The sequence below is a fragment of the Rhizobium sp. MHM7A genome, from assembly GCF_005862215.1.
GTDB lineage: Bacteria > Pseudomonadota > Alphaproteobacteria > Rhizobiales > Rhizobiaceae > Rhizobium > Rhizobium bangladeshense.
Map to the genome: position 1 here is coordinate 282206 of NZ_VCHT01000006.1, position 57373 is coordinate 339578.

Genomic DNA, 57373 nt, shown 5'->3' on the forward strand with positions numbered 1-57373 from the left:
CGCTCTCCGTGGTGGTTCCCCTTTTTCTGGGGACACTCGCCGCACTGATCTTCGATGCCCGATTTCCGCTGCGCGGTCTCATTCGAGGCATATTCGTGATGCCGATGATGGCGACCCCCGTCGCCATCGCGCTCGTCTGGACGATGATGTACCATCCTCAGCTAGGCGTGCTCAATTATCTCCTCTCCTTCGTCGGCATCGGGCCACAGGAGTGGATCTACAACCAGCGCAGCGTCATCCCCTCGCTGGTTTTGGTCGAAAGCTGGCAGTGGACGCCGCTTGTCATGCTGATCGTGCTCGGCGGCCTGGCGGCGGTTCCCCGAGAACCGTATGAGAGTGCCGAGATCGACGGCGCCAATGTCTGGCAGAAATTCCGCTATCTGACGCTGCCGATGATCGCGCCGTTCCTGATGATCGCGGTGATCATCCGCAGCATCGATGCTGTGAAGAGCTTCGACATCATCTATGCCATGACCCAGGGCGGCCCCGGCACGGCTTCGGAAACAATCAACATCTATCTCTACAACACCGCCTTTGCCTATTACGACATCGGCTATGGCTCGGCCATGGCAGTCGTCTTTTTCATCCTCATCGTCCTGCTCTCCTTCGTCCTTATGATGATCCGGCAGCGCGTGAACTGGTCCGACGGGGAGGCACGCTGATGAAGCGCAGGACGCTCGACCGCATCGGACTGCTGTTCGTCGCACTGGTGATGATCTCGCCGGTGGTCCTGTTCTTCCTCTGGATGATCTCGCTGTCGCTGAAATATGAGATCGACAACGGCGCCTATCCGCCGATCTTCATCCCGGAGCGTTTCGCCTGGACGAACTATCTGAAGGTCTTCGAGGAGAACAACTTCTTCCTCTACCTCTGGAATTCACTGCTGGTGACCGGATCGGCCACGCTCCTGGCGCTCTTGATCGGCGTGCCCGCGGGCTATGGCATTGCGCGATTGAAGGCGGAAAAATCGGCGATGGTCATCATGATCGCGCGCATGACGCCGGGCCTGTCGTTCCTCATTCCGCTGTTCCTGCTGTTCCAATGGCTGAACCTGCTCGGCACGCTGATGCCGCAGATCATCATCCATCTCGTTGTCACCGTGCCGATCGTCGTGTGGATCATGATCGGCTATTTCGAGACGACGCCGATGGAGCTGGAAGAGGCTGCAAGCATCGACGGCGCCACGCCCTGGCAGGTCTTCCGTCTGGTCGCCCTGCCGATCGCAAGGCCCGGAATCGTCGTCGCCTTCATCTTGTCGGTGATCTTTTCCTGGAACAACTTCGTCTTCGGCATCGTGCTCGCCAGCCGCGAGACCCGCACGCTTCCCGTCGCCGTCTACAATATGCTCTCCTTCGAGCAGGTCAGCTGGGGTCCACTCGCAGCAGCCGCATTGATCGTCACCTTGCCGGTGTTGATCTTGACCGTGTTTGCGCAGAGGCAGATCGTGGCCGGCCTGACGGCGGGGGCCGTCAAGTAAGCAAGTGAGACAGAAATCTTGACGGCTTCTTCCGCCTTCGCGCCTACTCCTGAGCCGGCACCCGATCCGCCACGCCGCGTGCTCTGCATCGGCGCGGCGGTGCTGGATACACTGTTCCGCGTGCGTTCTTTGCCGACCGGTCAGGGCAAAATCCTGCCCTACGAAATGCTGCAGGTCGCCGAAGGCATGGCGTCGAGCGCAGCGTTCGCCGTCGCCCGGCTCGGCGGCCGCGCCGTTCTCTGGGGCGCGGTTGGCGACGATGTCACGGGCAAGCGCATTATTTCCGATCTCGGCGATAGCGGCATCGACACGAGCGGCATGACGGTTGTGCAGGGCGCCCGCTCCGCCGTCTCGACGATCCTCATCGATGATGAAGGCGAGCGTCTGATCGTGCCCTTCTACGACGAGCAGCTCCACCATACGGTCAGGCCGGTCACCGAGCGGCAGATTTCTGCTTTCGATGCTGTGCTTGCCGATGTCCGATGGCCGAGGCTTGCGCTGGGGGCGTTGGTTGCAGCTGGCAAGGCTGGCAAACCGGCCATACTCGATGGCGACGTTGCGGGCGAGGGCGTCATCGAGATGCTGGCGCCGGCGGCCAGCCACATCGTTTTTTCACAGCCTGCGGCCGAGCGGCTCGCCGGGACGGCGGATCTCGTCGAGACCGTCGGCCTGCTGAAGCGGAAATTCGGACATGCCTTCATCAGCGTTACGGCTGGCGAAAACGGCTCCCTATGGTTCGACGACCCGAACGGCGAGATCCGTCACCTTGCTGCTCCGAAGGTGAGAGCAGTCGATACGCTTGCGGCAGGCGACATCTTCCACGGCGCTTTCGCGCTGGCGATCGCGGAAGGCATGCCGATCGAAGAGACGATGCGATTGTCATCAATGGCGGCGGCTCTCAAATGCCAGGTGTTCGGCGGACGCATCGGCGCACCCACCAGAGCCCAGGTTTGCGATGCTCTGCGAGATTGGAACATTGGCGCCGTCCCGGCAGACAAGTGAAATCGAGAACGGGCGGAAGCGCGCCGCGACGCCGCCAGCACTTCGAAAACTGGGAGGCTGAAGCAGGACCAATATGCGCCTAGCTCCTCCGTCGGCCTTTATCCGCCAAAAAAGATTGCATCCTGCTGTCTGCGCAACCTTAGAAGATGCGAGCTCGGATCGAGTTCGAGGTCGCCGATCCGGACGGGTTCGCCATGGTGCACTGGTCTGACCAGCCTGCGATTGGCGGCGATGTAATAGGGCGCAGGCCCGTCGTTTGCAAGCGGCGCCGCCGGGACAAGTGCTGATCCGACATGCTGAATTGCATGATGGTGGCCGGTCGCCGAAAGCAGAGTCCCAGCGGGAAGGTCCTGCTCGGTGATGGCAATCAGGTCAAGACGGGGCTTTGGATCCGGTGCGCCGCTCGAGCGTTTCAGCAAGCCTGCGTCGAGAATACTGGTCGCCGCCTCGAGACCCAGAAGATGGCGTGGAAGATAGATCATGGCCGTCTTCCGGTCGCGGCTCAGAATATGGCCCTTCTGGGCCAGCATGTCCCAGCTATCGGCGTCGCGGCAGCGCACCACGATGAAGACACCGCCGGCGAAACTCACTTCTCCGGCCAAGCGCAGGCAATGGAAAACCTCGAGCCGACGATCTCCGGCAAGAACGCCGCCCTCATGGCGCCTGGAGAAGATTGTCGGCACCTCGACGATCCGGGCGATCGGGCAATGGAAATCCGGCCGGTCGGGCACGAGGTCGATGGAATGGCTGACCACGCCCATCTCGCAAAGATCGGGAACCGCCCTTTGCGGCAGCCGCACGGCTGCCTCGGCACGGGCGTTGATCAAGGCGTCAACGTCCGACTGGCCGAGATCCAGCAGATCCGAAAACCCAGAAACCGAAATGGTTTCGCCATTGCTCGTCAGAGTTTCGGAGGCAGGATCGAAGACGAAATCGTATTCACTTGCCTTGCCGGCCGCAATGATTTCGAAACCGAGCAATTCGGCCCAGGTCACCAGATCGATAAGCAGGCTCGGCTGGTCGCCGTCAACCGGGGTTACAACCAAGCCCTGGGCCGCAGCACGGTGCGCGAGGCCGGGGCCAACCACGCTGTCGACCTCCTTGCTGACCAATGCGACATCGCGGCCGTTTGCCACTGCCATATCGGCGTGGCGAGCGCCTGCCTCCGGATTGCCGGTCGCCTCCACCAGAAGATCGAAGGGCCGATCGATGACATGGGCGAGATCGCCTGCCGCGATGATCTGAGCGGCGGCAAAAGCCCGCTCAGCTGTTTCGGCGTTCTCGCACACCGCAATATTGTGCTCCGGAATGCCTGCCGCGATAAGGGCGGCCGCGGCCTGGCTTGCGTTGATATCGACCGCGATCCGGATATCCAGGCGGGGAACACGGTGCGCGAGCAGACTGCGTCCGAAGGCGCCGGTGCCGACCAGGCAGACGGACACTTTGCCTTCGGCGGGATAGAGGGTGTGGCGATACATGAAGAGCTCGTTTTCAGCTTGCGTTGGAAGTGTTTTCGCGACCGCGGCGGATCAGGTTGCGCAGGCCCATGGCTTTGCCGATCAGAGGCCATGCGAGCATCAGGATGCCGAGGCCCATGATGCTGAAGACGAGGGGATTGGACCAGAAGATCGAGAGGGAGCCGTCGTACATCAGCATCGATTGGCGGAAGGCATCCTCGGCCTTGTCGCCGAGGACCATCGCAAGCACCAGCGGCGCAATCGGATAATCGAGCTTCTTGAACACGTAGCCTGCGACGCCGAAGATCAGCACGAGCCACATGTCGAAGGCGGAATTGGCGATTTGATAGGCGCCGGAGAAGATGACGGCGACGATGATGGGACCGATTATCGCGAAGGGGACGCGCAGGATGGCGGCATAGAGCGGCACTGTGCTGAGTACGAGCAGGACGGCAACGACATTGCCGAGATACATTGAGGCGATAAGACCCCAGACGAAATCCGGTCGGTCGATGAACAGCATCGGTCCCGGCGTCAGCCCCCAGATCATCAGCCCGCCCATCATCACTGCCGCGGTAGCCGAGCCGGGTACGCCGAGCGCCAGCATCGGAAGCAGAGCCGAGGTGCCGGCCGAATGATCGGCAGCTTCGGGACTGACGATGCCGCGAGGATCACCCTTGCCGAGCGTCTCGGGATTGCGGACGAAGCGCCGCGTCATGCCATAAGCCATGAAGGATGCTGCAGTCGGGCCGGCCGGCGTGATCCCCATCCAGATTCCGATCAGGATGGACCTCCCGATCGCCACCGCGTGCCGGGGAATTTCAGCCACCGTGCGCAACACGTCGAGAGGGCGGATATGGGCCTTTATGCCTTGGAAGCGGAGTCCCTCTTCGGTGGTGAGGAGGAGTTCGCCGATGCCGAACAGGCCCATTACTGCCACCAGAAAGGACACGCCCTTGATGAGATCGGGGACGCCGAAGGTAAGGCGCAGCCCGCCGGAAATCGTGTCCATACCGACGGTTGCAAGCGCAAAGCCGAGCATCATGGATACGAGCGTCTTGGCTGGTGCATTGGCACCCATGCCGATGAAACTGGCGAAGGCGAGGAAATAAACGGCGAAGAATTCCGGTGACGAGAATTGCAGCGCGAAACGCGCGACCCAGCCCGACAGTAGGGTGATCATGATCACGCCCGCGATAGCGCCGATGCCGGCGGATACGAAGGCCAGGGTGAGTGCGCGCGTGGCCTGGCCGCTGCGGGCCATCGGGTAGCCGTCGAAGGTGGTGGCGACCGAGGAGGGTTCGCCTGGAATGTTGAACAGGATCGATGTTGTCGAGCCGCCGAAAAGCGCCCCCCAATACATGCAGGAAAGGAGAACGATGGCAGAAACCGGGTCCATGGTGAAGGTAAGCGGCAGGAGGAGCGAAACACCGTTGGGAGCTCCGAGGCCGGGCAGGACGCCAACGAGGATGCCGAGCATTACGCCAACCATCATGATGATGAAATGATGGCCGCTGATGACCGTGGCGAATCCGTCGAGCAGATGGCCGAAATTCTCCATGAAACTTCCTCCCAAACGATAGTGGCGAGCCGCACGTGAGCGGCCAGCCCGCTCAGTAGATGCCGAGCCAACCTTCGACCGGTCCCTTCAGCAACGGCACTTGAAAGGCGATTTCGAAGACCAGATAAAAGGCGGCAGCAACCGCCGCGCCGCCGAGAACAGCCGCCCACCAGCGATATCGCCCCTGCCAGATCATGACGCCCGAGACGTACAGCAGCGTTGCCACATAAAGGCCCAGCAAGAGGGCTGCGATGACGAAGCCGACGAGGGGCAGGGCGAAGGCGAGAACCGGCCTTGCGCGTTCGACGTCGAGAAAGACGTCTTCGCGCCAGTTTCGGCTGACGATAGCGCGAGCCAGGTTAGCCAGGCTGCCCAGGATGATGAGCAGCCCGATATAGAAGGGGAAATAGCCGGGTGCCGGACCGGTTTCGGTCCAGCCTGTGCCGATCTCGGCGGCGCCGTAACAGACCGCACCGCCCGCCGCCGCGGTGGCGATCGCGGTGGCGATCTCCATTGTCCGGCGGCTGAGATGCCTTTTGCTGTCGTCAGTCATGGCAAGCTCCTCGAACTGGGTAGGTTACTTGATGAGCCACCCTTCGCGCTTGAGCACCTGGGAAACGCTCGCCTTATCTTTTTCGATGTAGCCTTGAAATTCTTCGCCGACCATGAATTGCCCGGTGAGCGAGGTCTTGGTGAGATATTCCTGCCATTCGGGTGTCTCGCTGACCTTTTTCAAAACATCGCGGTAGAAGGCGACCACATCTTCCTCGACGCCGGCCGGCAGCCAGACGGTGCGCGGCATGCGGTAGTTTTCCAATGGAATGCCGGCTTCCTTGCATGTCGGAATGTCGTGCCAGCCCTTGCCGTCATGGACGGCATCACTTTGCGGAAAGCGATCCGGTCGGAAGACGCAGAGCGGCTTGACCATGCCGGCCTGCCACTGTCCACGATTCTCGTTCGGATTGTTGACGTTGGCGTCGATATGGCCCCCGGCAAGCTGCGTCGTGGCCTCGCCACCACTCTTGAACGGGATGTAGCGGAACTCCGCGCCAACTGCTTCGGCAAGCGAGGAGACCAGGATCTGATCGGTGTCTTTCGACTGGCTGCCGCCGAACTGGATGGAGCCCGGCTTCGCCTTCGCGGCCTCGACGAAACTTGCTGCGTCGGCAATTTCGGACTTGCCGTTGACCCAAATCAGGAACTCGTCGAGCGCCATGGCGGCAATCGGAGTGAGGTCCTCCGGCTTGTAGGGAACGGCTGCCACACTCGGCAGCAGATATTCGTTGTTGGTGCCGAAGGTCAGCTTGTAGGGGTCGCCCTTATGACCAGCAGCGTAGACGAAGCCTTCTGCGCCGCTGCCGCCGCCCTTGTTGGTCACGACAATCGAGGTGTCGATCAGCTCATGTTTCGTGATGATAGACTGAACCGTGCGGGCAAACGTATCCGTCCCGCCACCGGGACCGGAGGTAACCACGAACTCCACGGGCCTCTTCGGCTCAAAAGCCAGTGCCGGTGTGGCAACCGCGACCGCCAGCGTCATCGCAGAGAAATATTTCAGCATGTCAGTTCCTCCCTTGTAATGTCGGCGCCCTCCAGCGCCTGCGAAATCACGTCTATTCAGCGGGCGCTCGTCTCCGCTCAGCCATTCTTGCGGCCAAAAACACTGCCTCGCGAGAGGCACCGACATCGGCGATGCCGCGACCCGCGATGTCATAAGCGGTTCCATGCGCGGGGGTGCAGAGTGGGAACGGCAGTCCACCGATCATGGTGACGCCCTTGTCAAAGCCCATCATCTTCATCGCGATCTGGCCCTGGTCGTGATACATGGTGAGGACCGCGTGAAAGCCTTCCTTAAGACCGCGCAAGAAGACGGTATCTGCCGGGAAGGGACCGTCTACATCCATACCGAGCGCCTGGGCGGCCTTCACCGCCGGCTCGATGATCTCGATTTCCTCCATGCCGAAGCTGCCACCGTCACCAGCATGCGGATTGAGACCGGCGACCGCGATCCGGGGCCGATCGAAGCCGGCCTGCCGCAGGCATTCCCCTGTCAGCTTCAATTCGGCCAGGATAGCCTCCCGGGAGAGATGAGACGCCACCGCAGAAAGCGGGATATGTGAGGTAACGCGGGCGTTCCAGATGCGCTCCAGCACGTTGAACTCCCGCATCTTGCCGGGATAGCTGAGGACATCCGAAACGAAGCGGATCTCGTCATCGTATCCCGGATAGGCGTAACGCATCGCCTTCTTGTTGAAGGGCGTGAAGCAGACTCCGTCGCAGCGGCCTTGATGGGCAAGTTGCAGGGCGAAACGGAAGTTTTCGACCGCGAATTGACCGCCGATAAGCGTGGCTTCGGAGACGGTTACGTCTGCTGGGTCGAGATGCCCAAGGTCGATGAAAACATGGCCGCTTGCCGGCAGGTCGGGAATGTCGTGACGGCATGCGAGCTGGAGATCGAGAGCGACACCGGCGATATCGGCGCCCTTTCTCAGGACGCGCTCGTCGCCGATCGCGATGAAGCGGCAGACATCGCGCAGCTCAGGAAGCGCCAGCAGGCGGGCCGTCAACTCGGGGCTGATTCCCGCCGGGTCTCCCATCGCCAATGCCAATGTCGGACGCCGCCCCGCTGCCCGAGCTTCAATGTTCAGTGCGTCCACTATGCTTGCCTCCACCCCGATTACGCGCAAATCGCATTCTGTATTCTGTATACATAATTATTCGTACATTGTGAAGACCCCTTCTGATGGCATAAGGTGATGTGGACGAAGCAACACTGGATTGAGGATCACACCTTGGACGGCACGGCCGAAAGAGCAGCAGGACGCGGTATTATCGAACGGCAGTCGCTCCATCAGGAGATCGTCAGCCGGCTGCGCGACATGATCATCGAGGGAGAATTGCAGCCGGGGGAGCGCCTTTACGAAATCCCGCTCGGCGAATCGCTGGGCGTGTCACGCACGCCTTTGCGCGAAGCATTAAAATCGCTGGCCAGTGAAGGGCTGGTGGAACTCGCTCCGGGTCGTGGTGCGGTGGTCCGGCAGTTCACCCGCAAGGATGTGCACGACATGCTGGTGCTGATCAGGTCGATGGAGGAACTGGCTGCGCGTCTCGCCTGCGAGGTGGCAAGCGACGAGGATATCAGGCGTGTGCGCGAGCTTCATGACCGGATGAGGGCCCATTACGAAGCCGGTGAGAGGATGGAATACTATAAGCTCAACCAGCAGATACATAGCTCGCTTGTGGCGCTTGCCGATAATCCCCACCTCTCGGCTTTCCATGCCACTCTGCAGGCGCGGCTGAAACGCATCCGCTTCATCGGCCACGAGGGGCCGGAGCGGTGGGCCGCGGCCATGGCCGAGCACGAGGACATCGTAGCAGCACTGGAAAAGCGCGACGTAGAAAGGCTCGTCGAGATCATCGGCAAGCACTTGCATAATGCCTGGCTGCGGGTGCGGGATGCGGTCTGAGCCGAAAAGGCTGGCCCCGCTACCTCGCGCCGGATCCTTATCGGACCAATGATTTCCCAATGCAGGAGCGACACGCCGGCGATCTCGCGGCGGACAGAGGAATATCCTGCATTCACACGAAGAGCATCGGAGCGTTCAGGCGCGGGAGATGTACTACTAAATCACCCATATTTCTTGGGAGCCCTCCAATTGCTTTGAAAGCTAACAAACTTGCTTTTTTACAGTGGCGGGAATATTTTTATTTTGCCGGTCAATAAATCATCCAACCAGTATTATCTGCGGTGGAGCTATGCCCGAGTTTCACGGAAAGAACAGCCTTGCGGCTATACTGCTGATCTTCCTGACAGCATTGGTCTTTCTCGGGCTCGGACGACCCGCTGCCGCGGCACCCGATGAACAGGATGGCCGGCGGGTTGCATTGATCGTCGGAAATTCCGTTTATAAGACGCTACCCTCATTGCCTAACCCTGCAAACGATGTCCAGGAAGTCGCGAACACGCTGCGCAAGGCAGGTTTCGACATCACGATCGGCATCAATGTGGACCGGATCGGGCTTGAGGACACGGTGCGCAGCTTCCTCCGCTCGGCCAATAATGCGGAGGCCGGTCTCATTTATTATTCCGGCCACGGCATCCAGGTCGGCGGACAGAATTTCATCGTGCCGGTCGATGCCACGCTGGAGACTCCCTATGACGTCGAGACGCAGACCATGCCGCTCGACCTCATCCTCAACCACCTCAAGCAGAATTCGCGCGTGCAGCTGATCTTCCTCGATGCCTGCCGCAACAATCCATTCAATGCGCAGAAATTCTGGATGGCGCAAAAGTTGGAACCGGTCGGCGCCACGCGAGGTCTTGCCCGCATCGACAGCGACCTTGGCAGCCTGATCGCCTTTTCCACGGAACCCGGCCAGGTGGCGCTCGATGGCGAGGGGGCGCTGAGCCCCTATTCCGAATCCTTCATCAAGCGCGCCAGCGAGCCCAACAAAGAAATCCGCCAGGTGCTGACCGATGTGCGTCGCGACGTCATCGCCATGACCAAGGGCAAGCAGGTGCCGTGGGAAAACTCCTCGCTGATGGACAGCTTCTATTTCATTCCGGCGCCGCCGCCGCCGAGCGTCGAGCCGATGCAGCAGGTGAGCGTGCCGGAGGGTGTGGCCGCGACCAAGCTGCCGATCGCGCCGCCGCATGACGAAACCGGCTCGGCGCTGCTGGTGACCCTGAACCAGCTTCCGCAGACAGGCCGACTGAGCTTCGAAGGCAAGCCGGTGGAGCAGGGCGCCAAGATGCCTGCCGCGGCGCTGACCGCGCTCTCTTACGACTCGACCGGCGTTGCCGCCGGGACCGTAGGCCTGATCGGCTATACCGTCAGCGATCCCTATGGCCAGGCGACGCAAGGCGTAGTCGCCATCACTGTCTCGGCGGATGCCGGCGCCAAGCTCGCCCAGCTCGAACAGGAAAAGCAGGCGCGGCTTGCCGATGCCGGCGCCTATCTGAAAGCGCTGCCGCGTGACGTCGAGACAACGATCGGCGTCGGTCCCGTCGAAGCCGGCCTGCCTGAAGTACCCGCATCGGCTGCGGAAATGACCTTCAAGGTCGCTGCCCTGCCCGACAAGGGCACGCTGCGTGCCGGAGACCGGGTGATCGGGCCCAGCCACGTGCTTGAAGCAAAGGATATTGCGGCACTTTCCTACGAGCCGCAGATCGGCACTGAAAACCAGCCTTTCGCGCTGACACTGCAAGCCGCCAACGACGATTTGCCGCCTGCCACCGTTACCTTCAAACCGACGCTTGATGACTGTGATACCGCAGCCGCCGCCCCCCTCGACCTGCAGGGAGTGACCGCGGGCAAGCTGCCGAACGAAATCGATCCCGCCATCGCGCTGCCTGCGTGCAGCGAGGCAATGAAGACCTATCCCGAGGTCGCCCGCTTCGTCTATCAGCTCGGCCGCGCACAGCTTGCCAACCGCGAGACGAAGGCGGCTTTTGCGACGATCAAGAAGGCGATGGATGCCGGGCATGTCAGGGCGATTTCCGAACTCGCCTCGCTCTATCTCGTCGGAGCGTCTGTGCCGGCAAATCCCGGCAAATCAAGCGAGATAGCCGCCATCGGCGCGAAGAAGGGGGATCCCTACGCGCTCTATGCCTATGGCAAAAGCCTCTATTATGGCCGCGGTGTGAAAGCCGACACCGAGGAAGGCCTGAAGCTTATGCTCCAGGCAGCCGACCTCGGCCACACTTACGCCATGAACGAACTCGGCTACATTTTCTCGAACGGCGTCAACGTCCCATCCGACATGGAACGCGGCATTCGCTTTTACGAGTCGGGTCTCAAGAGAGACGACATATATTCGATGAACAGCCTCGGGATGATTTATCGCGCAGGCAAAGGCGTGCCGCAGAACCTGGAGAAGGCGCTGGAGCTTTTCAAAAAGGCAGCGGACGGCGGCCAGCCTTATGCCCCGCGGAACATCGGCCTCATGTATAGAGACGGCTTAGGGGTGCCTAAGGACGAGGCTGCAGCCGTTTCATGGCTGGAAATGGGCGCGGAGCGCGGCGATTATTGGAGCGCGTTCGAGCGGGCCAAGATGGCCAAGGCTGACGGTTCGGATGCGGAAAGCCTTGTGACCGCCGCTCGCTATTTCGCTCTTGCAAGCGCGCTCAACAGCCCCGGCACCGGCGATCCTAAAAAGCAGTCCGACAAGGAGCTCGCATCCTTGGCTGACTCCGCCAAAAAGAAGGCTGCAGAGGCGTTTTCGGCGGAATTGACTCCTCAGGAACTGAAGGCTCTGCCGAAGACGAAGTCAATCAACGAGAGGCTGACGCTTCTTGCGAAAGCGACCTGGGCAAAGCGAAATCCGCGATATGATCTTTTTTAAACGGTGACCCGGGGGCCTGACATGACCAGCAAAGTCTTCATCCGTGTACTCCTCTGCTCGACCTTCATCGCAGGCTCCGGCGTCATGTTGCAAGGCTGCATCTTTGACCCGGGAGGCAAGACGCTCTTCGCCACTCAAGAGCCGGCGCAGCCGGCACGCAAAAAGGCGCCAACCGTCAAAAGGGCCGTCGCCACGAGTGATGACCGGGAACCGGCTTTTGCTCGTTCGGAAAGGGGTTCCGGTTCGGACAGCTCTTCCGGGATGGGCGGCGGCAATGACTCCGGGGGCAGCGACTCCGGCGGCAGCGATCCTGGCGGCGGCGGTACCGGGTGGGACTCAGACCGCCGGCTGAAGACGGATATTCGTCGCCTCGGCACATCTCCTGCCGGCATCCCGATCTATGCATTCCGCTACATCTGGGGCGGACCGCTCCTTGTCGGCACGATGGCGCAGGATCTTTTGCTGATCAGGCCGGACGTCGTGTCTCGAGGTGCAACCGGATATTACACCGTCGACTACGACCAGCTCGATATCAAAATGATATCGATCCCGGATGAGCTTTCGCTTGTTTCACCGGGAGTAGCCGCTGCAGTCGGCGCACTTTCGGCCGACGCCGCAAAGACGCAGCCTTTGATCAGACTTCCGGACCTTGCCTTGTAAAATGTTCGGTTGACAATGTGCTCGGAATGCCCTGTGCCGGGTGCCAGGCTTGTTGCGCCTTTCGGCCCCCTGAATCCATCCGCCCAGCCTTAGCCATCCAGCCCCTTGAAGCGCACCGGCTGGTAGCCGCGCAGCAGCAGGCTGCCGAGCGAATAGGTATTGCGGCAGACGCGGCCCTTGCAGGCGTTCGGCGATGCCTCCATCACCTCCACTTTCCGGTCGTCGGTGAAGCGCATGAACAGCATGACATGCGAGCCGGGCCGGTTCAGCGCGTCGCCCGGCTGCAGCGACCAGGGGTCGGCAAGCCGCTTGGTGATGCTCGGGATCGCGCGTGTCGACACATGCATCTTCAGACCCCAGGCATCGCTGACGAAACCCGAGCAGTCGACGCCGAGAATATTGGATTGCGGCGCGCTCTTGGTGCAGACGTTGCCGGCCGTCCGGCCGTTCATGACCCCATTGGCGAAATCCTCGAGCGGCGTCTTGCAGCCCCAGCAATAGGGCACGCCCTTCACGGTCTGACCGCGTTTGCCGATCAGGTAGATCGGCCTGCGCAGTCGGTTCATGTTGGCGCAACCCGGCCCGGGCTCCCCGCCATAGGCTGCCGGCGTGACCAGCCAGTTCAGCGTCTCGAAGCCGATTGCCCGTTCGATGACGTCACCCCGCGATTTCGGCAGGATTGCCACCTTCGGCGTCTTTCCGGGTTTGGGCGCAATCGCTGCTTTTGGCGGCCGAGCGACGGCGAGCTTGCGGCCCGGCTCGCGCCCGTCGAGTTTCAGCACCTGCGCCCGGCTTTCCCGAGAGCGGAGGAAAAGGACATCGCCGCGCGGGCCGATCGCCACGAAGCGCCGCGCGAATACCGTGTCGCCCTCGATCGGCAGATCGAAGACCCGTTCCATCACGCCGTTCGGCGTAAAGCGCACCACCAGCATGCCCGTCCGTTCCGGCCGGTCGGCAGGCACGAGTTCGACCAGCGCGAAGGGCCTGCCCGTCGTGTCGATGTCGAGAAGTTCCACGGTGCCGATCCGCCCTTCCGAGGGAAGTTGGAGAGAGAGGAAATTCTCCTCCGAGCTCGCCCGCCGCAGCAGGATTTCCGCCTTCTCGTCCGCCGCCGAGACTTGCGCAACGATATCGCCGAGCCCGCGGCTCGGGACATATTGAATGACCGGCGGGCGGGTTTTCGGCCGGCTGGTGCTGCGGCCGATCTCGTCGATGATGCTGTTCAGCGGTCCCGGCGGAACCGACCCCATTGAGGCGAAGACCGAGCGGGTATAATCGTCGGCTTCACCGCCGTCGACCGCGCGCAATGTCTGTGACCGCCCGTCGGCGCCGGTGGAGCGCTCGAGCGGCACGACCCCGTCCGACCAGAGGTAGAGCTCGTTGTGGACGACGGCGAGATCCTCAGGCGCCGCATTTTCCGGCAGCGGCAGGACCTCGGGTTGGGCCTGGGAGCGTTCGCCGTCAACGGCGAGCACGCGGCCATTATTCTGATCGAGGATGTAGATAGTGCCGTCGTCGCCGACGGTGATCGCCGCCGGTCCCGATGCTTCGACCTCCTCATTGGCGGAAATGATGCCGACCGACCGGGCGCCGTCGCCGCTCGGCAGCTCAATGATCGTCGTGTCTTTGGCGAGGACCGGCCAGGCGAACGCAATCGCCGCCGCCACCAGAATATGCGACTGAAGACTACGCATTGCCTCGACCCCCAAAAGACCGTCAAGTCCTTAAAATGTTAGGGTAGAAGGGGCTCGTCAGCAAGGTGTCGCCTTCCAAACGATTTGGAGATCGGCGACCGCGATAGTACAAGTTCATCCTCTCGAAGTTTTACTGGGCAGGTAAGCTGATGCTGGACTGGAACGGTGACGAACTGGCGCTCGACGTCAGCCTGCTGGAGCAGGTGCGCGCGGCAAGGATCGGTTTCTCCGATCGTGTCTGCGCCGCCTCGGCCAGCAAGGATGAAAAACATCTGGCGCAGCTGCGCTCCGAGCCGACCTATCTGATGGCAGAGTTTCTGTATTCGATGAAAGTCTTCGGCATCAATACCGCCGAGGATATCGAGCGCTTCGCTGATCTGCACAATGATTACGTCGTTTCGCTCACCCGCGACCCGGCCAAGCTGCAGCGCCTCGGGCTTTCGCAGGAACGGGCGCTGGCGTCGATGTTCACCGCCGATACCAAGCCGCGGCTGATCCAGAACTGGGCTGAGAAGGCAGGGGCGATCGACCAGTCCAATCTTGCCCGCTTCCTGGTCGCGGTCATGTCGAGCGAGACCTGCCGCAAGACGCTGATCGATTTCGAGACGGCCGGCTTCATGCAGCGCAAGCGCTCGCCCTACGGCACCATGGTAGTCTGGTCGACCGGCAGGATCGAAGAAATTTTCGGCGAAATGCTGCGCAATCTCCGCCTCGGCCTGCAGCAGCTGAAGATACTCTGACATCTCTCTCCAGCCGATTTCAACCCTCCCAATCGATTGGCGCCGGGCGCCGTTGCCTTCTATCCGACCTCTCCCTATTGTCGCATTTGTCGCGCGATGGCGCCCCCTTTGGACGGATGTGACGACGATGATGAAATCCCGGCTCCTGACCTTGTCGATCGGCCTGCTGCTGGCGCTTGAGATGCCCGGGCTAGGGCATGCCGGGCCGGTTGAGGATGCGCTGGCCGCGCGAAACCCCACCCTTGCCGCACTTCGTCGGCATGACGAAAAGGCCTTTGCCGCTGCCGTTGCGATCATCGCCGAACATGAGCGCGCCGAGGGGCTGACGCCCGGCCAAGGCAAGCTGCCGCAGACAACCTCGCCCGGCCGCGACATCGGCTCGGGCTCCGGCAAGGAATTCACATCAGACAATCCGGATATTCTCTGGCTCTACAATTCCTCGCCGGAGGGAATGAGCGACCTGATCTCGATTTTGAAATCCGCCGGCCAGAAGCCGAAGAATTAGAGCATTCCTCTAGTCGAAGCGGACTATAAACCGACGACGGATACTGCCGCGTGAGTCTTGCTCGCATCTTTGCCTTCGCAGAAGCTTTCAGCTTCCAAATAATTTGTAACCCTCCCTCAAGCAAGACAGGCGAAGCCATCCCAATTTCACCGGTCAGTGCTATTCTCATCTTCAGCACAGTGTGAGATTGTTCGAAGGGGGAGGTTCCGATGCTCAGCCGCAAAGCCATCCTAGCCGCAGCCACATGTCTTTCGCTTTTTTCGCCGATCCTCGAGGTCGGGGCTCAGAACGAACGCACGCTGACGGAAGCGCCGGCGCAGAGCGGGCCTGTGAGCATTACCTTCGATCGCGCCGAGCCGAAATATGCCATTGGCGAAGTCGTCGGCCTCTTCATCCAGTCGAGCGAGAACGCTTACGTCACGGTGCTGAACGTCTCTCCGAACGGCTCCGTCACCAAGCTCTTTCCCAACAAATACCAGACCGATGCCCTCGTTGCCGCCGGCAAGCGCGTGCAGGTGCCGGATCCCGCAAGCGGCGCCAGGCTGCAGGTTTCGGGCCCGGTCGGGCAGGAGCAGATCAAGGTCTTCTATTCCTCCAAGCCGCTCACCATCTTCGCCGATCTCGGCGGCAGCGGCAGCGGCATGTTCCGCTCGATCGACGGCGGCATGGAGGCCGTTTCCCGCAGCCTTGAGGAAGCCCGCAGCCTCGGCACCAAGATCAGCAGCAAGACGTTGACGCTGACGACGGTCGACAGCATGGCGGCCCTGCCGCCCTCCGCCGTTCCGCCAGTCGCCGCCGCAAAACCCGCACCGGTCGAACAGGCTGCAAAGCCGCCCGTTGCACCGCCGAAACCGCAGGCCGCCCCGAAACCGAAGCCCGTCGTCAAACCGGATGTCGCCAAGAAGCCGGAACCGGCGATCGAAAAGCCGAAAAAGCCGGCGCCGAAACCGGCCGAACAGGCCGCGAAGCAGCCACCGAAGAAATACAAGATCGTCACCAATCTGGCGCCCGGCCAAGAGCTTGCCGCCGATGAACTGGAGCTGATTGGCCCAGCCGACACCACCGCGTCCACCCGGCCGAGTCAATATAATCAGCCGACGCCGTATAAGCACCCGGCCCAGTCTTCTCAGACCAAGATGCCAAAACTGCCGATGCCGCAGGTCAAGATGCCGCAATTCAAGCTTCCCGGCGGTTTCAGCATCAAGATGCCGCCGCTGAACTTCGGCCGTTCGGCCGAACCTGGCCAGGTCGGCGAAGAGATCGAGGTGGCCAATGCCGATACGCCGGCCTGCAACGCCCTGCTCGACAAGCTGAACGCGGCGGTGGCCGGCAAGGACATCACGGCTGCCGCCACACAAGCCGATGCGATCGCCGTCAGCGCCGAATGTGGCCAGTTCCAGATCAACGCCCAGCGCCGCGTCGCAGCCCTCAGGCTCGCCGCCGCCCAGGAGATGATGGCGGCTGACAAGCCGGTCGCCGAGTACGAGCCGCTGCTCGTCGCCGCCGACAGTCCGCAGGTGCTCTGGCAGGCCTCCGCGACACTCGGCGAGATCTATTTCTCCGCCCGCCGCTTTGCCGATGCCGCCGCCGATTACCAGCAGGCGATCGAAATCATCAAGAACGAGACCCGCACGCCGAAGGCGCCGCCGGCCGATACGATCTCCGATCTCATCCAGCGCGCGGCCCAGGCCCGCATCCTTGCCGCCAACCCCACCAGCGACAATCCGCAAGGCAGCTTCGTGCCGGTGGAGAAGGATCACCGCAGCGGCGTGCTCGGCGGCATCTATTCGGAAAATGTGCGCGGCATCGTGCCCGTCTCGATCCCGGTGCCGATCACCTTCGATTTCGACAAATCGAGCTTCACTTCGATCGGCACCGAGGCCGCCCAGGAATTGCTGGAAGCGCTGAAGGAGCAGAAGCCCGGCCGCATCATCCTGATCGGCCATACCGATCGGAAAGGCGGCGACGACTATAATCAGAAGCTTTCCGAGCGGCGCGCCAAGGCCGTCGCCGATTTCCTGAAGAACAACGGCATCGACGCGGAGATCGACGCGGAAGGCCGCGGCTCCTCCGAACCTGTGGATGTCACCGCCACGGCCAACCTCACCGAAGACGATATCGACGCGCTCAATCGCCGCGTCGAGTGGCGCCGCGAATAGAGGGGCGAGGGGAACCGGCCATGTCCAGATTCCTTTCCATGGCCACCGCACTCGTCCTTCTCACAATGGCGGGCACGGATGGTCTTGCCCGGACGATCGAAGCTCCCGAGCGCGGCACGGTGAGAGCTGTTCTGATCGGCATCGACCTCTATCGCAATGTCCCGCCGCTGCACGGCGCCGTCGCCGATGCCGAGGATCTTTCCCTTTCTCTGCGCTCGGTCGGAGTCGAGGACATAACGCTTCTGAAGAACGGCGCGGCTGACCGCCAGGGCATCTTCGATGCGATCGGCGCGGTCACGCAAAGGGCAGGGCAGGGCGATCTCGTCGTGCTCAGTATTGCCGGCCACGGATCGAGCGAGCCCGAGCGCGTCAAAGGTTCCAAACCGAGCGGCCGCGACGAGGTCTATGTCCTGGCCGGCTTCGATACCCGGCTGCCGGGATCGCGCGAGCGCATCTTCGGCGACGAATTCAAGGTTCTGATCCACAGGCTGGAGGAAAAAGGCGCCGAGGTCCTCTTCATTGCCGATACCTGCCATGCCGGCGGTATGACGCGCGATGTCGATCCGCGTGGCGCCAAGATCACCTGGCGCCAGGCGCCCTCCTATACGATTGAGGAGGATGACCTTGCGCCGATTTCGACGGCGGCGGATGCGCTCTCCACCGGCTTCGATTATAAGCGGCTGACATTTCTGGCCGCCGTCGATGAGAACACCAAATCGCCGGAGATCATGATTCCAGGCGTCGCCCAGAAGCGCGGGGCGCTGAGCTATGCCACGGCGCGCGCCTTCGAAGGGGCCGCCGACCGCAACGGCGATGGCGTCGTCAACCGCCGCGAGCTGTTCGAATATGTGCGCCAGTCGGTCTATCAGTTCACCGACCAGCGGCAGAACATCTTCACCCAAAGCCCACCGGGGTCCGATCTCGATCGCGCGGTCGTCTATGCCTATGACAGGGCGGGCGCTGCGGAAGCGGAGAAATCGAATGTTCCGCCACCGCCGCCCGAATCAGCCCCAATTGCTGTCGCCGCCCTCGGTTCCGAGCCGGTGCTGCAGGATATCGACCCCGCGGTCATACCCTTCAAGCTGACGGACGAAACCCGTGCCGAGCTCGTCTTCGATCCGGAAAAGCGAGAGGCGATCGCCGGCGGCGATGTCGTCGCCTCGGAAGTCGGCGCCGGCGATATCCCTTTCATTGTCGACCGCATGGCCGCGCTGGACACGCTGAAGCGGCTGTCGGAGACTAATCCGCAGACCGTGCGGGTGACCCCTTCCGACACCGTCCACCGCGAGGGCGAGCGCGTCGGCGTCACCGTTTCGGATCTGGGCGGACGCAAGCTCGTGCTCTTCGATGTCACCGGCGATGGAACCGTGCAGTTCCTCTATCCCGGCGAAAGGGAAGTCGATGCCGAGATGTCCGCGAGCTTCGATCTCGATCTTTCCGTCGTCGCCCCTTTCGGCACGGACCTGCTCGTCGCCGTCACTTCGGACAGGCCGATGCCGGCCCTGGTTGAATTCCTGAAGCAGAATGACAGGCGCCGCACCGCCGGCAACATCGCGCGACGTCTTGGTGACGTCCTTCCCGCGGGCGCGCGCGTTGGATTTACGGTCCTCTATACCTCCGCCGGAGCCAAGCTATGAGCACCTCGATCAGCAGGATCCTCAACATGGCGGCCGTCCTTCTGCTTCTGGCCTCGCCGGTTCTTGCGCAGCAGGACACCGATTTTGCCGGCGAGGATGGCGGGCGCGTGATCGGCGGCCAGGCTGCGAAAAAGGGCGAATGGCCCTGGCAGGTGAAGATCCTGGCGCCCGATCCCGAACAGCGCGGCCGCTTCGGCGGCCATTGCGGCGGATCGCTGATCTCGCCGCGCTGGATTCTGACGGCCGCCCATTGCGTCACCAGCGGCCGTTCCGGCAAGCAGGATCTCTTCGCCCGCGATCTCCTGATCGTCGAGGGAAAGTCGAAGATCGACAAGGTGATCTCGGTCGACGGGCCTAATAAGCCGGGGCTGTCAGTCGAAGACGTAATCATTCATGAGGATTTCGACCGCAAGGTCTTCGCCAACGACATCGCTCTCATCAAGCTTGCCGAAGCCGCGGTCTCCAGGCCGGCAATCCTCGCCTCCACCTCGGACGAGGGCGTCGAAGCCGCGGGCGGCACGGCCATCGTTACCGGCTGGGGTTACACCAAGTCTGATCACGGCTGGGATGACAAATACCTGCCGACCGAATTGCAGGAGGTCGAGCTGCCGCTCGTCTCACGCGAGGATTGCCGCGCCGCCTATCGCGAAAGCTCGATGCGCATGAATCCGATCGACGAGCGCAATGTCTGCGCCGGCTATGCCGAGGGCGGCAAGGATGCCTGCCAGGGTGACAGCGGCGGTCCGCTGGTCGCCCGGCGTCCCGACAAGCGCTGGATCCAGATCGGCATCGTCAGCTGGGGCGCCGGTTGCGCCGAGGCGGAACATTACGGCGTATACACCCGCGTCGCCACCTTCCGCGACTGGATCGCCGCAAAGACAGACGGCGACGTGCCGAATGCGTCCGATCCGTCAGGTGCCGCCGCCGACGACCGGGTGGCGGCGGTCGGCACCAAGCGCCGTCCTGCTGCCGGCGGTACGCCGGTCGGGACGAAACACAAAGAGATCCCGGCTGAGCAGCTGGAGGCGAACCTTGCGATCACCACACCTCCCGGCAGCACTGAGGTGCCTGGGGAAACGACGGAGACGCCGGACGCCGGTTCGCCCGAGGGCAATCAGCCGGAGGTTCAGGCGCCGGCCGCCGAGCTGCCCACTGTAGTACGTTCACCCGGCGACCGCGCGCTTCTGATCGGCATCGACGATTATGAAATGCGCGAGGCGAAGCTGACGGGGTCCGCCGACGACGTGAAGGCGATGCAGCTCTTCCTCGTCAAGACGCTCTTCTACCGTCCCGAACAGATCCATACGCTCACCAACCGCAAGGCCACCCGCGAGGCGATTCTTGCCGAAATCGACGACTGGCTTGTCCGCCAGTCGCAGGCCGGCAGCCGCGTCTTCCTGTATTTCAGCGGCCAGGGTTCGGAAGAAATGGGCGCCGAAGCGACAACGAGCCCGACGCTTGTTGCCGCCGATGCGAAGCTCATCCGCGATGGCGGCAAGGTGACTGTCACCAACCAGATCCGCGAAACCGAAATCGCCGCCCGGCTGAATAGCCTTAAGGACCGCCGCGTCACGCTGCTGATCGATGCCTGCCATGTCGGTCCGGGCAGCCGCAGCGCCGTCGCTGCGCCCGCCGGCGGAAGGGTGCGCTGCCTGGGCCCCGCCCTCGCATCGCTGCAGCCGCCGAACCGTTCCGGCAAGGAAGCGAAATTCTCCTTCGGCGGCGAAACGGCAATGGTCTGGTCGGCGGTGAATTCGGGGCAGTGGGCGCTGGTCGATACGGAGGCCAGGCCGCCGCTCGGCGTCTTCACCCGCCGCTTCATCGAGGGCGTGCAGGAAGGGGTAGCGCGTGCTTCCGACAAGCCGAATGTCAGCAATGCCGCCCTGCTCGATTATGTCAGACGCAAATCGGACGAATATTGCCGGGCGCATTCGGAAGAATGCCGCTTCACCCCGGTGCCGCAATTCTACGGATTGCCGGATGCGCTCGGCCGCGACGTCGTTACCGGCGAGGAGGCAAAGACGCCGGTCGCCGCCGTTGAAAATACTTTGAAGACCGACAATGAGGCGGGCGTCGCCGTCGACGTGCTGCCCGCCACCTCGGTCAGCATCGGCGACAAGGTGGCGATGCGTGTCTCCACCAGAAAGCCCGGCTACCTGATCCTTGTCGATATCGACGCTTCGGGCAAGCTGACGCAGCTCTATCCGAACAAGCGCTCGATGGGTCTGAAGCCAACGGCCAAGGGCGGCGACAACCGGCTCGATCCGGCAAGGCCGGTGGTCGTGCCCGATGCCCGCAATCCCTATATCGGCTTCGAATATCAGGTGGAGGGGCCCGCCGGCGTCGGCATGGTCGTCGCCATCCTCAGTGACAAGCCGATCGAAGTGCTCGATCTGCCGGATGTGCCGACACCGCTCGTCGGCCAGCGTGCCGCCTTCAACTATGTCTACGACCTCGCCCGAAGCCTTAGGATCGTCGGTGACGACGAGAATGGTGTCCAGGGCAAATGGTCATTCGATTCCAAATTCTATCGCATCCGCTGAAAGAGGAGCGAATGATGTCGAAATCCATTCTGCTGGCGGACCTGGAGCAATTCCGCTCTTTTTCGAGTGACGCAAAATCGCGGCGCAATTTTGCCGGACTTGCTCTCGCCGCTTGCCTGATGACGCTGGCGCCGGCCCATGCGGGCGACGCCGAAACGAGAGAGGTCCTGGCCGCGCAGGCCGGGCTCGCAGTCGATCTGATCGACCGTACTCTGGCGAAGGAAGGGGCGGCAAACATCATGGTGTCGCCGGCAAGCCTTGCCGCCGCTCTGGGTCTTGCAAGCCTCGGCGCCTCGGATGCGGGCAAGGCGGCCATTGCCAGAGGTCTTGGTTTCGGCGATGCCGTAAAGGGACCGGAGAAGGTGCTCGACGCGATGACCCCGAGGACGCCGGCGGCGGCGGATGCGCCGCTGGCGTCAGGGGTTGCTATCGTCTTCGACGATAAGCTGACGCTCGTTCCCGATGCCCTCGCCATGCTCGCCGATCACCGTATCAGGCCGTCGATCGAGGATCTCGATGGGCCGCAATCCGTCGAGCACATCAACGGCTGGGTCAGACAGGCGACGCGGGACGCCATCCCGGCGATCGTGGCAACCCCACCGGGCGGCGGCTTCGTCAGCCTCGGAGCTCTCTCCTTCAAAGCCCGCTGGAAAACCGCCTTTGAGGCTCAGAGCCCTCCAGCCCCTTTCCGGCGGCCGGACGGCTCGACGATCTCCGTGCCGATGATGCATCTTGCCGGTGATGGCCAGAAATTCCGCGCCGATGATCGTTTCGCAGCCGTCGACCTCGCCTATGCCGGTGAAACCTATCGTATGGTGGTGATCGCCGCCCGCTCCGAGAAAGGCGTTGGCGGTTCCGATCTCAAAACCCTTGCCTCCTGGCTCCAGGGCGAGAAATTCGAACCAGCCAAGGGCGAAATCTTCCTGCCCCGCTTTTCCCTCAATGACGGGCGTGATTTCATGCCGGTACTCCATGCGATGGGCCTGACGCCCGAAAAAGCCAAGGATGCGGCCTTTCCGGGGTTCACCACGGAAAACATCAGCTTGTCGCGGGTCCTGCAGAAGACGATGATCAAGGTCGATGAGAACGGCACGGAAGCGGCGGCGGCAACGGCCGTTATCACCGAGCGGAGCATCGATCCGAAACTGGTCCGGGTGACAGCGGATGCCCGTTTCGCCTTCGCGCTCAGGGACACGAAGACCGGCCTCTTTCTGGCAGCCGGCCTGATCGGCGATCCGCTGTTGGCGGGCGAATAGCATGCGGTTGATGAAGACAAAGATGGCAGGGGGACACGTGCATGAGAAATGATCTGATCGCCCGCTACACGATCGGCGAGCCGGTCTATGAGAACGAGTTCATCGTCTATCCGGCTGAGGACAAGCGGATGGATCGTTCGGTCTTCATCGTCGCGCCTGACGTGGCGCTGAAACTGGACAAGGCGCGCTTCGAGAGGGTCTGGACATCGATCAACGAGGCCAAATCGCTGACGGCGCGGCGCTTCGTCGAGATCGAGGATCTCATCCCGCCATCGCCGGAAGACGACAACTTCTATATCGTCGAGAAGCGGCCGTCGAAGACGCTGCGGCAGTATCTCGACGAAACCGAGATGGTCGCCTATGACCGCGCCGTCGAAATCGGCCGCCACATCCTCGAAGGGCTGGCGACGCTGCACGGGGCGGGTTACGCCCATAATGCGCTGACGGACCAGTGCATCTACGTGTCGGAGGATTATTCCGGCCTTTCGGTCAGGATCGGAAACCTGCACCTGATCTCCAAAATCGGCGAGCACATCATCCCGCCCTACGCGCCGGAATTCGGGGCGCCGGAGATCTACGCCAGCGGCACCTTCTCCGCCTCCGCGGCGCTCGATATCTACGCAATGGGCATGATCGCCTACAAGCTCTTCCTGCCGCGGCAGACCTATGCCAGCGTCTTCGACAGCGTCATGGTCTGGGAGGACGAACACCAGCGCGAGCAGAGCTGGAAGAACATCCATCTCGACCCGTCCAATATCCTCCCACGACTTGATGTGCTGATCCCCGGTTTTCCCGAGGGGCTGGCCAGCCTTATCGAAAGAATGCTGAGCCGCGACCCGGCCCAGCGCCCGCGCACGGGCGCCGATGCGCTCGGCGAATTCAGTCGCGTGACCGCGGGCATCCAGCCGATGGCCTGGGATCCGCGCGGCGGCATGCCGCAACAGCCGGAAACCCCGAAACGGAAGAAATGGACGCTCGCGCATCTCTCGATGATCGGTGCGCTGCTTTTGATCTGCATCGGCGTCGGCGTCGTCACCATCCCGAAGCTGCTGCGCCCGGATCCAAAGCTCGTCGCCGATGTCGGCACCTGGAAGAAGGAAGCCGAAAGCCGCAGGGAAAAAGCGATCGCCGCCAAGGCGCCGGAACGCCCGTCCGGCGACGAGGCGAAGCTTTCCTATGATGCCGGTGCCGCGGCGCTGACCGAGGCCGATGCCTTGCTCAAGGACGAGGACTATAAGAAGGCTCTTCCGGGCTACCAGAAGGCGGCCATCAGCCTCGGCAAGTCCCTGATTGCCATTGCCAAGCAAAATGCCGAGAAAGCCAAATCAGCCGCTGCCGCCGCCGGCGGCGACAAGGCGCCGAGCTTTGCCGAGGCTGATGGCAAGATGAAGGCCGCCGCCGACAGCGCCGCCGCCCAGAAGATGCATGGCGCAGTCGACAACTATGAGGCCGCGAAAACGGCTTACGACGATCTCGCCAAGGCGCTGACCACGCTGGCTGCGGCCGAAAGGGACGCCGCGGCAAAACGCGAAACCGTCACCCGCATCGGCGCCGGCGATAGCCCCGATGTCGCCAAGGCGAGCGGCCTGATGACGGAGGCCAAGGCAAAGGCCGAGCAATGGCAGCTGCCGGCCGCGGCCTCGGGCTACGGCGACGCCGCCAAGCTGTTCGACGCGCTGATATCGGATGTCATGGCGGCCAAGGGTGAGGCGACGGCGCTCAAGCAGAAGGTCACCGATCTCCACGCCTCCCTGACGACACGCGCCGGTGCCGCCGATCCCACGCTTGCCGCACTGGCGCCGAAGTTGACCGAGGCCGATGGCCGCTACACCGCGGAGGCTTACAAGCTCGCCATATCGGCCTACCAGCCGATCCTTGCCAATCTCGAAGCGCTGTCGGCGCGCGGCTTCTGCCCAGTTGCGCCGAATGTCGCCTTCGAGACCATCCCCGCGGGCAGCTATTCGCTTGACAATGTCCGGCTGATGACCTCGTCGCTGCAGGAGCTCGGCGGCATGCTCGGCGTCGCCAATGGCGCCGTGAAGATCGAAAAATCATTCTGCATGCAGGCCAAAGCGGTCACCCGCGCCGAGATGGCAGCATATTACACCGCCAACTCGGACCTCGCCACAGCCCAGGCCTATGCCGGCAATCCCGAGCAGCCGGCTGACGACGTTCCGCTCGCCGAGGCGCAGAACTATACCGCCTGGCTGTCGAAACAGCTGAACGCCCCGCTCCACCTGCCTTCGGCGACGGAATGGATGGCGAGCGCCGTCAAGCTGACGACGGAAAAGCTGCCCGACAACGGCGACATCATCCTGCAATGGAGCGCCACCCCCTGCGAGGCCGGCGGCAATGTCGCCTTCATGGCCCAGGAGGGGTCAACCTTCGTCGTCTGCTCGGATGCTTCGGCGGGCGGGATTTTTCGTGTCAGTGCTGAGTTGCGGTGAGGGGCGGAAGCGTGGGGACTGAACAGGGTGAGCTGTGTGCCCCACCTTTTCCCCCGCCTGGGAAAAGAGGAGGATACCGCTCCGCCATCGACTCCCATCGATGGAGTGCCTTTGAAGGGCCCGTTCGTTTGGGCAGTGTCGGCTTGATGAGGTGGAGGTCGCCTGGGCGTTACCTCTTAGCTTTTGTTGACTCACCCGCGCTTGAACAATAACTTGGGAACTCGGTCGTTGGGCTTGTCCTCAAATGACGAACCATTCTCTTCAGCGTCGCCTTGCCGCCATCGTCGTTGCCGATGTGGTGGGATATTCACGCCTGATGGAGGCTGATGAAGCCGCAACGCTTGATAACCTCAGGGAACTCCGTTCTGGCGTTATCGAGCCGGCTGTGATGCGTCACAATGGTCGCATCTTCAAGGTCGTGGGCGACGGCTTCCTGATCGAATTCGGCAGCGCGGTGGACGCGGTCGCAGCAGCGTTGGAAATGCAACGGGGCACCTCTGCCGTTGAGGCTTCCGGAGACCGGCGCCTGCTTTTACGCGTGGGCGTCAATCTCGGAGATGTCATTGACGAGGCTTCGGACGTCCTCGGCGATGGGGTCAATGTCGCGGCGCGCCTCGAGACGCAGGCCGCGCCAGGAGGTATCTGCATTTCTGCCAGCGTTCACGGCGAGATCGTCGGCAAGATCGCCGAGCAGTTTTTCGATGCAGGCGAACGCTACCTGAAGAACCTGACCCGCCCAGTCCACGTGTGGCATTGGCCGGATGCGCTGCAGAGCATATTGCCGCTGCCGGAAAATCCCTCGATCGCTGTATTGCCGTTCACGAATATGAGTGGGAATGAAGCGGACGAGCCTTTCGTCGACGGCTTGACTGAAGACCTGATCACCGACCTTTCCCGCACGGCTGGCCTGTTCGTCATCGCGCGTAATTCCGTGTACGGCTACAAGGGCAAGCCGGTCGACGTACGGCTCGTCGCCCAGGAACTGGGAGTCCGCTACGTCCTCGAGGGGAGCGCCAGACGCGCGATGGGCCGTGTCCGCATCAATGCCCAATTGGTCGACACGCTTGGCGGCCAGCACTTGTGGGCCGAACGGTTTGACAGGACGGTGGAAGATGTTTTCGAGTTGCAGGATGAGGTCAACGCCAAGATTGTTGAAGCTCTCGTCGGCCGGCTGACCATTCCGACGCCGCGCAATCGGCCGAAGAACTTTGAGGCCTACGACCTGTGTGTGCGCGCCCGCCTGCTGACGGAAGAATCCCCGCAAACCGAGCGTGAGGCCTATATGCTGCTCCAACGCGCGGTTAAGCTCGAGCCATCATATGCCGAGGCGCTCGGTCTGCTCGCCTATAACCGTTGGCTAGCCTGGACTCATTTCGGCGAGCCCGAAGATCCTAACCGCCGGATGGCGGTGACATCAGCGCAGAAGGCGGTCGACCTGGATCCCAACGATGCCGGCTGCCGTTACGTTCTGGGGACCATTTTGGCTTATGAGCGGCGATGGGAGGAATCGGAGGCCGCCTTCGCCAAAGCTCTGGAGCTGGACCCCAACCACGCCGACACCTGGGCCGCCATGTCGGACATGTCCGTGCTGGACGGCAGGGTTGCCGACGGACTGGCGCAGATCGAAAAAGCTCTGCGGCTCAATCCCTATCCAGCCTGCTGGTATCTTTGTCATCTCGGGCAGGCGCAATACGCTGCGCGTAACTATGAGGCGGCAGCCGCTACACTCCGCAAGAAAGACACGTATCGTACCAACTCACGCAAATTCCTGGCTGCTGCGCTTGCGCAGTTGGGCCACCATGAGGAGGCGCGGCGAGAAGCAGAATTGTTCCTGATCGCCCACCCTCATTTCACGATCGGTCATTGGCTCAGCTCCCAGCCGCTGCGCGATGCATCCGTACGAGACCACTTTGTCGACGGCTTCCGAAAGGCTGGCCTGCCGGAGACGTGACAGCGGGCGGGGACAATTCCGATGCGTTCGATCACGCCTATCGGCGTATTCTCGCCGCCTCGCCGGACTATCTTGCCCACCATGGCCGACCGGCCTCGCCGAAGGCGCTAACCGACCACCTCTGCCTCGGCCATGGCTCGCAGCCGGCGATGCCAGGAAGACGATGGTCTGGCGCTGTGGGATCGCCTAAGCCGCTATGACGTCTTCATCAATCGCGTTCAACTAGCTTGCGAAGAGCGGTCTCAAAGGTCGTTATGCCCTTGTGCGATCGGGCCTCGCCGCCTTCGCGGCTCGATCCAGCCTTCGTTGAAGCCGTCAAGCATGCGCATACGGGGTCCGGGGTTCTGCATGCCCTGGTTCAAAAATAACGCTTCCCATGTCTCTCTTGCAACCGGCTCAGCACGAACCGTCTTGCCGAGCACGGCAGAGAAGGCCTCCGCCATCTGCAACGGCGTGATGCGGAAAGGGCCCTCAAGCTCGACGATGCGTGTACCGGTCCAGTCCTCCTGCAGCATTTCGGCCGCAACGGCGCCGACATCGCGCACGGAAACCATTGGCACGAGCTTGGTGAGCGGCTGCAGGAAGCTTGGCATGATGCCGCTCTCCCTTGCAGGCGCGATGTCCCATGCTGAATTCTCCATGAACCAACCGGCGCGCAGGAAGGCGACCGGCATCGGAAGTGTCGACATAGCCTGCTCGAAGAGGCCGAGCTGGCTCAGCAGATTCTCCTGCTTTGCCTGAGCGCCGATCGTCGACAGGCAGACCACCTTCTTCGGCAATGCCTTTGTGAGCGCCGTCTTCAGTGCTTCGATGGTTGCCTTTACCTCCGGGAAACCCGGCGCAGGATCGAAGGTTGGCGGCAGAAGCAGGAAGACGCCCTCGGCGCCTTCGAAGGCGAGGGCGAGGGACGATGCGTCTGTCATTTGCGCAATGGCGATTCTCGCACCGCGATCCCGCCAGGCGCCTGCTTTCTCCGCATTGCGCAGGACTGCACGGACGGCCAGTCCCTGATCCATCAATTTCGCGCCGACCACGGCGCCGACCTGACCTGTTATACCAGTCACTGCAAACATTCTCGGACTCCTTTTGGCAGCGGCTTGCGCCGCGATGAATGAAAGATGCGCCAAAGCCGCCTTTGACTGAATTGCCCTTTTGTCAGATAATTCATGACAAAATATCAGGAACCGGATGATGTTCGACGGACGATTGCTGAATGGGGTCAGCGTGCTGGCCGCCGTCGTTGAGAGCGGCAGTTTTGCGCGGGCAGGCGAGGCGTTGGGGCTGACAGCCTCTGGAGTCAGTCGGGCGGTGGCGCGACTTGAGAGCCGCATCGGCGTACGCCTGCTCGACCGGACGACCCGTTCCCTGAGGCTCACCGATGACGGCACACGTTTCTACGAACAGGTCGTGCCGCTACTTGGCGGCATCGAAGAAGCAGCTGCCTATGTGGCCGGGACGACGCACACGGTGCGTGGGAGGCTGCGGATCAATGTCGATCCCTATTTTTCGCGGCTGATCCTCGGGCCGAAGCTCGGCACCTTTCTCGACCGCTATCCCGATGTTCAGATCGAGGTGGTGACAAGGAACGAGATCGGCGATCTCGTCGCCGACGGGATGGATGTGGCGGTGCGCTTTGGCGAAATCCCGGCGAAGAGCTCGCTGATTGCCCGGCAGCTTTTTCGCACGAGGGTGATCACGGTTGCCGCGCCGTCCTATCTTGCACGACACGGCACGCCGAAGCTGCCTGCCGACCTGGCCGATCATACCTGCATCCAGTATCAGGACCCCTTGACGGGCAGGCCTTTCGAATGGGAGTTGCGGCGCGGAGAGAAGGTGGTGCCGATCGAAACTCGTGGCCGTGTCCTCGTCAATGATGCCGGCACGGCGCTTGCCACCTGTCTCGCGGGGATCGGCATTGCGCAAGTCTTCTCGCTCGGCATGAAGACTTATCTCGACTGCGGTCAGTTGGTCGATCTCTATCCGGATTGGCCAGATGAGACCTTTCCGCTGCACTGCTTCTACACCTCCCGCCATCATGTGCCGGCCAAGGTTCGCGCCTTTATTGATTTCTGCGTCGAAATCGTCAGCTAGATGCCGCAGCCTGCGCCCTCACGATCAGCAACAGCAGACCGAAGTTAATCGAGGTTCTAGGGAGCTGCCCAGGTGCACGATGCTGGCGCGTGGTCATGATGCTCGGGGGGTACACGGGCATGTAGCGGGATCCGTTTTCAACTGCACCTCCCAATCAATCGCCAGACTGGAGACGGATCTCTTATCTCGCAACGGGAGCTATGCTTCTGTTCAAAGCCAAATACCTGAGGCCGAAGGACGGACTCGCCCTGACAAAGCTTAGTCCGGGAGAGGCCGCGCCGGTAGTTAGCAAAAGCCGGAATGGATCCACCGGAGCAACGCTTGACGCCGCAGCGAAGGGCGCTCTGACAAGGTTCGGAGCGCCCCTGTCTTCTTCATTGCGAATGCTCTCGTTTAAGCAGCGTCCATCCAAAGATTTCAATTCCAAATTTCTAAATACGCGCGTACATTGAACGATGGGACTGCAGTATCCGTGCGTTGAGGGGTTGGGGACAATGTGCTGGAATACATCATCAGCATTCACGCCTGTCGGGTTTGCTTTGCGAGGTACGAAATCTCGCAAGATCGTGTGGACATTGGGCGATGCGGCGCGCCTCCTGATGAATGACTGGCCGTGCGATGACGGCGAGGAATACATGGCTGCCGTTAAAGCTTGCGTCGACGCCATCACCGGCAAAATTGCCCCAGAACAGTTCCGCGAAGTGCTTCTGCGGGCGGCCGACGAGGCGGGTATCGCTACTCTGTCGCTCGTTCCGCAGGGAATGGGTGAACGACGGAAGGTAGCTCCGCCGACAATGCGAATATAGTGCTTGCTTCAAGCGGGCTTCTCACCTTTAGAAGATTGCGCCAGCAACAGTCGTTGGCCTCAGTGTTAAGGAACCACCGGTTTGCGGCCGGAAGCGGACTGGTAACTTCGAGGCTTGGAATCTCGGAAAACGGATTCTTAGTACCCTGCGTGTGTCGACGTGATCTAACCCGAATTGGGAAGTCTGAAGGTGCCGCAAAGGCATTTTTGACCTGAAGCGGACAATGTGCGGAATCGGTTTCGCACTCATAGGCCGGCATCATCCGCTCGAACCTCGTCCCGGCAGGGAGACATGGGTCGCATCGTCGCCAGGGCCGGGGAAGGTCGCATGCCCTGATCTGCCCCAATTCACTGAACAGAGGTAATTTGAACGCGGCATAGGCGACTCAGGCGCTGTACCGCTCGAGCTACCATGCACGTCCACCGAATCCTTGGACGCAGTCCGAGCCACTCCGCACGGCATCAACAGTGTCGGTCAATGCAGGGGCGGGCGAAAGGCTCGTGCTCGTGTTGGTCGGTACACCAGCGCGCTTTCGTTAACGATCGTCCAACGCGGGCGCTCGGAACCCAATCACCCTCTAGAGCATTGTTGCTGCATCCGAAATAGTGAACACGGCAATGGACGCTTCGTCACCTCGTCTCCAGTCATCGCGGCAGGATGGCCCCAGTTTACTAAAGGCTCTCGGTCCCGGTCTGGTGACAGGTGCGGCGGACGACGATCCAAGTGGGATTGCCACCTACAGCCAGGTCGGTGCCCAGTTCGGCTACACTCTCGGCTGGACCATGATCTTCAGCTACCCGATGATGAGCGCGGTCCAAGGATTGAGCGCGGGCATCGGCGCGGTGTCAGGCAAAGGCCTCGCCAAGAACCTGAAGCTCCACTACCATCGGCACTTCGCCTATGGCGCGATGGCCCTGCTGTTCATTGCTAACTTCATCAACATCGGGGCCGATCTCGCTGCGATGGGAGCCGCGCTCCGGCTGCTCGTCGGCGGCCCCGAGGTCGTGTACGCTCTCCTGTTCGGCATTCTCTGCGCGATCATCCAGGTCTTTGTCCCATACCCCGCCTACGTGTCCGTCCTGAAGTGGCTGACCTTGTCGCTCTTCGCCTATGTCGCCGTCGTTCTCGTCGTCGGGGTCCCGTGGGGCGAGGCGATGAGCGGTATCCTTATGCCAAAATTCGAATTCACCGGGGACCACTTCACCGCCTTCGTCGCAATCCTCGGCACGACGATCAGTCCATATCTTTTCTTCTGGCAGGCCGGGGAGGAGGTCGAGGAACTGAGACGCCGAAAGCTCGCCCGCCTGCGGCGGAACCCCGAGATCGCGCAGCCTGAACTCGGCCGCATTCGGATGGACACGCTTGTCGGCATGGGCTTCTCCAATCTCGTGGCGCTCTGCATCATCGTTGCGGCCGCGGTGACGCTCCACGTGAACGGCATCGACAAGATCGAGACGTCGGCCCAGGCGGCGGAAGCCCTGAAGCCGGTGGCGGGGGAATTCGCATTCGCGGTATTTGCGGCAGGCGTCATCGGCACAGGGCTGCTGGCGGTGCCGGTCCTCGCGGGTTCTGCTGCCTACGCCGTTGCCGAGAGCTTCGGTTGGCCGGAAGGTCTGGACAAGAAGCTGAAGGAAGCGAAAGCTTTCTACGCCACCATCGTTGTCGCCACCCTCGGGAGCGTTGCGGTCACAATGATGGGCCTCGACCCGGTACGGGCCCTGTTCTGGAGCGCGGTCGTCAACGGTGTTCTGGCGACTCCCATCATCGTCCTGATGGTCATGATGGCCAGAAACCCGGCCATCATGGGAGAACTCAAGGCGCCGCGCTGGATGGTCTACATCAGCGGCTTCACGGCGCTCGTCATGGGCCTGAGCACCGTCGGCATGTTCCTGTTCTGAGCCGGCTCAAAGCCAGCCGCATGTCCATCCGGCACAAGACGGAGGGAACCGCCGACGAGATAGGCGGGTCCCTCCGAAGGTCCTATCGGTTCCGGCCAGCAGCAAGCTCGCCGGAGCCCGTTGCAGAAAATAGCGGGATGATCTGCCAGGCAGCCGAGAGCCCCACCAGGATGTAAACGATCCGGGCGAGCCCCGAGCCAGCCCCGAAGATGGCCGCCACGAGGTCAAAGCTAAACAGTCCGACCAGCCCCCAGTTCAGCCCGCCTACGATGACGAGGATGAGCGTAAGAATGTTGATGAACTTCATGGTTATTCTCCAGGTTGAGGGGTGAGCGGTCAGCCTTCCGGAGGCATGATCACCTTGTCGACGACATGGATGACCCCGTTCGAGGCGGCAACATCGGCAGCAGTGACGGCGGCGTCGTTGACCTTGACGGTGGAGCCCGCGACTTCGATGTCGATCATTTTGCCGTTTAGCGACTTCGCTTCATCGATACCCGCCACGTCGGCAGCCATCACCTTCCCTGCGACCACGTGGTAGGTGAGGATCGCAGTGAGCTTTTGCTTGTTCTCCGGCTTCAGCAGGTTTTCAACGGTACCAGCCGGCAGCTTGGCGAAGGCTTCATCGGTCGGAGCAAAGACCGTGAACGGGCCCGCGCCTTTGAGAGTGGAGACCAGGCCTGCCGCTTCGAGCGCGGCACCCAGCGTCTTGAATTGACCCGCGTCGATGGCGGTGCCGACGACATCCTTCTCCGCGGCGAACGCGCTGACGCTGCTGGCGAGGGCGATCGCCGTAGCGAACAAAAGGCTTTTCAACTTCATGGCATTTCTCCTCTCGATGACGGGTGCGAAAAGCACGCCGCGTATTTTCATGTGGAGCAAACTCGTTTTCCTGCCACTCAAATTTTCGTGAGATTTAAGCGAATTCTCTTGTGAAGAGAACCATGCTGGTGTTAGTTTCTCGAAAGGAAAAGGAGTTTGCGCGTGCTCTCCGATACGCTGTCCAACGAGCTGCAGCGCTATGCGATCGGCCCCCGTATCAAGGCCCTGCGCCTGCGAAAAAAGCTGGGGCTGGTGCAGCTGGCCGAGCATACGGGGCTCTCGCCTGCGATGCTCTCGAAGATTGAGCGCGGGCAGATGTTTCCAACACTGCCCACGCTGCTTCGGATCGCCATGGTTTTCGGCGTCGGCCTGGATCATTTTTTCAATGCGGACAAGGAGGAGCCGCTGATCGCGATCGTGCGAAAGCAGCAGCGTCTCAAACTTCCTAGCCCGCCAGGCGAGAAGCACCCGGCCTTTCTATTCGAAAGCCTGGACTATCCTGTTTCTGATCGCCGCATGGAGGCGTTCTACGCCGAGTTCCCGGTCGGTTCGCCCGCCTCGCAGCCGCATCAACATGGCAGTGCTGAATTCATCTACGTGCTCACCGGTCGGCTCATAATCAACGTGGACGGCAAGGAGGCCGCGCTGGATACGGGGGACGCTGTATATTTCGATTCCAGCTTTCCGCACAGTTATCGCCGCGAAGGCGAAGAAGTCTCGACCGCGATTGTTGTGACTTCATAGAGGTCATCGAAACCGGTAGACCTATCACGAACGAGCACTATTGCGCACACGAGCAATTCGACGGCCGAATCCTGCAAAAACGTCTGAAGTTGTGAGGGCGGAAAGCGGAAAGCCGGAGCCTCACCTGATCCAGTACGATTTCTGCGGCCGAACGCGACCGCCGCGTCAGTTGCCGGTCGCATCGGCACCGGGTTCCAACACATTCCAGTATTCGCGCAGCGCGCTGATGCGATCGCCGCGCACCTTGAAGATGATGACCTCGTAATTTCGATAGAAACCTGCCGGTATGCTTTCTGCGGCAGATTCAAAGACGGCTGTATCGCCGCCATAGGTTGCTCGTTCCAGCACGCTTCGAATTCGGTCGCCTGCCTGTTGGTGATAACGTGCCCACGCCATCAGTTGCTTCTTGCCATCCGGCCCTTCATGGAGACCAGCAAAATCTCCCTGCGGAAAGTGAAACTGAAAATCATCGGTTGTGAGGGCAAGAAATGGCTCCCATTCACCAGTGCCCCATGCCCGAACAAAAAGCGACCAGGCATGGTCGGCGACCCGCTTCGTGTTCGCGTCCATTCCTTGGGCGACTACGGGTGCGGCAATTTCAGGCATAGGAGGAAGTGTCCGGCGAGAACTTTCATCCTGCGCTATCGCAATGTTGGAAAAAAGGACCGCTGCGAGTGCAAGGCTTGTACCGAATTTCATGGAACCGATCCTTCTGATTGAGGTCGTGCATTATCAGGAGGAAAACGACGGCACCCTGCAACGCGGCACGGCGTGATCCGCGCAGATTACGCAAATCACACAGCTTGGCAGTTACGTTCTGCTCATGGCCCGCGATAGGCGACGATGTGATGCGGGAGGCTCGCCCATCCGGCTTCGGAAGACATTCGTCAGGTGCGCATGCGTGGCGAAGCCGCACGTCCTGGCTATTTCCTTTATGGCTAAAGAGCTACCGGCCAAAAGCTTTGAGGCTCTGAAGATGCGCCTGCGAATGAGGTACTCGCCGGGAGATACTCCCGTACTGCCCCGAAATGCACGGACGAATGCGCTGATGCTCAGCCCTGCATCCTGCGCGAGGAGAGCAAGCGACAGGTCCTCATGCATCTCTGCCTCAATCCGATCGACAACGCGCTGCAAAGCTGCCGGATGCATCCAGGCATCGTCGTGACGACCGAATTCAAGACGAGCCTCGCGGGCAAGGTTCCGGACAGCGGCGATGGCGAGTTGTTCCATGACGATGACCGGTGGGCGTTCCGCGATTTCCGAAAGTTCGGTCATCCGCTCGATCAAAACCCGGAACTTCTCCGACCGATCATTATAGATCGGGATCATGCTTTGCCGTGATCCATCCATCTGGCAGGCGTCCATCAGGAAATCATCCGAGAATTCAAGCCTGATGAAAGAGAGGCTGCCGCCTTCCATCACACCGGCTCGCTCACGACCGGCGGGGGTTAGTGACACGGAACCTGGCCGGTCGGGTCTTTCGATAAGGGGGCCTCCATCTGTTCGGGAGGCACTATAATGTGAGGCGCCGGTTCGTGTCACTGATGCCTGATGCCAGTCGGAGGCAGTGTGATAACGGGCGCCGCCGAAGGCCTGCGCACGGGACAAGTACAAAGTGAAGCCCGAAAGCTCCAGTCTTTGAAGATTTCTCCCATGCTGTGCCAACGGGCTCCCTCGCGAGACTTGAACGTCTAGGAGATTTCTAGTGCAGCACTTCGACGACGGCAACTGCCGCTTTTCGGAACGTGGCCGGTCGCGAAACAGAGCCTGAGGGGGCTCAAGCCGGTGGTGTGGGCAACCGGAATCGGGGCGCATTGCCGCTCCTTTTGAGACGCATGGCCCCAGGGCCACACATTCTCCAAATCTGTATGCTCCGCCAGTTCCAGCGCGTTCCTCGACATCCACGCCTGGATTGCCTGACCGTGTTCTTGATCTTGGTGCATCCGAGCAGGATCTGGATGGCACTGAAGCTGCCAGTTGCTTTGTAGATCATCGCTGCCTTTGTGCGTCGGAGCGAGTGCGTGCCGTAGTGTTCTCGGCGTAGCCCATGGCGGGTGCTACGATGACTGCATGATCGACCTGCTGGGAAAGGCGAAGTCATCGATGGTGCCGCCGGTCACTGCTGAGGGGCCTTCATCTCTATCAGCTGGATCAGGTTACCGCATGTATCGTCGAACACAGCCATACGCACCGTGCCTGCATCCATTGGTTCAGTGGTGAACATGACACCAAGCTCCTTGAGCCTCGCATATTCGGCGTTGAGATCGCTGACCTGGAACGAGGCAGCGGGTATACCGTCGGCAACCAGCGCGTCCTTGTACGGCTTGACGGCAGGATGTTCGCCAGGCTCCAGGAGCAACTCTGTTCCTTCCGGCTGCTCTTTTGACACGAGCGTTAGCCAGCGGTGCGCTCCGGTGGGAACGTCATGCTTCAACTGAAAGCCGATCCTTGTGTAGAACTCCAGAGCTTTTTCCTGATCATCGACAAGCACGCTGGTAATCCAGATACGCATTTCTATTTCTCCTCGAGGTAGGCTCCAAGCGCAGCTTTGACAGCTTCGCGAAGGGGGCTGAGATTTGCTGAGTGTGTCTTGGTGCGGCCCATCCAGGTGACCTCTATCAATCCTGCGCGCTCGAGCATGTCCAAGTGTTGAGAGATCGTTTGTCGCGAAAGCGGCTGCCCTGCTTCGGCGAGTGAGGACGCGCAAATCTCAAAAAGCGACTGCCCAGACCTTTTGTACAAGGAGGCAAGGATATGGCGCCTTTCTGGATGGGCAATCGCTTTGAAGACAATATCGATCTCTTCGTCGTTCATGGATTAACAACATGCAGTAATATTACTGCATGTCAAGTCCACCGCGTGCGAGCCTGCTCTTGCGCCCCACCAGGAGGTCGGACGAAACCGGACGCAACAATCCGCCGCATGAGCCTGAGTTTCGTGTGCGGGTGTTGCGATTAAGGGCCTGCCACAAGACAACGGCACGGTTGCAGTCGCCACTCTCAGGATTTCCGCGACAGTGCTGGCGCATCGCTATTCCGGCAGCTTTCTCGGCAGCCAAAGCCACGCGATCACGCCGACGATCAGCGTCAGCAGGCCGCCAATGCCGGCTGCAATATGCAGGCCGGTAAGAAATGCTTCCTTGGCCTGGGCCGCGACTCCAGGGGCGATGCCCACATGATCCAGCGTTTCGTTTAGGGTTCCGGCCACACCGGGGCCGAGCAGGCGAAAGCTCAAGGCGGCAAGCGATCCAAGCAAGGTGATGCCGAGCGCATTGCCTAACTCGTTGCTGGTTTCAGCGATTGATCCGGCGGCGCCGGCTCGCTCTGCCGGAACTGCTGAAACCGCAACCTCTGCAACGAGGCTGAACGACAGTCCGTAGCCGATTCCGGCGATCATCGTTGATGAGATGAAGGCCGAGACGCCAGATTCGGTGCTTGTCAGCAGCAGAATAAAGACGCCCGCACTTATCAGCAGATGCGTCGCCACGAGTGCAGCCTTGCGACCGATCCGTTCCACGATCCGCGCAGTCCCTACGCATGTGACGGTCAGCACAATGGCCCCCGGCAGCGTGAGCAGCGCGGTCGTGAACACGTCGAAGCCGAGCACCGTTTGGAGATAGATGCCGGACAGGTAGCTGGCTGCGGACCAGACGACGAGCGACAAAAGCCCAGTCATGATCGCAATGGAGAAGATGCGATCACGGAACAGGCTGAGATCGAGCAGCGGATAGTCGATGCGGGTCTGTCGGCCTAGGAACAGCGCGAGGGCAATGATACCGAGGATCCCGCCCGCTGACTGCTTCGCAGTAAAGCCTTCTGCTGCGACGGCTTTGAGCGACCAGGTGAACAGCAGGATACCCACACATGACAGAAGAAGGCTCGCCGGGTCGATCCGGCCGTAAGTCGTCGAATGGACCTCGCGGAGCAGAAGCGGCGCGACGATGAGGAAGGCCACCAAAACGGGGACGTTGATAAGGAAGACGACGCCCCACTCGAACTGCCGAAGCAACGTGCCGCCGATCAGGGGGCCGATAGCAAATCCGGCTGCGAATGTCGCGGCGAAGATGCCGATCGCTTGTGCGCGCATACGCGGATCGGGAAACAGCGCGCTGACAATCGCGAGCCCGGACGGCAGCAATGTCGCGCCGCCCAGCCCCATGAGGGCGCGAGCGGCTATCAGCATCAATGGCGACTGCGAAAACGCAGCGCCGAGCGATCCCACGCCGAAGATCACCGCTCCGATCATTATGACCTTGAGCCGTCCATAGCGGTCGCCGAGATTGCCGAAGGCGATCAGCAGCGAACCGACGACGAACCCGTAAATGTCGAGAATCCATAGCGCCTGGTCGGCCGTTGGCCTGAGCGCGGAGGTGATGTGCGGCATGGCGAGGTAGAGAATCGAGCCGTCCATGGCGACAAGCAGGACAAGCGGCAGCACGGCCATGAGGCCAAGCCATGCCTTTCGATTTATGGAAGTTGGTACTGTCACATCGGTCATCGGGCACAGATCCTCTGCTTGCGGCGCGCAGGCGCGCCACTACGATCGCCGGAACAGGGCCGGCGGATGGTTGCGTTTGAAGAGTTGCTTCTATATACTTTAAGTAAGTTACTTTTGGTATATAGCTATGTCAAGCACACAAGATGACAGTCGAACCGCCGCGAAGCGCGTTCGTTTGAGCCGAGAGGGTCGGCTTCGCCAGCTCCTCGATGTGGCGTGGCGGCTCGCGCGCGAGGAAGGCACCGACGCACTGACCCTGCCGCGCATGGCGGATAAAGCAGGCGTCACCAAGCCGGTAGTCTATGAGCATTTCAGAACGCGCAATGGCTTGCTGACGGCGCTCTATCAGGATTTCGACGCGCGTCAGACGGCGGTGATCGACGCCGCGCTTGAGTCCAGCGAACCGACCCTGGAAGGAACGGCACGGGTCATCGCTTCGTCCTATGTCGAATGCGTGCTTGCCCAGGGCCGCGAGATGCCCGGCGTGTTGGCGGCGCTTGCCGGCTCTCGCGAACTGGAGACCGTCAAGCGCGCCTATCAAGTGGAATTCATCGGAAAATGTCGCAAAGCACTGGCCCCGTTCACGGGATCGAAGGGCATCGCGCAGTCTGCCTTTTGGGCAATTCTCGGCGCAGCCGACGCCGTATCCCATGCCGCTGCGACGGGAGAGATCACGGTCGAACAGGCGCAAGCCGAACTCTACGAGATCATCGTTGCGACAGTCGGCCGGAGCTTGGCCGCTTAACGGGGCAGACGAGAAGGCGGCTTTGCATAAGTCGGCACCTGAAAGCGGCTGCGATAGTTTCCCGGAGCCAAGCCGGTGACCCTCCTGAACAAGCGTCGAAAGAATGCAGGCTCCTCGTAGCCCACCTGCCAGCTAACCTCGTCAACGGAGGCATCTGTGCGCTCCAGGCGGCGTTTGGCCTCCTCTATCCTCAAGCGCTGGACATAGGCGATTGGGCTCATGCCCGTTGCCTGTGTGAATCGCCGCTTGAAGGTCCGTTCCGTTAGGCCCGCCCGCTTGACCATCTCCTCCAGAGGATTGGCGACGGAAAAATGGTCGGCAAGCCATTCCTGCACGGTTTGAATCGCCTGATCGCCGTGGTCGCGCCGCCCCTCAAAGACCATGTAGGGCGCAAGCCCGTCCTGGTGCCATTGCAGCGCGAAGTAGCGGGCGACGGTCTGCGCCGCCGTCGCCCCCGCGTGGCGCGCGATCAGGTAGAGAACGAGGTCATGCCAGGTCATGGACGCCCCGGAGGAGATAAGCTCATCGCGCTGGCCGGCAACCACCAGCACCTGTTCCGGATGGATCGGCACCTGCGGATAGGCGGCCCGGAAAGCCGGAGCATAGCCGAAATGCACGGTGGCATCGGCACCATCAAAGACACCGGTCTCTGCAAGCAGAAATATGCCGGAACAGGCGGAGCAGATCAGTGCTCCCTTCTCGTGCATCATCCGGCACCAAACGACAAGCTCCGGATAGCGGCCCTTGACCCAGCCCTCCGCGGCAAGCACCACCGATGGCACGATGACGATGTCCGTCCGCTCGATATCAGCGACAGGCCGCTGCACCATCATCGGCACATGGCTTGCAAGCGTCAGTGGGCCTTGCCGCTCTCCCACGATCTCGACGTGGAACGGTGGCGTCCTGCGAACGCCTCCGCCCGCCGGCACGATAGCAAAGGCGTTCATGACGTCGAAGATGCCGCTCAGCGTCGAGACCGCCGCCTCCGGCAACGCGACCAAGCTGACATGGAGCGGCTGCGGCTCTCCGTCCTTCTGCACGTCTGACATGTTCATCGTTCGCCCCCACTGCCGACCACGATACACTCGACGTCCGTCAAGCGCCACGCCGGATGTAGCGTCGTTACATCATCCGGTGGCACGAACGGACCGATTCTGGCCGGCACCGCTCTGCCGTTTGCCATCCCGGCCTGCGATCCTCCCCTCACCTCGATCGGAGGTTTTCAGCCAGGAGAAACATCATGGACACCTTGCAAACCAAGAGTATCGACAGCGCCAAGCTGGACGCGCTCGTAAGTCGCGCCGTCAGCGACCTTTCCGCCGGCTATGGCGGCGTCATGGTCAGCCTCGGCCACCGGCTCGGCCTCTACAAGGAGATGGCCGGCCGCGGGCCGCTCACCTCGCGCGAGATCGCGACCCGCGCCCGCTGCGCCGAACGCTATGTGCGCGAATGGCTGAACTCGCAGGTAGCGGGCGGCTACGTCACCTACCATGCCGTCAGCGGTACCTACGAACTGACGCCGGAACAGGCGTTTGTGCTGGCGAACGAGGACAGCCCCGTCTTTATCCCCAACGCCTGGGCGACGCCGGCTTCCATGTGGGCCGACGAGAACAAGGCGGTCGAGGCCTTCCGCACCGGCGACGGCATCCCCTGGGGTGACCATGACGGTCGGCTCTTCTGCGGGGTAGCGTCCTTCTACCGCAACGCCTATCGCGCCAGCCTTGTCCCAGAATGGCTGCCGGCGCTCGACGGCGTGGTGGAGAAGCTGAAGGCCGGCGTGCTGGTGGCCGATGTCGGCTGCGGCTACGGCCATTCGACAGTGCTGATGGCTGAGGCCTTCCCGACGTCGAAGTTCCACGGCTTCGACACCCACGACCAGTCGGTGCTCGAGGCACGCAAGGTGGCGAACGAGGCCGGCGTCTCCGACCGCGCAACCTTCTTCAACGCGCGGGCGGAAAACTATCCGGGGAAGGGCTATGACCTCATCTGCTTCTTCGACTGCCTACACGACATGGGCAATCCGGTGGCAGCCGCCACGCATGCGGCCAAGGCCCTTGCCAAGGACGGCACGGTAATGCTGGTCGAGCCATTCGCCAACGATCGGGTGGAGGATAACATCTCGCCCGTCGCTCGGCTCTACTACGCCGCGTCGACGACGATCTGCTGCGCCCATGCGATCTCCGACGGCGGCCACACGGTGCTGGGCGCCCAGGCCGGCGAGGCAAGGCTGAAAGACATCTTCCGCAAGGCAGGCTTCACCCGCTTCCGCCGGGCGATGCAGACCCCCTTCAACCTAATCCTCGAGGCCCGCCTCTGATCCGGTGTACCAGTGCCGGTCTCCGGCGCAATCGATGCAGGCACTGTTATCGCAACGGGCCTGCATTGCATCCCCTTCACTCACGCAACGAAGGTAGCCCGAGTGACAAGGCATAGACGACGCCGGTTCAATGAGGTCAGCTTTGGGGGCAAACATGTCACCTTGCCAGCCCTCTGCATCGTCGGCCTTCGCAACACTGCTAGAACGGACTTCATGACGGACATGAAGGCGCGAAGCGGCTCGGTGAATTCGTTCAAACGGGAGCCATTTGCGCCGAGAAGCCGGATAAAAATCAGCAAGAAGCGGTTGTACCGTATCCGGAGCCGCTGAGCCAGCAGCAACCTGTAGCGGCCTAGCTGCTTTTGGCTGCAGAGAACGATAGCTGATGATCAACCCGCGGGATAATATCTTAGAGCGGCCTGCGCCGGGCCGGCGCCGGCCCCCAGTTATGCTCTCCAGTGTCAGGCCGGTACCAAGCCACGCACCATACGAAACATCATAGGAAATGACCGGGGTCCATCGGGCAAGCCAACCAGATACCCGGCACGAACATGCTGTTCGATCGAACCGCGGGCGTCGTCTGAAAGTGCCATCAATGTGCTTGTGGTGCTGCCTGGGCCGTCGGTGAAGGTAGCCCAATAATCCGCGAAGGACGCATACTCGCAATCCACGACAATGGGAATCTCGGTCACGTCAACGAGACCGATCTTCCGCCACAACGTCGCCTGACCATCAGGCCAGAAGAGCTGGCGCCCCGCCCGCATGGATCTCAGCCTTGCGAAGTCGGTCTCAAGCACGGCGCCGGTGTTGATAACGAGGTCGAACGAGGGCATGCCACCAAAGAACTGAGTAACGGCGGACGCGACCACGCCGCCTGGACGGGTCACGCGCTTCATCTCGGCAGCTACCCGTTCAATTTCCGGGATAACGTCCAGGGCGAGGGTGGAAACTGCCGCATCGAAAGAGTTGGCGTCGAACCGCAGTTGCCGGACATCGCCGTGTTCATATGCGATATTGGGGTGGGATCGTCGACGGCGGGCTCCTTCCAGGTATGCCTCCGATGCGTCAACGCCGATCACATGCGCTCCCGCCTCGGCCAGCGCTTTCGACAACACACCCGTCCCACATGCCACATCGAGCACACGACCGCCCGGAGCAACATTGGCACGGGTGAGAAATGGGCTTGCCAGATGTTCGCTCCAGCGCCCTATGAATGTCTCGTAGACGTCGGAGTCAGCCCAATTATATCGTAGTTCTGCGGTTTCCATGGCTCGCCATCCTCCCTGGATCAAGAATGGACCGTAACACGGCCATTCAGGTCGCGCGCATCGCCGTCACACCGGGCAATCCAGCGGAATCTTATTAACGCTTCTTAAGACAACATGACATAGTGGGAACCCTGAAATCACACTGGCTTCCCCGTCGACCGGTGTTCCGAGGTACCGCTTGTCGGTTTGACCAATGTGATCCGCGCAGGTCGCACGGTGGGAGCCCGCTTCGCCATCAACTGCAATCCTTCAGCCCGGCCCGTATGTCGATGCGCGTCTCACCTACACCGATGGCCACCATGGATGCTCTGGAAATCGGATTGCGTACGACAAAAATCCTAAAGGTCAGAACCCCCTAGGACGACAACCGGAATCAGGTGCCAGGCAGGAGCAGCGGACCGCTGAACAACGTCCGTGCGGAATGACTGCAAATGAGGCGCGTTCCGGACGTGGCTACACTAGGGTAGCGGACGGACAGCTGACCTGATCAGGTCAAGCTGGTTGGCTGAGCGGTCGCAGGTAGAGTGTCTTCTCCCCCGCTTGGAAGGCATGATAAAGGACGCCTATGGGCATCAGGAACTATCTGATCGAAGGCGGCTCCGGCACTGGAAAGACGTCTGTTGCTACCGAACTGGAGCGGCGGGGCTACCACGTCATCCATGGTGATCGGGTCCTGGCTTATGTCGGCGACCCCGAGACAGGCCAGGCACTCACAGGACCACCCGAAGGCGCAGACCGCGTCGATTGGGGATACGCGCACTGGATCTGGCCCGTTGACAAGGTCCGGTCCATTGCTGCCGACACCACCCATCCTGCCACCTTCTTCTGTGGCGGCTCGCGAAATTTCCACAAATTCGTGGACCTGTTTGACAAGGTATTCGTGCTCGACATCGACGTTGCGACGTTGAACCGAAGACTAGATGGAAGGCCGAATGAGCCTGGCTTCGAACCCGCCGAGCGAGCACTGGTGCTCCGCTACCATCGTACCCGGGAGTATCTCCCTACCGGAATCACGATCGACACGGCAAATACTGTCGCAGGTGTCGTCGACGATATCCTCGCTAAACTCACCTGAAGCCTTGCGCCATTGTGATCGGAAGGAAGGCACCCGATTATCGCCGGACTATTGGGCGTTGCCACTTTCGTAGCCGACCGGCAACTTGCGCGGCCTTCTGATTCACGCAACCTCCGACGACGGCAGGGCCTTTTACGAGCATGATGGGTTCGTCGCGTCGCCCGGCAAACCCTATGACCTGGTGTTATCGTTGCGGCAGGCTTGATAGATTCCGTGGCCTCGGCCTCAGGCGACGGACCATCCACCGTCCACCAGCAGGTTGGCGCCGGTGATCAGGCTGGCGGCCGGCGATGCCAGGAAGACGACGGCACCCACGACATCATCGGTTTCACCGATCCGGCCAAGCGGAATGTGATCGAGCGTCGCCTGGCGATTGGCGGGATCGGAGAGAAAGGGTGCCGTGCCATCCGTGTGGATGAAGGTCGGCGATACGGTGTTGACGGTGACATTATAGCGCGCCCATTCGGCTGCAAGGCAGCGGGTGAGGTGATTGATCGCCGCCTTGCTCATGCAATAGATTGCCTCGCCGCGGAGCGCCACGGTGCCGGCCTGTGAGCTGATGCTGATGATGCGGCCACCATTGCGCTTGATCATATGACGCCCCACCGCCTGCGTCATCAGGAAGGTGCCCTTGATGTTGACATCAAGGATCTCGTCAAGGTCCTCCTCCTCGACAAGTTCAGCAAGGTTGCCTGGAGCCACGCCGACATTGTTGACGAGAACGTCAATCCGACCAAACGTCGTCAGTGCTGCGTCGACAGCCCGTGCGATATGAGCTTTGTTAGGAATGTCCAGTTCAACAGCGAGGACTTTTCGTCCCGCGCCCTCGAGTTCGGCGACCAGATCCGCCGACGCTGCGACATTGCGGACCCCCAAAACAATATCGGAGCCTGCCGCGGCACAGGCAAGCGCGCAAGCCCGCCCGATCCCACGGCTCGCACCTGTTACCAAAGTCACCTTGCCCTCAAGGCTGAAGTCCGGCGCGTTCCTCTGCATCATGGTCCTCCCTTGATGAAATCAATTTATCGCAGTGTCAGCGGGCCGAAGCCAGAAGTTTTGCTGTAGGCCCGCGATCAACGCCGCGCCGGCGGCTTGGTTGCGGCGCGCCGCTGCAGCGCGAAACGCGCGGCCGAGCAGTTGACGTCGGGAACGAGATCGTAGGTCTGCTGATAGAGGCTCTGTGCCAGCGTGTTGTTGCCGCGATCCTCCGAGGCAAGAGCGGCGAGCGCCGTGCGCTTGTAGGCCTCGACGATCGGTTCGGCCGCCTTTGCCAGCGCCGCGTCGTCGGAAGGTTCGGTTGCCAGCGAAAGCGCGGCATAGGTGACATCGCCATCTCGGCCGACTCGACCGCCAACGGCGCCGTTGAAACTCGGTTCGGAAACCTGGCGCATGCGCCTGGCATTCTTGATGCATGTCGGGATGCGGGCGGCTTCCGCATTGATGCGCTCCGCCGTCGGGCCGCTCTCCGTGCTGCCGCCGCCCGAGAGGATCACATAGGCGACGATGCCGACGACGGCGAGGTAGACGAGACCTATGCCGGCGAGGAAGGCGGGCTGCTTGAAGAGCGGCTTTTTCGGCCTGCCGTCGCCTGCCTTGGCAGTCTCCTTCTTCGGCGCCTCCTTGGCCGGCGCCTTCTCCACAAACTGGAATTCGACATCCTTGCCGAGGCGGAAGCTGTCGCCGGCCTTGAGCGAGGCGGTTTGCAGCAGCGCCTCGCCGCGCAGCATGATGGGGTTCAGCCCCATGCGGCGGATGATGAAGCCGCCATCGCTCTGCTTTTCGATGCGCGCATGGATGGGCGCCAGGAACGGATCGTCGACGACGATATCGGCATTGGCTGCCCGGCCGATCGACATTTCGGCCCGATCGAGCACATGGCTGCGGCTCTGGCCGCCGGGGCCGGTCTGCAAAAGGCTGGGCTTGTTGCCGCGAAAGAAGGAAAAGACCATGATCAGAACATCCCACTCGACATCATCTCGACGATTGCCGGCGCCAGCACCAGAAGAAGGATCGACACGACGATCATCATCGCCGGCATCACGATCTTGGCTTTCAGCTTTTCGCTGGCCCTATCGGCCTTTTCCCAGCGTCGGAAGCGCAGGTCGCGCGCATGTTCGCGCAAGAGCTCGACGCGGTTGCTGCCCTCGACCTCGCCCTGAATGACGGCGCGGATGACGCGCACCACCTCCTCGGCGGTCATCCGCGCCTCCAGGCGCTGCAGCGCCTCGATCATGCCGGTGCCGAGCGCCACGTCCTTCAGCGTCTGCTCGATCTCCTCGCTCATGACAGTGCCGGGCGCGGCCTCGGCATAAAGCCTCAGGCTTTCCGGCAGGGTCGCCTGTGCCTGTTGCGTCATGACGACGAGATCGAGAAAATAGGGAAATTCGCGCGAGATGCGTTCCTTGCGGTCCTGCATCTTGTCGTCGGCGACGACCCAGAAATAGATGGCGGGGATGAAGCCGAGGATCAGGCCGGCGACCACACCGCCGATCACGCTGCCGCTCGCAATGCCGAACAGCAGGCCGAGCACGATGAAGCCGAAAAGGCTCAGGACGACGAGAAGGGCGATATATTCGCGGCCAGTAACACCGCCGAAGGGCCGGCCACCATAGATCAGCTTCTTTTCGAGCTGCGCGCCGTAATCGGCAAGAAGCGAGTCGAAATGCCTCAGCACGAATTCGACCGGCGTGCGCATGCCGATGCTGTCGACGATATTCGGCGGTGGCCCGTCGCCGCCTGCCGTGCGGCGCACGACCTGGATGCTGCCGAGCAGATCGCCGATCCACCAGACGATGAGCGCCGCCGTTATGCCGGCAAGGATGATGGCGATCGGGGCGAGGGGGATTTCGGACATCATACCGACACCTTCATCATCGAGCGCATCCAGAAGAAGCCGGTGGCATAGAGAATGGCGCCGACGATCGCGATGACGATGCCGACGGCATTGCCGAACACCTTGTCGATCAGCTCCGGCTGGCCGAAAAAGATCATCAGGATCATGAACAGCGCGCCGCCATTGACGACGCGGAAGTTCATCCGCGCCTGCGACGACGAGGTCGTGATCTTCTGGTCGAGCTTCCAGATTTCCTTGAAGGATTTCGACATTTCCGTCAGCGGCTCGGAAATGTCGCCGCCCTGGCGGGCAAACAGGCCAAGCGCGGCATCGACCATCTTGAAATGCAGGCTCGGCACGTTGCGGCCGTGGCGGTCGAGTGCCTCGACCAGGCCAATGCCGAGCTTCTGCTCACGGGCGATGCGCTCGAACTCGCGCGAGGCCGGCATCTGGCCGGTATCGGCGACCGCATTGACGGCGACGGCGAGCGGCTTGCCGGTGCGCACCGCCGAGACGATCTGGTCGACGGCATAGGGAAGCTGCGATTCGATCTGTAGCCAGCGGCGCTGCAGGAAATAGCGGATCGTCGCCTTGGGCAGGAAGAAGGCGACGGGAATGGCAACGACGATGCCGACAATCGGTCCGAAAATCAGCGAGATCACGGCGAAGATGACGACCGCGGTGATCGCATAGGCAAGGATCATCGTATAGGGCGGCACGGCATCGCGCCCGAACACCTGGGCTGCTTCGCTGGCAAGCGCAATATCACGTTCGGTGGCGCGCAGGAGCGGTGCCGGCCATTGCACCGGCGCTCCCCAGACGAGAAGTCCCGCCGTAACCGCGCCGAGGGCGATCGTCAGGATCTGCAGAATGCTGATGTCCATGGTTCCACCCTCAAACGAACATATCGAGGTTCTTGATCTCGCCGTCTTCTCCGAACTCGACGAGCTCGGCTACGAAGCTCGGCAGGTAGCCGGTGAAGGCATGCACCGCCTGGCCGCCGGCGCGGCCGACGAGATTGAAAATCGGCTCGACGATGACGAGGCCGGTATCCGGATCGATGCCGATCACCTCCGATATTTCGGTGACGGCCCGCCGGCCGCTTTCCAGGCGGTTGAGCTGCACGACGAGCTCGACGGCGGCGACGATCTGCTGGCGGATCGCCATGACGGGCAGCGAGCTCTGGCCCTGCAGCACCATCACCTCGAGGCGGGTCATCATGTCCTGCGGCGTGTTGGCATGCGCGGTCGTCATCGAGCCTGCATGGCCGGTGTTCATCGCCTGCAGCATGTCGATCGCCTCGGCGCCGCGGCACTCGCCGACGATGATGCGGTCGGGGCGCATGCGCAGCGCATTGCGCACCAGATCGCGAATGGTGACGCTGGTCTCGCTCTCCGCCGTCTTCGGCCGCGATTGCAGGTAGACGACATGAATGCCGTCGAGCTGCAGTTCGGACGTGTCCTCGACGGCGACGACGCGCTCGCCGACCGGGATGAATTGCGAAAGGCTGTTCAGGAGCGTCGTCTTGCCGGAGCCGGTGCCGCCTGAGACGACGATGTTCTTGCGGGCGCGCACGGCCGCCTCGAGGAAGGCACGCATCGGCTCGCTAAGCGCGCCTGCGGCGACCAGCTTGCTGATGTCGAGCCGCGACTTGCCGCCGAACTTGCGGATGGTGAGGCAGGCGCCCTTGACCGCGAGCGGCGGGATGACGGCATTGACGCGCGAGCCGTCGGGCATGCGGAAGTCCGCCATCGCCTCGCTCTCGTTGATCGAGCGATTGGAATCGACGGCAATGCGCTCGATCACCTTCATCAGCTGCCGCTCGTTGGCGAAGGCGAAGGGGTAGCGTTCAAGCAGGCCGAATTTTTCGACATAGATCTCGTCGTAACGCGTCACCATGATTTCGGAGATGACGTCGAGATCCATCAGTTCCGAGATCGTGCCCCAGCGATACATCAGCTCCTCGATGTTGGAGCGCAGGTGCATATGGGCGATCTCGTAGCGGTCGCCGGCGTTGAAGAGGGCTTGCCGGGCCTGGAAGGCGGCGCTGAAGCGCGTGTCGAGCTGGGCGAAATCGGCGCGGGTGGATTCGAAGTTCAGCTTCAATTGCAGCGCCGAGATCAGCGCCTTGCCGACATCGAAGAGCCGGCGGTTGTCCTGCTCTTCGCGCGCGAGGATTGCCGCATTCGAGGCACCGTCGCGCCGTCCGGTGCGGGCGATGCGTTTTGCCAGCCAGCGATAGACGGCGTTCTTGATGACGAGGATGACGAGATCCTGCGGCGCGCTGTCGAGCGCCTCTTTGATGAACAGGTCGAGCCGCTCGCGGATGCGGCTGCGCGTCTCCTCGCGGCCGAAATCGGAGGATTTGACCAGCCGGTCATATTGCGTGTCTTTTAGCAATCGCTCATGTATTTCCATCTGCAGCGCCAGCACCCGCTCCTGGTCCGGAAACTGCGTGACCGCCTCGGGCGCCGCTGCCGGCTCGACGAGTTCGATGGTGACATTCGGCACCCAGATCGACATGCCGGCCGAAACCGCAACCGGCGTGCCGGCCCGGAGCGGCTGGTCATCGACCCGTGTCGGATTGCGCCCATGATGCTGGACCGACCACCCTTGGCCGGACTTGCGCAGCACGAATTGCGGCGAGGACACGTGGCTGCCGCGCAGGCGCACGATGCCGGCGCCGGCGGGAAGCGAAAGCGTGCTGCTTTCGCCGACGAAATAGGTCTCGTTCGCCGAGAGCGGGATTACCTCCCGTCCGCTGCCGTCCTCATAGGAAATCTTCAACAGCATGGCTCACTCCCCGACACGGTCACATGCGCGTCCAGTTGATGCTCGGCAGGTCTTCGACGCTGTTGTCCGCAGGATTGCGCAGCACGAGGTTGAGGCGACCATTCGCCTGGCCCATCGCGAAGATCAGCATCTCGGCTTCCGACGGCGTCACTTCGACCGTTACGTGATTATAGCTGCTATTGGCTTTGGTGACCGCGCCTTGCGGCGTGGTCGCCGCACCGACGGCGAGCACCTTGACGTTCTGCAGGAAGGTCCGGGTGACGACGCGGGTGCGCGAACTGATGCCGAGCTTGTAATCCTGCGCCTGCTTCCGATAGGCGTTGATGTCGTTCTCGTCGGCGCCCGGATATTGGGTGAGATAGTTCTTGAGCATCTGTTCGATCGGCGAAGGCGGTTGGGCCGGACCCGCCGGCTGCGCCGTTGCGGCGGGCGCCTGGCCGGGTGCGGCCGGTGGTTGCCCGGGACTTCCCGGCTGGGTCGCGGCAGGCGGCGCCACCGGCTCGACCGGTTCATCGACCGTCCCGAGAATATCAACGTAGCTGCCCGGCTCGACAAAATGGCCGACCGCCTCGGCGGCGTTGACGGGCAGGGTGAGCGCCCGCTTGCCAGGCGCGATCATCGTCGTCAGGCGCCCCCCGTCGGTATCGTCGAAATACTGGAAAAGCAGCACAGAGCCGGCGGGAATATCAGCCGCGGCAGTCCTGTCCTTCAGCCATTCCTGATAGGCGCTGGCGGCAGGAACGGCGAGCTTGGCAAGCGGCCCGAAGCTTTCCGGCAGCATCACCGGTTCTGCGAGCATGTCCGGCGTGATCGCCTGTCCTCTCGTGACCTTCTTGTCGGGCTGGAGGCGCAGGAAGGCATAGGCCGTCTGCTCGTTCTTGACGCTCTCGGTCCAGAAGTAGAGGAGAACGCCGGTAATAAGCCCGACGATGACAGCGGCAATGAGCTTCCAGTTCATGGTGTTATTCCTTCGACGAAGGGTTGCCTGATTTGAATGACCTCAACGGTCCTGCCGTCGGTTTTACTGCTCGTGTAGAGAACATTGGCTTCGACACTGCCGCGCCGGCCATAAAGCGCGGTGACGCCGCCGCGCTGCGCCGGCGGCGCTTCGATGGTGAAACCGTCGCGGGCCAGAAGATCGGCGCGCGCATCGGACCAGCGCGCGGCGCTGAGCGTGCCCTTCGATACGACCGTGCGCGACACATGGCCCTTGTCGCGGTCGCCGATATCGCTCAGCACCTCAACGCCCGCCGGAGGACGCAGCGACATCGGCAGCTTGCCGACCTCGGCCGGCGCGGCGAAGGCCGGCAGTGTTGCGGCGACATCGTCGAAGCGGCTCATCAGTACCTCGGTGACCGGCGCATCGGCAGGCCGGCGGATCATGATCGATACGCCCGGAATCGGCGCTGTCGCCGAAGGACGGTTCGGATCCTGCCGTCTGAGGTAGTCGAGCGCAGCCTCGCCGTCGCCGTCGAAGAAGCGTACGACGACGGCAAGATCGTCGCGGATGCGGCTTACCTTCGGTACGATCAGCATGTTGGCGGCGATGACGGCGGTCAGTTCCTCCCGGTCGCTGCTTTTCGGCATGGCGGGCCGCGTATTGGCGGCCAGCACCCGCAGCCATTCGTCGGTGATGTCGGAAATGCTGCGATCGCTCTGGTAGGGCGTAAATTCAAGCGGCTGGCCGTTGATGACGAGATCGCGCGGCGCCCTTTCCGGCGCTCCGAGGATGCCGGCCAGCATCGAATTCAGCGTCAACCGGATATCCTTGTAGATTTCGGCGCGGCCCGGTGTGGCTACCACCAGGGCGAACCCGATGACCAGCGCTGCGCCGATCAGATGAACCGAGATGCGCGACCGCTGGCCCATGTCACTTTGCCCCCGGAAATACGCCGTCGAACAGGTCGCCGGAATCGCTGGCAACATCTCGAATTTCCCGGCGCAGTGTCGGATCGTAGCCGCGACTAGTGGTATCGTTGTTGTGGGAAGCAAAGAGCGTCGAGTCGTCCACCGTGAATGCATCCTTCCAGCGGATGCTGCGGATCGTATCAAGATCGTCGGAATCCCTGAACTTGTAGACGCGGTCGGCCGTCGCGGTCACGAGCTGCGGCTTCTCGTTGGCGAGGTCGCCAACAATATCGCCGAAGTCGCGACCATCGCTCTTGAGTGTATTCTGCACATCGTCCCAGACGAAGGTGCGTTGCGGGTCGCCGCCGCCTTCATGCGAAGGTGTGCGCGAGCAGTTCATGGCATCCCGTCCGGGCAGCGCCGGCAAGGGCGGGATCGGAAAGGCATTCGAGAAATCCGAAGTGCAGTTGAGGCCGGTCGCCTCGGCGAAGGCGGCATTGCGCATGGCCAGCATGGTTGCGACCTTCTTGGTGGAAATCTTGTTGGCGTGTATGACGAAGATCACGATCAGCAGGATGACCGGTGCCGCGAGTACGAATTCAATCGAAGCCAGACCGCGCCGATCACGATGCAGGCGCATCAGCAGCCCGCCGGCCGGGGCCGCACCGGCTTGCTCAGTGCGTGTTGACAGAAGCCCAGGCATTGGCCCCTCCCTGGTCGAAGACCCGCGTCAGACCCGTGAAACTCTCGGCGGCAGGACTCTGCTTGATCGTGTTGGAAACGGCGCCGGCATCATCGGCCAGCGTGGTGGGCGCGAGCGATGTCAGCCAATCCTGCGTGTAGAGGTCGAAAGCTGTATAGTTGTGGACCCAACTCTGCGCAAAGGCATAGGCGGACGGTGTCTTGTCCTTGAACAGGCGGATCTGGAGCCGGGCGCGCGGCGCGCGCGAGACAATCGCCAGTGTCTGGTATTCGGTGAGCTGATCGCCTGGAATGAAAGGCGTGAAGTTGAAGGGCGTGCGCCCCTTCAGCCAGTAGGGCTTCGGAAAGGAGACGAGAGGCAGATTGGCACCCGTCACCGAAATCGCCCCGCCAGCCGGGCCACAGACCTGGTTCCAGATCATGTCGAACTTGCGGGTGAAATCGTTCTCGTCCTTCGTCTGCGCGTCGGAATAACGCGGCGGCACGTCGATCGGCAGCTGGAAGGGGTTGGTGATGCCGAAGCCGACGCCGAAGACCTTGTCCGCCAGCCAGAAGCTGACATCGAGCGCCAGTTCTTCCCAGAAGCCGAGGTCGCCGGCATATTGTTCGACAATTGCCTTGAACGGGACCTTGCTCAGATAGGCCGGCCCGAAGGCTTCATAGAAGATGTAGAACTCCACCAGCTGATCGTCGATGCCGCTCTCGTGGTTGACCCAGTCACGGATGTGGCTGCCGTCGACACCGCCTGCGGTCAACGGGCCTTTTCCGTTCGGGAAACCCCGATTGGCAAACTCGCCGCGCATCAGGAACGGATCCTGTCCCTGGGTGCCATAGGACATGGCAAGGCACATTTCAGTATAGGCCGTGACGGGACTGATACCATCCCGGTCGACCGGCAGGTTGCCGCCGGCACCTTCCCCGTCCTGACCGCAGGACTCGCACGGCGGATGGAAGACGACGTGATCCGCCTTGTTCAATCGCACCAGATGCAGGGCCTCGTTGCCGACCCGCTCGGGAAAGCTCTCGACCAGATAGTCATTGAGATCATTCATCGCGTCGATGATGTCGCTCGACTTGTTGATCAGGCCCAAGGGATCATATTTGACCTGCGCTGCCACCGTATAGGCAATCGCCTTGGTGGCTTCGGTCGCCCGGAATCCCTGGAACGCGAGGCAAGCCCCGTAGATGATGCCGCCGACGATCGGAACCTTTTGCCAGCCGGGGCAATGAGGCATCGGCGGAAGCGGCGGCAAAAGCGAAGCCGGTCCGAAGCCTTCGGTGAAGGAATACTCGGCAAGTTTTGCGAGAATGGCGGCCGAACGCAGCGCCAGTTCCGCGGTCGTCAGCTGGTAGGCGACCGACGTCGCCATGACCACGGTTGCCTGCGAGGAGGCGACATTGTTCATCGCCATGATGTTGAGATAGCGCGCCTCCCAATCGGCATGGACGAGTGCGGCGGCATCGGCGGTATCCTGCGTGCGCTGCTTGTCGTAGATCATCTGCCCGGTGTTCAGGATCCAGACGATCATCAGCGCCAGTGCGATCGTCATGTAGAGGATGATCGGCGACAGGAAACCGCGCTGATCGCGGTGCAGGCGATTGATGAAGGACGGTGTCATAGCAGGTTCACCTCCGCGGTGGAGATCGTGTAGTAGCGGCCGTCCTTCCGCTGGCCGCGGGCAAAGACCCAGCCGGCATATTCGAGCAGCAGGAAGCGTGCTTCCACCTTGGCGGTAACCGGCACGTGCGGAGAGCGGCTGATGGCGGCATAGAGCGCCATCGGCGCGCGATCGACGGTGACAGTGACGTTCTGCGGATCGAACATGTAACGGGCCTGGTTGCGCATCGCGCGCCAGTTCTTCGAAAGGCCTGAAGCATCGGCAAGGGCCTTCAGCGCCTCTTCCGGCGGCTGGCAGGTGCCGACACATTTCAGCTGGTCGTAGGGTGCGGCCGGGATCAGCGCCAGGCGAGCGGCAAGGTCGGCCTTGCCCGGGGCAGCGTCGTCATCGCATGTCCTGGGGTCGATTATGCTTCGGATGGTGATCGGCAGTGCCGGGCAGAAATAGACGCGGGCGCTGCGCGCCGCCGCATAGGCGGCATAATGGGTGAAGAGGTGGTTCTTCGCAAGAATCGTAAATTGGAACACCACGAACATGAAGAAAACGAAAATCGGCGTGACCAGGACGAAATCCATCATCGTCGTGCTGCCGGAGGTATCGCCGTGAAGCTCGGATATCCGGCGACGGCGGGCGGAAAGCCGCGGCAGCAGCAGCATCGAGGCTAGCAACAGCATGGCGATCGCAAAGGTGCCGAGAAGCGCGCCGTGATCCTCGGGGATCCAGAAGGTCCGCGAGTGCAGGATCGAACTCCAGAAAGCACCGTCGAAGAAGGGGCGTTCGAGTTCCGCGCGCATTGCCGTTACCTCACGAGTGAAAGAGGGGTGAAATCAGGCATGAACAGGCACCAGAGAAGTCCGGAAGCGGCGGCGACGCCGAAGCGGACGGTATGATGTGTTTCGCGCGGCTTCAGCACGGAGGCGGCGTCGCGGAAACCGGCGGGCAGAAGCAGGGCGAACAATCCGACGGTTCGCGCCAGCACGTCCCATTGAACCCGTCGCGCCATCGAAAAAACGGCAATCGCGCCGCCAATCATCAGCGATGCGAGCGTCACGTCGATGGCGGGCCAGAAGCCGAGAACAGCGCCGAGCGCTGCCATCAGCTTGACATCACCGCCGCCGCAGCCTCCGGCTGCGAAGGCGACGATGAAGATCAGGCCCGAGGCAAGGAGCCCGGCAAAAGCAAGGCCTATGCCAGCGAGGCCGCCGCCGACCGCTGCCAGCATGAACCCGCCGAGGAGGCAGGGGTAGGTGACTGCGTTCGGGATCTGACCGTGGCGGTGATCGAACACCGCCGCGGTCGTGGCACAGGCGACGGCAAGAGCCGCCGCCGCTGGCATTTGAGTGAGATCGTAGGTCATATCCATGACACCGACCCCGCTTATTGACCGGGCTCTGGAATTCTTTCGGCGTCGGAGAGAGCCGTGTTCTTTTCGTTGAACCATTCACCGATCTGTTTGCCGAATGCGAGCAGGAGCAGCATCAGCGGGATGACGATCAGGGCGACGGCCAGGACGATCTGGGCCATGTCGCCCTGTTCGTCCTTGTGAAGTGCAATTGCGAGAGTCTTGAGTTTTCCAAACATCTGCGTATTCCTCGTTCCTTCGTTTGTTTCGGATCGAAGACCTTAGTGAAGAAGAAGCAAGCATACGCTATCGATCCGAACCAGCAGGTTGCTCGTTCCAATGATGTTTTCTGCTTCAGCTTTTCTTCCCCGGTCGCCAACGCTTGTTGAGCAACATCATTAAGACCCAAGAGTGCGCCCAAGGCCAGCCCTCCGTCAAGCAAACGGAAGGCAGGGTTCCAATTGTCTTGGAGGCATTGCCGTCAGAAATACAGTTGACGGCGGTTCTTTCGGGCTAACCCGCTGACTTACTATAGTTTTCTTTGCCAAAGTGCGAAACGACGCGGATTGGACCGGTGATGACCACCTGGCCCATTATTGGTCAATTATTTCAAGACCATAGAACAGAGAAAGACAACACAGTCAAATCGACCGGTCGGCAAGCCGCGCCCATGGCGTTGCTTGCCGATCTGCATTAAGCTGATCTTGATATTGGGTATGGCCTTCCATTCGTTCCGGAGACAAGACAATGGAAACGATGAGCAGCGTCTTGATACTTGCATTGGTCCTCATTCCACTGATGTTATTCTTTCCGACGGCGGTCCAGATGATGGTGACGCTGTTTGGCATGAGTTCCGTTCTTGTCGGGATGCCGCTCTGATGAAAGCTGTTTCCGACGACGCTGCCGAACAGGCCACCTTCCAGGTTTTGACTCGGGCGCTGGACAGGCTCTTAGCGCCTATCCGTTTCCTTCTCGAGGATCCAAGCGTTTCCGAAATCCTGATAAACGGCACTTCGGACATCTTTGTCGAGCGGCGAGGAAAGCTCGAGCGCGCGGATACGCGCTTCGCCAGCCGCGAGGATCTGGAATCGGCTGCCCGCAGTATCGCGCAGTTTTCCGGAAAGCGGCTGACGCCGGAGGAACCCAGCGTAGAAGCTCGTCTGCCGGACGGTTCACGCGTCCAGATGATCCAGCCTCCGGCCGCCCGCACCGGGCTCTGCATCTCCATCCGCCGGTTTCTGCGAGAACATCGCAGCATTCGCGACCTCGTCACCCAGGGAAGCCTGACGGAGGAGTCGCTGTCGCTGCTGCAGGCAGCTGTCGGACTGCAGAAGAACGTCATCATTTCCGGCGGCACAGGCACCGGCAAGACGACAATGTTGAACGCCCTTTCGGAAGCCTTTGCCGATCATGAGCGTGTTATCGTCATCGAGGATACGTCGGAGCTGCAGATCCGCAAGGAGCACGTTGTCTACCTCGAAGTCACGAAGCCAGACAGGTTCGGTCGCGGCGGCGCCAGCATTCGCGAGCTGTTCCGCTCTTCGTTGCGGATGCGGCCGGATCGCATCATCGTGGGCGAATGCCGTGGTGGTGAAGCGCTTGATATGATCCAGGCAATGACATCGGGCCACAGCGGCAGCCTCTCGACCGTGCATGCCAATACGCCCTACGACGCACTCCACCGCTTGGAAACCCTGGCGCTGATGTCGGATATCGATATGCCGCTGCGGCCCCTGCGCTCACAGATCGCCTCCGCGGTCGATATCGTTGTCCAGATTGCCCGCTTCAAGCGCACCGGGCGGAGACGCGTCATCGAAATTTCCGAGGTCAAGGGCCTAAATAATGACGGTCAGTATATCGTCGAGAGCATCTACAAACTCGACGGCGGCGGCCATTCCAATTCGGATGGAGATCTGCGCTGGACTGGCGCCGTGCCGAGCTTCGCCACGGAAGCCTTTGAGGAGTTGGGGAGCAGCCAGATGGAGCCTCCAAGCTGGATGAAGCCGGTCACGGCTTCGCATTAAGCTTCTTGAACGCAATGTGTTGACGTCGTCAGCCTCTTTCTGCCGTTGGTGCCGTCGAGGATTGGCATAGAGAGTGTAACGAGTTCCGGTCACATGGTGCGATCGGCAAAGAGGTGCCGATTTCGCTCATGAACGGCTCATCGTCACCACAGCCGACTTGAGCTTCAACCCCGGAAATTCCAGCTCACGCTGGCCCAAAAAATGGGAGCAAGGTCACTTAGCAAAGCGAGATGTGGGTTTTTGGTTCCTATCCCATCAACTGCGCCGCTTGCCAGTGTGTCCAATGTGGAATTGCTTCGCGCCACCGCGTCGCACGGAGCGAAGCCTGCAGTTGCCTGTCTGGAGCACATTTGCCGAGATATCGATCAAATAATCGGCCAAAAGGAGTAACAGTTGATGGCGTGACGACGGAGCGTGTCTGCGTTCACACTGATGGCCTTCCATCGAATACGGCTTCCAGGCACGCTATCAGAGCGCCGACATCCACCGGCTTTCGCAAGAACGCGAAGGCACCG

At 61.6% G+C, this 57373-nt stretch carries 49 protein-coding genes and 4 pseudogenes (2 of these 53 cut by a window edge); 23 read left to right on the forward strand and 30 right to left on the reverse strand.

All coding sequences use genetic code 11. From position 1 onward, the window contains the following. The 3 genes in view from FFR93_RS21540 to FFR93_RS21550 are tightly spaced (at most 18 nt apart) and all read left to right on the forward strand, a layout consistent with a single transcriptional unit that may run on beyond the window. A protein-coding gene (locus FFR93_RS21540; RefSeq protein WP_138394691.1) for a sugar ABC transporter permease crosses the window boundary here: on the forward strand, positions 1-662 show its 3' portion. Its footprint begins 277 nt before the window's first position; 662 of the gene's 939 nt are visible here — the last part of the coding sequence; the start codon falls outside the window, past its left edge; its stop codon occupies positions 660-662. After that, positions 662-1477: a carbohydrate ABC transporter permease gene (locus FFR93_RS21545; RefSeq protein WP_138394692.1), complete on the forward strand. Its 816-nt coding sequence runs from the start codon at positions 662-664 to the stop codon at positions 1475-1477. The genes FFR93_RS21540 and FFR93_RS21545 overlap by 1 nt, the downstream gene beginning before the upstream one ends. 18 nt (positions 1478-1495) lie before the next feature. After that, the gene (locus FFR93_RS21550) at positions 1496-2479 is read left to right on the forward strand and encodes a sugar kinase (RefSeq protein WP_138394693.1); all 984 of its coding nucleotides are present in this window, start codon (positions 1496-1498) and stop codon (positions 2477-2479) included. A 98-nt stretch (positions 2480-2577) separates the two neighbouring features. Here the strand turns inward: FFR93_RS21550 and FFR93_RS21555 are convergent, their stop codons facing one another. The 5 genes from FFR93_RS21555 to FFR93_RS21575 are packed head-to-tail and all read right to left on the reverse strand — an operon-like array spanning position 2578 to position 8094. Beyond that, complete coding sequence (locus tag FFR93_RS21555) at positions 2578-3957, reverse strand: flagellar biosynthesis protein FlgA (protein ID WP_138394694.1); 1380 nt, start codon at positions 3955-3957, stop codon at positions 2578-2580. A gap of 13 nt (positions 3958-3970) precedes the next feature. Then, entirely contained in the window at positions 3971-5497 is a 1527-nt protein-coding gene (locus FFR93_RS21560) for a tripartite tricarboxylate transporter permease (RefSeq protein WP_138394695.1), read from the reverse strand. A 52-nt stretch (positions 5498-5549) separates the two neighbouring features. After that, complete coding sequence (locus FFR93_RS21565; protein WP_138394696.1) at positions 5550-6050, reverse strand: tripartite tricarboxylate transporter TctB family protein; 501 nt, start codon at positions 6048-6050, stop codon at positions 5550-5552. A 24-nt stretch (positions 6051-6074) separates the two neighbouring features. Next, positions 6075-7058, reverse strand: a complete 984-nt coding sequence (locus FFR93_RS21570) for a tripartite tricarboxylate transporter substrate binding protein (protein ID WP_138394697.1) — start codon at positions 7056-7058, stop codon at positions 6075-6077. A 52-nt stretch (positions 7059-7110) separates the two neighbouring features. Then, the gene (locus FFR93_RS21575) at positions 7111-8094 is read right to left on the reverse strand and encodes a 4-hydroxythreonine-4-phosphate dehydrogenase PdxA (protein WP_138394768.1); all 984 of its coding nucleotides are present in this window, start codon (positions 8092-8094) and stop codon (positions 7111-7113) included. A gap of 159 nt (positions 8095-8253) precedes the next feature. Here FFR93_RS21575 and FFR93_RS21580 point away from each other — a divergent pair, with 159 nt between their 5' ends. From FFR93_RS21580 to FFR93_RS21590, 3 genes are all read left to right on the forward strand, one after another. Then, positions 8254-8964, forward strand: a complete 711-nt coding sequence (locus FFR93_RS21580; RefSeq protein ID WP_082930564.1) for a GntR family transcriptional regulator — start codon at positions 8254-8256, stop codon at positions 8962-8964. Between the two features lie 289 nt (positions 8965-9253). Continuing rightward, entirely contained in the window at positions 9254-11842 is a 2589-nt protein-coding gene (locus FFR93_RS21585) for a caspase family protein (RefSeq protein WP_138394698.1), read from the forward strand. Positions 11843-11863: 21 nt separating this feature from the next. Continuing rightward, positions 11864-12502 (forward strand): tail fiber domain-containing protein, encoded by a 639-nt coding sequence (locus FFR93_RS21590; RefSeq protein ID WP_138394699.1) that lies wholly within the window; start codon positions 11864-11866, stop codon positions 12500-12502. Between the two features lie 89 nt (positions 12503-12591). Here the strand turns inward: FFR93_RS21590 and FFR93_RS21595 are convergent, their stop codons facing one another. Beyond that, positions 12592-14196 (reverse strand): hypothetical protein, encoded by a 1605-nt coding sequence (locus FFR93_RS21595; protein WP_138394700.1) that lies wholly within the window; start codon positions 14194-14196, stop codon positions 12592-12594. A 149-nt stretch (positions 14197-14345) separates the two neighbouring features. Here FFR93_RS21595 and FFR93_RS21600 point away from each other — a divergent pair, with 149 nt between their 5' ends. The 9 genes and pseudogenes from FFR93_RS21600 to FFR93_RS42070 all read left to right on the forward strand — a co-directional run. Next, on the forward strand, positions 14346-14936 hold the full coding sequence (locus tag FFR93_RS21600) for a hypothetical protein (protein ID WP_064708329.1): 591 nt from the start codon (positions 14346-14348) through the stop codon (positions 14934-14936). 127 nt (positions 14937-15063) lie between these two features. After that, on the forward strand, positions 15064-15441 hold the full coding sequence (locus FFR93_RS21605; protein WP_064708328.1) for a hypothetical protein: 378 nt from the start codon (positions 15064-15066) through the stop codon (positions 15439-15441). Between the two features lie 209 nt (positions 15442-15650). Continuing rightward, positions 15651-17600 carry a DUF4384 domain-containing protein gene (locus FFR93_RS21615; protein WP_138394702.1) on the forward strand — a complete coding sequence of 650 codons (1950 nt, stop codon included), beginning with the start codon at positions 15651-15653 and terminating at the stop codon, positions 17598-17600. Between the two features lie 20 nt (positions 17601-17620). After that, on the forward strand, positions 17621-19237 hold the full coding sequence (locus FFR93_RS21620) for a caspase family protein (protein ID WP_138394703.1): 1617 nt from the start codon (positions 17621-17623) through the stop codon (positions 19235-19237). Next, on the forward strand, positions 19234-21780 hold the full coding sequence (locus FFR93_RS21625; protein WP_138394704.1) for a trypsin-like serine protease: 2547 nt from the start codon (positions 19234-19236) through the stop codon (positions 21778-21780). Before FFR93_RS21620 ends, FFR93_RS21625 begins: the two co-directional genes overlap by 4 nt. A gap of 119 nt (positions 21781-21899) precedes the next feature. Next, positions 21900-23036 carry a serpin family protein gene (locus tag FFR93_RS21630; RefSeq protein ID WP_138394769.1) on the forward strand — a complete coding sequence of 379 codons (1137 nt, stop codon included), beginning with the start codon at positions 21900-21902 and terminating at the stop codon, positions 23034-23036. 41 nt (positions 23037-23077) lie between these two features. Then, positions 23078-25483, forward strand: a complete 2406-nt coding sequence (locus FFR93_RS21635; RefSeq protein ID WP_138394705.1) for a serine/threonine protein kinase — start codon at positions 23078-23080, stop codon at positions 25481-25483. A gap of 244 nt (positions 25484-25727) precedes the next feature. Further along, entirely contained in the window at positions 25728-27434 is a 1707-nt protein-coding gene (locus FFR93_RS21640) for an adenylate/guanylate cyclase domain-containing protein (RefSeq protein WP_138394706.1), read from the forward strand. A 38-nt stretch (positions 27435-27472) separates the two neighbouring features. Next, a pseudogene (locus FFR93_RS42070) lies at positions 27473-27568 on the forward strand (LysR family transcriptional regulator); the annotation flags it as partial. A 74-nt stretch (positions 27569-27642) separates the two neighbouring features. On the opposite strand, the pseudogene FFR93_RS21650 reads toward FFR93_RS42070, so the two are convergent. Next, a pseudogene (locus FFR93_RS21650) lies at positions 27643-28507 on the reverse strand (NmrA family NAD(P)-binding protein). A gap of 118 nt (positions 28508-28625) precedes the next feature. On the opposite strand from FFR93_RS21650, the gene FFR93_RS21655 reads away from it, so the two are divergent. The 3 genes from FFR93_RS21655 (at position 28626) to FFR93_RS21665 (ending at position 32229) form a co-directional block, all read left to right on the forward strand. Beyond that, on the forward strand, positions 28626-29525 hold the full coding sequence (locus tag FFR93_RS21655; RefSeq protein ID WP_138394707.1) for a LysR family transcriptional regulator: 900 nt from the start codon (positions 28626-28628) through the stop codon (positions 29523-29525). A 494-nt stretch (positions 29526-30019) separates the two neighbouring features. Then, complete coding sequence (locus FFR93_RS21660; RefSeq protein ID WP_064708320.1) at positions 30020-30331, forward strand: DUF982 domain-containing protein; 312 nt, start codon at positions 30020-30022, stop codon at positions 30329-30331. A 617-nt stretch (positions 30332-30948) separates the two neighbouring features. Then, positions 30949-32229 (forward strand): divalent metal cation transporter, encoded by a 1281-nt coding sequence (locus FFR93_RS21665; RefSeq protein ID WP_138394708.1) that lies wholly within the window; start codon positions 30949-30951, stop codon positions 32227-32229. 82 nt (positions 32230-32311) lie between these two features. On the opposite strand, the gene FFR93_RS21670 is transcribed toward FFR93_RS21665, so the two are convergent. Further along, positions 32312-32536 (reverse strand): DUF378 domain-containing protein, encoded by a 225-nt coding sequence (locus tag FFR93_RS21670; protein ID WP_064708318.1) that lies wholly within the window; start codon positions 32534-32536, stop codon positions 32312-32314. Between the two features lie 29 nt (positions 32537-32565). After that, positions 32566-33051, reverse strand: coding sequence for a fasciclin domain-containing protein (locus tag FFR93_RS21675; protein WP_138394709.1), 486 nt, complete (start codon positions 33049-33051; stop codon positions 32566-32568). Between the two features lie 162 nt (positions 33052-33213). Here FFR93_RS21675 and FFR93_RS21680 point away from each other — a divergent pair, with 162 nt between their 5' ends. Then, complete coding sequence (locus FFR93_RS21680; protein ID WP_138394710.1) at positions 33214-33795, forward strand: XRE family transcriptional regulator; 582 nt, start codon at positions 33214-33216, stop codon at positions 33793-33795. A 165-nt stretch (positions 33796-33960) separates the two neighbouring features. On the opposite strand, the gene FFR93_RS21685 is transcribed toward FFR93_RS21680, so the two are convergent. The 6 genes and pseudogenes from FFR93_RS21685 to FFR93_RS21710 form a co-directional block, all read right to left on the reverse strand. Next, positions 33961-34494, reverse strand: a complete 534-nt coding sequence (locus FFR93_RS21685; protein WP_138394711.1) for a nuclear transport factor 2 family protein — start codon at positions 34492-34494, stop codon at positions 33961-33963. 111 nt (positions 34495-34605) lie between these two features. Next, positions 34606-35214 (reverse strand): AraC family transcriptional regulator, encoded by a 609-nt coding sequence (locus tag FFR93_RS40975; RefSeq protein WP_171049233.1) that lies wholly within the window; start codon positions 35212-35214, stop codon positions 34606-34608. 440 nt (positions 35215-35654) lie between these two features. After that, a pseudogene (locus FFR93_RS41565) lies at positions 35655-35842 on the reverse strand (integrase); the annotation flags it as partial. 69 nt (positions 35843-35911) lie between these two features. Continuing rightward, complete coding sequence (locus FFR93_RS21700) at positions 35912-36307, reverse strand: VOC family protein (protein ID WP_138394713.1); 396 nt, start codon at positions 36305-36307, stop codon at positions 35912-35914. Between the two features lie 2 nt (positions 36308-36309). Continuing rightward, entirely contained in the window at positions 36310-36609 is a 300-nt protein-coding gene (locus FFR93_RS21705) for a winged helix-turn-helix domain-containing protein (RefSeq protein WP_064712387.1), read from the reverse strand. Positions 36610-36825: 216 nt separating this feature from the next. Then, positions 36826-38292 carry an MFS transporter gene (locus FFR93_RS21710; RefSeq protein ID WP_064712388.1) on the reverse strand — a complete coding sequence of 489 codons (1467 nt, stop codon included), beginning with the start codon at positions 38290-38292 and terminating at the stop codon, positions 36826-36828. A gap of 127 nt (positions 38293-38419) precedes the next feature. On the opposite strand from FFR93_RS21710, the gene FFR93_RS21715 reads away from it, so the two are divergent. Next, on the forward strand, positions 38420-39037 hold the full coding sequence (locus FFR93_RS21715; RefSeq protein ID WP_138394714.1) for a TetR/AcrR family transcriptional regulator: 618 nt from the start codon (positions 38420-38422) through the stop codon (positions 39035-39037). Here the strand turns inward: FFR93_RS21715 and FFR93_RS21720 are convergent. After that, complete coding sequence (locus FFR93_RS21720) at positions 39034-40086, reverse strand: helix-turn-helix domain-containing protein (protein ID WP_138394770.1); 1053 nt, start codon at positions 40084-40086, stop codon at positions 39034-39036. The two genes, FFR93_RS21715 and FFR93_RS21720, sit on opposite strands and share 4 nt — an antisense overlap. Before the next feature lie 191 nt (positions 40087-40277). Between FFR93_RS21720 and FFR93_RS21725 the strand changes: the two genes are divergently transcribed. Further along, on the forward strand, positions 40278-41354 hold the full coding sequence (locus FFR93_RS21725) for a class I SAM-dependent methyltransferase (protein ID WP_138394715.1): 1077 nt from the start codon (positions 40278-40280) through the stop codon (positions 41352-41354). A 461-nt stretch (positions 41355-41815) separates the two neighbouring features. Here FFR93_RS21725 and FFR93_RS21730 read toward each other — a convergent pair whose 3' ends face one another. Continuing rightward, entirely contained in the window at positions 41816-42622 is an 807-nt protein-coding gene (locus tag FFR93_RS21730; protein ID WP_138394716.1) for a class I SAM-dependent methyltransferase, read from the reverse strand. Between the two features lie 565 nt (positions 42623-43187). Here FFR93_RS21730 and FFR93_RS21735 point away from each other — a divergent pair. Beyond that, on the forward strand, positions 43188-43697 hold the full coding sequence (locus FFR93_RS21735) for a nucleoside kinase (protein WP_138394717.1): 510 nt from the start codon (positions 43188-43190) through the stop codon (positions 43695-43697). A gap of 225 nt (positions 43698-43922) precedes the next feature. Here FFR93_RS21735 and FFR93_RS21740 read toward each other — a convergent pair whose 3' ends face one another. The 12 genes from FFR93_RS21740 to FFR93_RS21795 all read right to left on the reverse strand — a co-directional run bounded on the left by FFR93_RS21740 (position 43923) and on the right by FFR93_RS21795 (position 55073). Then, positions 43923-44693 carry a glucose 1-dehydrogenase gene (locus FFR93_RS21740; RefSeq protein ID WP_138394718.1) on the reverse strand — a complete coding sequence of 257 codons (771 nt, stop codon included), beginning with the start codon at positions 44691-44693 and terminating at the stop codon, positions 43923-43925. Positions 44694-44770: 77 nt separating this feature from the next. After that, positions 44771-45646 (reverse strand): FHA domain-containing protein, encoded by an 876-nt coding sequence (locus FFR93_RS21745; RefSeq protein WP_138394719.1) that lies wholly within the window; start codon positions 45644-45646, stop codon positions 44771-44773. A 2-nt stretch (positions 45647-45648) separates the two neighbouring features. Continuing rightward, complete coding sequence (locus FFR93_RS21750) at positions 45649-46554, reverse strand: type II secretion system F family protein (RefSeq protein WP_138394720.1); 906 nt, start codon at positions 46552-46554, stop codon at positions 45649-45651. Next, complete coding sequence (locus tag FFR93_RS21755) at positions 46551-47414, reverse strand: type II secretion system F family protein (RefSeq protein ID WP_138394721.1); 864 nt, start codon at positions 47412-47414, stop codon at positions 46551-46553. Before FFR93_RS21755 ends, FFR93_RS21750 begins: the two co-directional genes overlap by 4 nt. Positions 47415-47424: 10 nt before the next feature. After that, a complete protein-coding gene (locus tag FFR93_RS21760) occupies positions 47425-49323 on the reverse strand; it encodes an ATPase, T2SS/T4P/T4SS family (protein WP_064708291.1) in 1899 nt (632 codons plus the stop codon). A 19-nt stretch (positions 49324-49342) separates the two neighbouring features. Further along, complete coding sequence (locus FFR93_RS21765; protein ID WP_064708290.1) at positions 49343-50281, reverse strand: RcpC/CpaB family pilus assembly protein; 939 nt, start codon at positions 50279-50281, stop codon at positions 49343-49345. Next, positions 50278-51192 carry a hypothetical protein gene (locus tag FFR93_RS21770; RefSeq protein WP_138394722.1) on the reverse strand — a complete coding sequence of 305 codons (915 nt, stop codon included), beginning with the start codon at positions 51190-51192 and terminating at the stop codon, positions 50278-50280. Before FFR93_RS21770 ends, FFR93_RS21765 begins: the two co-directional genes overlap by 4 nt. A gap of 1 nt (position 51193) precedes the next feature. Beyond that, positions 51194-51874 carry a pilus assembly protein gene (locus FFR93_RS21775; protein ID WP_138394723.1) on the reverse strand — a complete coding sequence of 227 codons (681 nt, stop codon included), beginning with the start codon at positions 51872-51874 and terminating at the stop codon, positions 51194-51196. Then, positions 51846-53492 carry a Tad domain-containing protein gene (locus FFR93_RS21780; protein ID WP_138394724.1) on the reverse strand — a complete coding sequence of 549 codons (1647 nt, stop codon included), beginning with the start codon at positions 53490-53492 and terminating at the stop codon, positions 51846-51848. The genes FFR93_RS21775 and FFR93_RS21780 overlap by 29 nt, the downstream gene beginning before the upstream one ends. After that, the gene (locus tag FFR93_RS21785; RefSeq protein WP_138394725.1) at positions 53489-54286 is read right to left on the reverse strand and encodes a TadE/TadG family type IV pilus assembly protein; all 798 of its coding nucleotides are present in this window, start codon (positions 54284-54286) and stop codon (positions 53489-53491) included. Before FFR93_RS21785 ends, FFR93_RS21780 begins: the two co-directional genes overlap by 4 nt. Positions 54287-54291: 5 nt before the next feature. Then, positions 54292-54855, reverse strand: a complete 564-nt coding sequence (locus FFR93_RS21790) for an A24 family peptidase (protein ID WP_064708285.1) — start codon at positions 54853-54855, stop codon at positions 54292-54294. A 14-nt stretch (positions 54856-54869) separates the two neighbouring features. Next, positions 54870-55073, reverse strand: a complete 204-nt coding sequence (locus tag FFR93_RS21795; protein ID WP_064708284.1) for a hypothetical protein — start codon at positions 55071-55073, stop codon at positions 54870-54872. 406 nt (positions 55074-55479) lie between these two features. On the opposite strand from FFR93_RS21795, the pseudogene FFR93_RS21805 reads away from it, so the two are divergent. Continuing rightward, positions 55480-56858 (forward strand): annotated as a pseudogene (locus FFR93_RS21805) (ATPase, T2SS/T4P/T4SS family). 424 nt (positions 56859-57282) lie between these two features. On the opposite strand, the gene FFR93_RS21810 reads toward FFR93_RS21805, so the two are convergent. After that, positions 57283-57373, reverse strand: partial view of a response regulator gene (locus tag FFR93_RS21810; RefSeq protein ID WP_138394727.1) — the 3' portion only. 290 nt of this gene lie beyond the right edge of the window; only the last 91 of its 381 coding nucleotides appear in the window; the start codon falls outside the window, past its right edge; its stop codon occupies positions 57283-57285.

Coding starts and splice junctions, on each gene's coding strand:
- FFR93_RS21560 (WP_138394695.1), bottom strand. CDS start 5,497: ATGGAGAATTTCGGCCATCTGCTCGACGGATTCGCCACGGTCATCAGC.
- FFR93_RS21705 (WP_064712387.1), bottom strand. CDS start 36,609: ATGAACGACGAAGAGATCGATATTGTCTTCAAAGCGATTGCCCATCCA.
- FFR93_RS21745 (WP_138394719.1), bottom strand. CDS start 45,646: ATGGTCTTTTCCTTCTTTCGCGGCAACAAGCCCAGCCTTTTGCAGACC.
- FFR93_RS21620 (WP_138394703.1), top strand. CDS start 17,621: ATGTCCAGATTCCTTTCCATGGCCACCGCACTCGTCCTTCTCACAATG.
- FFR93_RS21585 (WP_138394698.1), top strand. CDS start 9,254: ATGCCCGAGTTTCACGGAAAGAACAGCCTTGCGGCTATACTGCTGATC.
- FFR93_RS21720 (WP_138394770.1), bottom strand. CDS start 40,086: ATGTCAGACGTGCAGAAGGACGGAGAGCCGCAGCCGCTCCATGTCAGC.
- FFR93_RS21790 (WP_064708285.1), bottom strand. CDS start 54,855: ATGGATATGACCTACGATCTCACTCAAATGCCAGCGGCGGCGGCTCTT.
- FFR93_RS21740 (WP_138394718.1), bottom strand. CDS start 44,693: ATGCAGAGGAACGCGCCGGACTTCAGCCTTGAGGGCAAGGTGACTTTG.
- FFR93_RS21600 (WP_064708329.1), top strand. CDS start 14,346: ATGCTGGACTGGAACGGTGACGAACTGGCGCTCGACGTCAGCCTGCTG.
- FFR93_RS21595 (WP_138394700.1), bottom strand. CDS start 14,196: ATGCGTAGTCTTCAGTCGCATATTCTGGTGGCGGCGGCGATTGCGTTC.
- FFR93_RS21590 (WP_138394699.1), top strand. CDS start 11,864: ATGACCAGCAAAGTCTTCATCCGTGTACTCCTCTGCTCGACCTTCATC.
- FFR93_RS21575 (WP_138394768.1), bottom strand. CDS start 8,094: ATGGGAGACCCGGCGGGAATCAGCCCCGAGTTGACGGCCCGCCTGCTG.
- FFR93_RS21795 (WP_064708284.1), bottom strand. CDS start 55,073: ATGTTTGGAAAACTCAAGACTCTCGCAATTGCACTTCACAAGGACGAA.
- FFR93_RS21700 (WP_138394713.1), bottom strand. CDS start 36,307: ATGCGTATCTGGATTACCAGCGTGCTTGTCGATGATCAGGAAAAAGCT.
- FFR93_RS21660 (WP_064708320.1), top strand. CDS start 30,020: ATGTGCTGGAATACATCATCAGCATTCACGCCTGTCGGGTTTGCTTTG.
- FFR93_RS21715 (WP_138394714.1), top strand. CDS start 38,420: ATGTCAAGCACACAAGATGACAGTCGAACCGCCGCGAAGCGCGTTCGT.
- FFR93_RS21555 (WP_138394694.1), bottom strand. CDS start 3,957: ATGTATCGCCACACCCTCTATCCCGCCGAAGGCAAAGTGTCCGTCTGC.
- FFR93_RS21630 (WP_138394769.1), top strand. CDS start 21,900: ATGACGCTGGCGCCGGCCCATGCGGGCGACGCCGAAACGAGAGAGGTC.
- FFR93_RS21640 (WP_138394706.1), top strand. CDS start 25,728: ATGACGAACCATTCTCTTCAGCGTCGCCTTGCCGCCATCGTCGTTGCC.
- FFR93_RS21735 (WP_138394717.1), top strand. CDS start 43,188: ATGGGCATCAGGAACTATCTGATCGAAGGCGGCTCCGGCACTGGAAAG.
- FFR93_RS21750 (WP_138394720.1), bottom strand. CDS start 46,554: ATGATGTCCGAAATCCCCCTCGCCCCGATCGCCATCATCCTTGCCGGC.
- FFR93_RS21730 (WP_138394716.1), bottom strand. CDS start 42,622: ATGGAAACCGCAGAACTACGATATAATTGGGCTGACTCCGACGTCTAC.
- FFR93_RS21605 (WP_064708328.1), top strand. CDS start 15,064: ATGATGAAATCCCGGCTCCTGACCTTGTCGATCGGCCTGCTGCTGGCG.
- FFR93_RS21655 (WP_138394707.1), top strand. CDS start 28,626: ATGTTCGACGGACGATTGCTGAATGGGGTCAGCGTGCTGGCCGCCGTC.
- FFR93_RS21545 (WP_138394692.1), top strand. CDS start 662: ATGAAGCGCAGGACGCTCGACCGCATCGGACTGCTGTTCGTCGCACTG.
- FFR93_RS21755 (WP_138394721.1), bottom strand. CDS start 47,414: ATGGACATCAGCATTCTGCAGATCCTGACGATCGCCCTCGGCGCGGTT.
- FFR93_RS21775 (WP_138394723.1), bottom strand. CDS start 51,874: ATGCCTGGGCTTCTGTCAACACGCACTGAGCAAGCCGGTGCGGCCCCG.
- FFR93_RS21635 (WP_138394705.1), top strand. CDS start 23,078: ATGAGAAATGATCTGATCGCCCGCTACACGATCGGCGAGCCGGTCTAT.
- FFR93_RS21780 (WP_138394724.1), bottom strand. CDS start 53,492: ATGACACCGTCCTTCATCAATCGCCTGCACCGCGATCAGCGCGGTTTC.
- FFR93_RS21760 (WP_064708291.1), bottom strand. CDS start 49,323: ATGCTGTTGAAGATTTCCTATGAGGACGGCAGCGGACGGGAGGTAATC.
- FFR93_RS21625 (WP_138394704.1), top strand. CDS start 19,234: ATGAGCACCTCGATCAGCAGGATCCTCAACATGGCGGCCGTCCTTCTG.
- FFR93_RS21785 (WP_138394725.1), bottom strand. CDS start 54,286: ATGCGCGCGGAACTCGAACGCCCCTTCTTCGACGGTGCTTTCTGGAGT.
- FFR93_RS21725 (WP_138394715.1), top strand. CDS start 40,278: ATGGACACCTTGCAAACCAAGAGTATCGACAGCGCCAAGCTGGACGCG.
- FFR93_RS21765 (WP_064708290.1), bottom strand. CDS start 50,281: ATGAACTGGAAGCTCATTGCCGCTGTCATCGTCGGGCTTATTACCGGC.
- FFR93_RS21685 (WP_138394711.1), bottom strand. CDS start 34,494: ATGAAATTCGGTACAAGCCTTGCACTCGCAGCGGTCCTTTTTTCCAAC.
- FFR93_RS21580 (WP_082930564.1), top strand. CDS start 8,254: ATGTGGACGAAGCAACACTGGATTGAGGATCACACCTTGGACGGCACG.
- FFR93_RS40975 (WP_171049233.1), bottom strand. CDS start 35,214: ATGGAAGGCGGCAGCCTCTCTTTCATCAGGCTTGAATTCTCGGATGAT.
- FFR93_RS21675 (WP_138394709.1), bottom strand. CDS start 33,051: ATGAAGTTGAAAAGCCTTTTGTTCGCTACGGCGATCGCCCTCGCCAGC.
- FFR93_RS21670 (WP_064708318.1), bottom strand. CDS start 32,536: ATGAAGTTCATCAACATTCTTACGCTCATCCTCGTCATCGTAGGCGGG.
- FFR93_RS21570 (WP_138394697.1), bottom strand. CDS start 7,058: ATGCTGAAATATTTCTCTGCGATGACGCTGGCGGTCGCGGTTGCCACA.
- FFR93_RS21615 (WP_138394702.1), top strand. CDS start 15,651: ATGCTCAGCCGCAAAGCCATCCTAGCCGCAGCCACATGTCTTTCGCTT.
- FFR93_RS21710 (WP_064712388.1), bottom strand. CDS start 38,292: ATGACCGATGTGACAGTACCAACTTCCATAAATCGAAAGGCATGGCTT.
- FFR93_RS21770 (WP_138394722.1), bottom strand. CDS start 51,192: ATGGGCCAGCGGTCGCGCATCTCGGTTCATCTGATCGGCGCAGCGCTG.
- FFR93_RS21565 (WP_138394696.1), bottom strand. CDS start 6,050: ATGACTGACGACAGCAAAAGGCATCTCAGCCGCCGGACAATGGAGATC.
- FFR93_RS21665 (WP_138394708.1), top strand. CDS start 30,949: ATGGACGCTTCGTCACCTCGTCTCCAGTCATCGCGGCAGGATGGCCCC.